The organism is Legionella bononiensis (assembly GCF_016786215.1).
Classification (GTDB): domain Bacteria; phylum Pseudomonadota; class Gammaproteobacteria; order Legionellales; family Legionellaceae; genus Legionella; species Legionella bononiensis.
The window spans coordinates 288357-340862 of sequence record NZ_JADOBG010000012.1 but is presented as its reverse complement, the minus strand read 5'-3'; the positions used below and the strand labels follow the sequence as shown (position 1 = coordinate 340862).

The window sequence follows — 52506 nt, the reverse complement described above, 5'->3', positions numbered from 1 at the left end:
TTTATTGATTTAAGATCTCCTCATCCATCCAGGAATTGCCTTCTCCCGAAGGGAGAAGACCAGTTTATTGGGATCTTGTTACATTTTATAATGGAATATTTTGATTGATTTAAGATCTCCTCATCCACCCAGGAATTGCCTTCTCCCGAAGGGAGAAGACCAGTTTATTGGGATCTTGTTACATTTTATAATGGAATATTTTGATTGATTTAAGATCTCCTCATCCATCCTGGAATTGCCTTCTCCCTCAGGGAGAAGGTGCCGACAGGCGGATGAGGGGATCAAATATCTATTATTATTTTTCATTTCAATGCAGACGCTATATTGACGCAGGCTTTTTTTCTTTATCAAAAAACTTCATGCACTTAATCCATTGTCTGTTGGGTTCAGTAATTGAATGGAACATCTTAATCGTTTTAAGATCCCCTCATTCGCCCTGGAATGTCCTTCTCCCTGAGGGAGAAGGACATTTTAGCGAGATATCGATAACATTTGAAATGAACCGATGAGCATCTTGTCAACGAATTACCTAGCTCACGCGGGTATGACATTGTTCCGGATTATTGAGTGTTACTATTTCCGGTAGACTCAAGACTAAATGAGTGTGCACCAATCTAGATTTGTTTTTGGGGGAATATCATCATCCAGACTGATTTCTTCGAAGTGCAAATCCTTATCGATGAAGTGCAAATCCTCATCGATATGTAATGATAGTTGGAGCAAACCATTTCCCATATCCCACTGTGGATTTGAGCTATTGTTCAATGCAGCAAGATTATTGAGCATATGAAGACAACATTCGTGATCAATACTGCGTTTTGGAATTGCTGCAAATTCACCTTTTCTTGGATTGGTCGGATAAGGTGTTTCATCTAAATGAGCCAGGAAAGTCACTATCGTGGGAAAATCAGGATTATTAATTTTTTGTAATAAGCTAAGTATTCGAATATTTAACAACGCATGAGGTGCATTGATTAGATCCAAAAGAAACCTAATTAATGAAATGCTTTTTTGTATACTGGCACTGGATTTTGTTTTATCTAAATCCTTTGCTTCATTCATACTGTTGAAATCATCTATTTCGGTACTGTTTTCAATTTCATTTTTCTTGCTAGCAAGCACTTCAAGACTGGTTAACATTTTTTCCAATAGAGCTTTTGAGGCTGGGAACGCTAATTTAATGGATTCAAGGTGTATTTTCCAGCCTGTTATTTGTTCATAGAAATTTACAGGGCCATAGACGTGTCCTGATTCATCGGGGACTGGGATAGGGTAATCAGAAAATAATGAGATTAATTGCTCCAGTGTCTCTGCATGTTCTATATCGGAAATTAAGTCTGATATTAATTGAGCTTTGGGATTCTTCGCGTGAGTTTTATTGTATTTACTGAGCCATATGATGTAATTTTCAGTGATTAGATTCTTCATATACAACACCTCTGAATCATGTTCCAATTGATCGAGTCGATCAATTATTCTTCCTTAGCTGGACGGCTCATTAAATTAACTACAGCTTGTTTTGCATTTATTTTATTTTGTAACAGGGCATTTATTTGTTCACAAATAGGCATTTCTATTTGAAGATTTTTGGCTATTGCGCACACTTGCGCCGCATTATTTTTGCCTTCAACGACCTGTCCTATTTGTTTTTCAGCGTCTTCTATGGAGACATTTTTTCCCAACAATAATCCAAAGCGTCTATTTCTGGATTGATCGTCAGTACAGGTTAACACCAGATCCCCTACACCGGCCAAACCGATAAATGTATCCTGTTTTGCTCCCAGACTAAGACCTAAACGACTCATTTCAGCTAAACCCCGGGTAATTAACGCGGCTTTAGCATTGGAGCCATAACCTAAGCCATCACTGATTCCACATGCAATAGCTAAAATATTTTTAACGGCGCCGCATAATTGCACACCGATCAGATCTTCACTTAAATATACACGAATATTATCATGATGGAATAATTTATGAATATTTTTTTGATAGTCTGGATTGTTACATGCCAATGTGAGTACGGTCGGTAAGAATTTCGCTACTTCTTTGGCAAAAGAGGGTCCAGAAACTACGGCTACAGGAAAATCAGGACCAAAACGGTTAGAGACTAATTCGCTTAATAAATGATGACTTAAGGGATCAACACCTTTAGTCAGCCAGGTTAGTCCTTTCGGCGCGTGATCTATTTTAGTTAAAAGTTCTGCAAAAGCATGCGACGGCACGGCGATAATGACATAGTCCGCCTCATTAAGGCATTGATGTAAATCGACCGATGGAATAAGCTGATTAGGAAATTTGATGCCTGGAAGATACTCAGGATTGGCGCGTTGTGATTCCATAAGGGCAACATGCTGTGGGTTATGACCCCACAGCAGAACGCGATGCCCGGTTTTGGCTAAATGAATTGCTACCGCGGTGCCCCATGATCCGGCACCCAGCATGGCAATGGTTTTTTTATTCATTGATTAGTGCGACACTTCTTCTTTAACACCGGCTGCTTTTTGTTTTTCTGCAAGTTGTTGCATGTATAACGCGTCGAAGTTAATAGGTGCTAAAACGAGTTGAGGGAAACTACCGCGAATAACCTGAGAAGTAATGGCCTCTCTGGCATAAGGGAACAAAATGCTTGGGCAGAAGCTGTTTAACAAATGATCGAGCTGGTTATCAACCGCGCCTTGAATGGTGAAGATACCTGCTTGTTTCACTTCAACAAGAAATGCAGTGGCTTTTTGGTTGACGACAGTTGCTGTAACGGTTAAAACCACTTCATAAACACCATTTTCCAGTTGGGTGTTGGAAGTATTGAGATCTAAAGTAAGTTCGGGTTCCCATTGTTGTTGAAATACTGCAGGTGTATTGGGTGTTTCATAGGATAAATCTTTAACATAGATTCTTTGAATCATGAATTGAGCTTCATCATTTTGTTGTGGATTTGTGGGTTGTTCAGACATGATATTCCTATCCTTTTAAAAGTTGATTCAAGGTTCCCTGGGCTTCCAGGGCATATAAATCATCGCAGCCACCAATAGATTGGCCATTAATGAAAATTTGCGGCACCGTTCGTCTGCCGCTTTTTGTTACCATTTCTTCACGTAATTCCGGATGTGTATCTACTCGAATCTCCGTAAAGCTAACATTTTTTTGATTTAATAATGCTTTGGCTTTAGTACAATAGGGACAATAACCAGTACTGTACATGATCACTTCGGTCATGGAACTAGCCCTTGCCTTTAATTAAAGGAAGATCAGCGTTTTGCCATGAAAGAATACCGCCGCCGAGTACCATTGGTTGGTACCCTTGGGCACTGATTTTGGCAGCCACAGTAGGAGATTGCAAGCCACGGGCGCAAACCAGAATAATTTTTTTATTTTTATATTTATTCATTTTTTGTTGTTCAAAATCTTCAGCAGTACAATTTATTGAATCGATGATATGGCCGTTTTTAAACGATTCTTTGTCGCGCAGATCAAATACTACGGCATTTTCATTGTTGATCAGATCCACAGCAGATTGCGGGGTGAGTTCTTTTGCTTTCTTTTTTTGAGATATAAATTCATTGATAAATATTAACAACAATACAGCGATAAGGGCTAACCAAAGCTGCCAGTGATTTGCAATAAATTGTCCTAAATGTTCCATAGAGTACCCGAGATATTTTTATAATTGACGAATTATCCTCAGATTAGTTGCTTAACGCAAGTCATGTAGTCTTTTCTGTCACTATTCTTCATGTTTATTTTTTTTCAATAAAACGTAAACGGCTCCATGACCACCATCTTTAGCTAATGCACTGTGAAATGCTAATACTTCTTTAAATTGTGGTAACCATCGGTTGATTAAATTTTTAATCACCGGGGGAGCTCCAAGGTGACCTCCTTTGCCGTGGATAATCAATAGACACCGTTTGTTTTGCTGTGTTTGTGCATGAATGAATTGACAGAGTGCTTCGCGGGCTGCTTCAGTTTTCAAGCCATGTAAATCCAATCGGGCTTCCCAGGGAATTAATCCATTTCTTAATTCGCGTACACGTGATCCCGTGACGCTGGGATGGGCATAGGATAAAACTGAATGAGAATGAACGGTCTCACTGATGAAGTCAGATAAAAAATATTCTGAATTCTGGGGTGTCGAAGTGGTCTGTTTTTTATTCAGACGAGCTGGAGGGGGAGCAGCAGGATGGTTCACCCTTTTTGTTTTTTCATTTAATGGCTTAACGGATCGCATGTGTTCACGAAACAGGGCCTTGTCCTCATCGGACATGAAATCATCTGCCATTTTTTTGCAGTAAATTATTAATTATAATCAAAGTATAACTTAGGTTATGACATATATTCTAACATAGAGTACAATTTGTTCTTTTTCTATCGCAATAGAATGTTAAGGGCTGAAGTACTTATGAGCAGTTACATTATAAAAGAAACACAAGAATTGGTCAGTATTCTTGATTTTTTACGTTTTAGTTTGTCATGCGCCATTGACGCGCATTTGTATTACGGCCATGGTACTGACAATGCCTGGGATGATATGCGATCTTTAATTTTAAGAAGTCTGTCCTTACCTTATGATATTGATCCCGTTTTGCTGAACGCACGATTAACGACCACTGAAAAAAAACAGTTGTGTCAGCAGCTGGATAAGCGTATTAATCAACGAGTTCCAGTACCGTACCTGATTAAGGAAGCCTATTTTTGCGATATGCCCTTTTATGTTGATGAGCGAGTACTTATACCTCGTTCACCTATAGCGGAGTTAATCAATAATCAATTTTCCCCATGGATAGAGGCAGATCAGGTTCATCACATACTGGATTTATGTACGGGCAGTGGTTGTATTGCAATCGCCTGCTGTTATGCCTTTCCTGACGCGCAAGTCGATGCGGTTGATATATCCTGTGAGGCGCTTGCTGTAGCCACTATAAATTGCGAACGCTTTGAGGTGGAAGATCAATTGACTTTGATAGAGTCAGATTGTTTTTCCAGGGTTCCTGAAATTAAATACGATTTAATAGTAAGTAATCCGCCTTATGTCGGTAAGGAAGAAATGCAGACCTTACCTGATGAATACCGACATGAGCCAGTATTAGCTTTGGAAACAAGCAATAATGGATTGGCTATTGTTGAAAAAATTCTCAAAAACGCCCATGCTTATTTAAGTGATCATGGAATATTAGTCGTAGAAGTAGGGAATAGTGAAGAGTTATTATGTGAAGCCTATCCTTCTGTTCCCTTTACCTGGCTTGAAATGAGCAATGGTGGCCAGGGCATATTTCTACTAACAAAACAACAGTTGGATGAGTTTTTTAACTAAGCGAGTACCGCATGTCAGGTAATACTTTTGGAACATTATTTTCAGTGACAACTTTTGGTGAGAGTCATGGACCTGCTATTGGTTGTGTTGTTGATGGTTGTCCTCCTGGCATGCCGCTAAATGAGGATGACATCCAACCCTTTTTGGACAAACGCAAACCGGGTCAATCCAAATACACTACTCAACGAAGGGAAGACGATAAGGTACAAATTCTCTCAGGTGTGTTTGAGGGAATAACGACAGGTGTTCCAATTGCTCTGTTAATTCAAAATACGGATCAACGTTCCAGTGATTACGATGAAATAAAAAACTTATTTCGTCCGGGGCATGCAGATTATACCTATCAACATAAGTACGGTCATCGTGATTATCGTGGGGGAGGGCGTTCTTCTGCCCGTGAAACTGCCGCTCGGGTAGCCGCTGGCGCTATTGCCCGGTTGTATTTGCGCCGGACTTTAAATTTGGAAATCGTCGGCTATCTGCGACAAATGGGGGATCTGGTTTTAACTTTTGAAAATGAAGCAGAAATCAATAATAATCCCTTTTTCTGTCCTAATAATACGCAGATTCAACAATTGTCGGATTATATTACGCGGTTGAGACGTCAGGGAGATTCTGTTGGGGCGCGAGTCAATGTGATAGCCAGAGGCGTTCCAGTTGGCTTGGGCGATCCTGTTTTTGATAAGCTGGATGCAACTTTGGCTTATGCCATGATGTCGATAAATGCCGTGAAAGGCGTGGAAATAGGAGCCGGTTTTGCTGCTGTAGAACAGCTGGGCAGTACTCATCGAGATGAAATGTCTCAGCAAGGTTTTTTGAGTAACAATTCCGGGGGCGTTCTAGGTGGCATTTCTACTGGCCAGCTTTTGGAAGTCAGTATGGCTTTAAAACCAACATCCAGTATTACTATTCCGGGCAAAACGGTTAATTTATTGGGAGAGGAAGTCAGCGTTGTAACAAAAGGCAGGCATGATCCTTGTGTGGGTATTCGTGCGGTGCCTATAGCTGAAGCGATGATGGCTTTAGTATTGATGGATCATTTTTTACGATATAAGGCTCAGTGTACTTAATAATTCGTCGCCCAGGTTGAGTGTCGTTGCGACAGGATATTCATTTGAAACAATTCCATGAAATAAAGAGGCTAAAATAATGAGCAGACAATTAAATATTGCCATAGTAGGTGCCACAGGTGCAGTAGGAGAAACTTTTTTAACCGTATTGGAAGAGAGAAAATTTCCAATAAAGACACTTTATCCTTTGGCCAGTTCTCGCTCAGTAGGTAAAACGGTAACATTTAAAAATCAACAATTGGATGTGCTCGATTTAGCTGAGTTTGATTTTAGTAAAGCAGATATTGCTCTTTTTTCTGCTGGAGGTTCCGTTTCTAAAGAATATGCTCCCAAGGCAGTGGCAGCAGGTTGTGTCGTCGTTGATAATACTTCCTGTTTTCGTTATGAAGAGGATGTTCCGCTGGTAGTTCCAGAAGTGAATGCACATCGTATCGCTGAATACACTAAAAGAGGCATTATTGCTAACCCTAATTGTTCTACTATTCAGATGGTTGTTGCCCTGAAGCCCTTATATGATGCAGCAGGGATTGCAAGAATTAATGTAGCAACCTACCAATCCGTATCGGGAACTGGAAAGAAAGCCATTTCAGAACTGGTTGCCCAGGTAAGCGATCTTTTAAATGGCCGACCAGCAAAAAGTACTGTTTATCCTGAGCAGATTGCCTTTAATGCCCTTCCTCATATCGATCAGTTTGAAGAGAATGGGTATACCCGTGAAGAAATGAAAATGGTTTGGGAAACACGCAAGATATTGGAAGATGAAAGTATTATGGTCAATCCTACTGCAGTCAGGGTTCCAGTGCTGTACGGACATTCTGAAGCAATTCATGTGGAATTAAAAAAGCCAATGACTGCTGCTCAGGCACGTACTCTTCTGTCCAAAGCGCCAGGGGTTAAAGTGGTCGATAATATGGCTAAAGCCAGTTATCCAACAGTGATAAAAAATGCTGTAGGGCATGACGAAGTATTTGTTGGCCGGATTCGAGAAGACATATCACATCCTTGTGGATTAAATTTATGGGTAGTCGCTGATAATATTCGGAAAGGCGCTGCAACCAATGCGGTGCAAATTGCAGAAATTCTTCAAAGAGAATATTTGTAGATATAAAGTACCGTTGATGTAACTTCTCAATAACCATGGGAAACGTCATCCCTAATGCAATGGGGATTTACTGAACGTAGTACTGTGTCTGCATTTGGAGATCCTTCACTGCGTTCAGGATGACGTGATAATCTCCGGGCACGTCATCCCTAATGCAATGGGGATTTACTGAACGTAGTACTGTGCCTGCATTTGGAGATCCTTCACTGCGTTTAGGATGACGAAATTGAGAAATTACGAAATAATCTGATAATTTATGAGAGCGTGTTGATATTTATAGAATAAATCGCAGCATGCTCAAGTATCTTCAATACAATGATAGAAAAAAAGCACTACTTTTTATAACCTAAGTTATACTTTGATCATAACTATTTAATTTTTGAAAAAAATGGCTGAAGAATATTATTTATCTGATGATATCGAAGACACAGTTTTTTCAGAAACGACTTTGTCTTATGTCAAACCCGGTGTTCCTCACAATCGATTCCAGGATTTAAAAAATGGAGCGATAAATTGGGATGCAAAACTTGATGTGCACGGTTTAAAAACTGAAGCCGCACGTGAGGCACTTATACAATTTATACAGACGCAGGTACGAAATAATAAACAATGCGTGCTTGTAATCCATGGCAAAGACAGCCCCAAAAATGTCCCTCCTTTATTAAAAAATCTGATTAATCGCTGGTTACCCCAGATTAAAGAAGTTGTAGCGTTTCACAGCGCCAAAGTCAAAGACGGTGGTTCTGGAGCAGTTTATGTTTTATTGAATAAAGGAACTGAGCTTCCTAAACGTTTACCAAAAGCGGGCGGAGATGGCTCTTTTTTGGTGGCTGAGACCAAGGCTATGGAACGAAAAAGACGACTTGCAGAACAGCAGGGAGAACGGCAAATTGCGCCTGTTAAAGCTCGCGAACATTCTGATGTTGAACATCAAGCGAGTCCTGAGGGAGAGTTACAGAACAGTATTTTACAACATCCGGTACTGGATAGTCAGCGATTCGACGGTATTGATCCTAATTTGAATCCTGAACCACCTTTAAATACAGAAGCTCGTCGTGAATTTGATAATGAAAAACGAGAACAGGATCAAGAAAAACAATTGCGTTTAGGTAATATGCCTAAATTCACAACGGCACCTACCCCAAGGGGGCCCTAAATGACTATTGCGAACGATATAATCAGTCATAGAATGCCTGAGTTTGAAGCCTATCTTCGAGAAGGTGAGTCTTTGGATGATATTGATGAATATGGATTTACTCCCTTAATTGAGTGCGCAATAACCCGTCAACCCAAAATTGCAGAACAGTTGATTGCTCGAAAGGTGGATATCAATAAACCGGATGTCACCGGGCGTACTCCTTTGCATTGGGCCATAGATAATAACGATTTGGAAATGGCTCGATTATTATTACATCATGGCGCAGATCCTAATGCCTATACTCGTAACGGACTTTCAGTTCTGGTTTATCCCGTGTTACGGGGACAGGATCCTTTAAAACATTTATTGTATCATCATGGTGCCAAACTTGATTTTGCCCTTGATTTTATTAATGCCAAACTGTTGGGGCATCGATTCGAATTGCAGGGTGATGTCGATATTGTCAATGCTAAAGGTGAATTTATTGAACTGGATTATGAAGGCTTCATTCTTGAATTTACTGTGGCGGTTGTGAAGGATTCTTTACGTCGATTTATTAGCAGTTATTCTACTCGGCACTTACGTGATTATTTTCCCTTGATCCATACGATTATGGATGCTTTTAGTGATGCAGGAGAACTTTTGCAATTTCAGCATCAACCAAGACTGACTGATGCTCATCTGAAACGCATCAATGAATTATTAAAGTCTCCCATGTTAATTCTTCCTGCCGCAAGCCGGGGTCATGCTCTTTGTTTTGTTCGCTTTCATCAATGGTGGGCAAAGATAGACCGTGGAGAAAACAGTCTGAAGGAAGGAAGTGTTAATATATATAGACTAACCAGGCCAGAAGCATTGACCGTTAATTTTATTCAGGATTTTTTATACAAAAAACAAAATAGACGCTATTTTCATCATGTGATTAATCAACAACTGGGCTTATTGCCCATAGCTCAAATGCCAATAAGTTCTCAAATTAGCGGTAATTGTTCCTGGGCAAATGTCCAGGCAGTAGTGCCAGTGGCTTATGCAATGCAGGAATTGACGACTGCTGAAGGATTTAACCCTGAAATACCGCTGTTTTTATATAATGAATGGGTCGAGTGGGATAAAGATAGGGCGTTGGATGAGTGCATACAACGCTTTTATATCGCCAGTCCAGAACGCAAAGCGAGTATTGCCGCTATGTTAGGCGGTGTTCTTTTTCAAGCCTGCGATCATAAAAACAAGCAGCATTTGGACAGGGCTGAGAAAATACTTAATATATTGACCTTGTCTGAGTACTACTATGTTCTAAAGAGTTATCTGGATGAATATTGCATCAAACGATTAACCCGTAAAGGGAATAATTTATTAAAACTTCTTGATGACTGTGGGGTCAATCCTAATATCGGGGTCAATCCTGTAGCTACAGATTTATAAGCAGTATGAAGTTCTGGTTTGATACACCAGAAATCACAATACGGTTATTTAAAAGCAATCCCATTGTCAGTCATATAATCTATTTCTTCAGCCATTTGCTCAAGACGTGGAACTAAATTGGGATCTGTTTCTATTAAGTGTTTTGCCTGTTTAGAATGGCTGTAATGGTTTAAATTATGTTTGAATAACGCATTATTTTGCTCTGGAGTTGTAGGTTTGAACAAGCCCAGCTTAAGTAAGCTATCTATCCGGTCGTAATCAGTTACAGCAGGATAAAGGTGGTAGCTTATCTGATCTGTTGCAATACACACTGCGGGGTAATAAATGGTAGATTGGTTCCACATTCTCTGGATACCAATGTGGTATGAATTGTAGTCTGTAGAATGGTAAGTTAGGTACATAGGAATACTGTTAATAGTAAATATGATCAGTATTTTATCATATTAGTTGTAAATTGTATCCTTTTTGCGAATTTCACCCTATAATTCGCTTTATTTTTGTTCATTTAGTAGTGGTTGAGTATACTGATTAGGCCATGAGAACATTCTGAAGGAGATGAGGTTGAACGAATATTCCTGGATATTATTTGATGCAGATGAAACCTTGTTTCATTTCGATGCATTTAATGGATTAAGTCTGATGTTTTCAGGTTTTGGCATGTCCTTTACTCAACAGGACTATGAGGAATATGAACGGATTAATAGACCTCTATGGGTAGAATATCAAAATGGTACTATTAATGCGCAACAGCTGCAGCATCGACGTTTTGCACCCTGGACGGATAAATTGCAAGTCAGTGCTCAGCACTTAAACAGTACCTATATGTCGGTAATGGCTGAAATTTGTACTCCAATCGATGGGGCAGTAAGTTTGTTGAATGCGGTGAAAGACCAGTATAAATTAGGCATCATAACCAATGGATTTACAGAATTACAACAGGCGCGTTTAGAACGTACCGGTCTTAAAGACCACTTTGAACTGATTGTCATTTCAGAAGAGGTAGGTCATGCCAAACCTCATCCCAAAATTTTTGAGCATACACTTTACAGGATGGGTAATCCATCTCGAGAACAGGTATTGATGGTGGGCGATAACCCGGATTCAGATATCCTGGGGGGATTAAATGCCGGACTTCATACCTGTTGGCTTAATAGGCAAAACAAGCCAGTTCCAGAGGGAATAACACCTCATTACGAAGTATCCTCATTAGTGGAGTTGGAACGAATGTTAGTGGTTTAAGAGTAAGGTGTGATGACAATTCATTAAATGATGCCCAACGTTCCGCAACAAGTCTTCAGCGTTCCTCACTTTTTATACGTCATCCTCGCGAAGGCGGGGATCCATCCTAAAAATTAGCACAATGCCTCTTTTGGGCATAGATCCCCGCTTTCGCGAGGATGACGTAGACAAAAGTGAGGATCGTTCAGGAACAATTCGCGGGACGTCGAAATCGGAATTTTCAACACACCCTTGTGTTTTTATTTATTAATAACAACCCTTAGTGCCTGGAGTTTTAAAGCGGCTGAATTAATATAGTGCTCGCACTCAACGATTTGTTGCTTAAAGTATTCAATTTCTTCATTTCTGATCGTTGGATTAATTTTTTGTAAGGATTCCAGTCGACTGACCTCATCACCTATAGATTGAATCATCTGGATTTTTGCCTGTTCAATGACTTCCTTCATCTGCTGATCAGCAAGGTGATTACAGTTCTTCAAAATGGATTCAATATCTCCACTGACTTGTTTTATTATGGGGTAACCCAAATGCCGTTTTACTGGCTCACACATCGCATTCAGTTGGTTATAGTCCAGGATTTTGCTCAAGTTTTTTCCTGACAGATCCATTAAAATTCTAATGGGGATAAAAGGTAAGAATCGATCCAGTTGAAGATGTTTGGGCGCAGCACAATTCACCGTGTAGAAGGTTTCCAGAAACAGGGTTCCAGGCGCAATGCTTTTAACCGATATGGTTGTCAGGGTCGCGTTTCCTGTTTCTGAGTTCAGTATCATCTCCATTGAATCATTGACCATGGGATGTTCCCAACTCAAAAATTCCATGTCCTCTCTAATCAGGGCTTTGGTTCGAGAATAGGTGACGGTGATTCCATCTTCTTTTAAACCTGGGAAGTGGGTTGTTTTCATATGATCAGTGGGTCGCAGGATCTCGGCAAGTTCAGAATGATATTCATGATCGATGCCAAATTCATGAAAGACCTTAGCCATATAGTTTTCCAGTTCAATACTGCTTTCTTCAGCCTCTATCTCAGCAATAAGCTCTTGAGCGATAACAGGATTGCAGGAGTTCAATTCCAGCAAACGGTCACGACCTTCATGTAACATCTGATTGATTTGGTCTGTATAGATTTTAGTTTCATCAATAAGGCGGTTCAAAGGCTCTGGATCTGAAGCGATGTTATTGGCTTGAAGAATTGGCAACAGTTGATGTTTAAATTGTTCATATATAGAAAAACCTACAGAGCAACTTTGTTTCAATAAATTGATTCCTTCATGATACCAACGAAACAGTATTTCCTGAGCCGTATTCACCAGGTAGGGAATATGAATTTCAATGGTATTTTTTTGTCCTATTCGATCTAATCGCCCGATTCGTTGCTCCAGTAAATCAGGGTTTAGAGGTAAATCAAAGAGCACAAGATGATGGGCAAATTGAAAGTTTCTGCCTTCGCTGCCAATTTCAGAACAAACCAATGCTTGAGCGCCTTGTTCCTGCTCTGCAAAATAGGCAGCAGCACGATCGCGTTCTATGATTGTTAATCCTTCATGAAACGCTGTACTGCGTATCCCGGCTTTTAATTTTAAAAATTGTTCCAGGGCCAGAGCTGTTTTGGCTTTGGCACAAATAATCAGAACTTTTTGAGGATGAAGTTCATCAATTTTGGAGGCAAGCCACTGAACTCGTGGATCACTGAGGAGCCAGATGTCATTATTCAATTGCGACTCAGGATACAGATTAATTCTATCGTCAATTGCATTTAATGCGGCATAGAGGGCAGGATTAGTTAAAGGATATTGGTGTACATTCCGTTCAGGAAAACCTTTAATCGCAGCGCGAGTATTGCGAAACAGAACTCTACCTGTGCCGTGTCTGTCCAATAAGTTCTTGATTGTAGTGTTGATACTGTTGCTAATATCCTTACCAAGATAATCTACTAATTGTGATTTTAATTCGGTATTAAGTTCATCTGTCTGTTCAGTTTCTTTGTAAGCGATTAATTTCTGAACTAGAGCATTTACTTTCTGGTAGCCCTCTTCCTCCTTTTTAAACAGATTGAGGTCATAAAAACGTGATGGATCCAGAAGACGAAGTCGTGCGAAATGGCTTTGAATTCCAATTTGTTCTGGTGTCGCGGTCAGTAAGAGTAAACCTTTGCTTTGCGCGGATAATTGTTCAACGAATTGGTATTCTGGACTCGGCAATTCTTCCGACCAATGTAAATGATGTGCTTCATCCACTATCAGAAGATCCCATTGTGCTTCTATGGCCTGTTTTCGTGCTTCTTCATTACTCATGAGGAAATCCAGACTGCATAGAACCAGTTGTTCCATTTCAAAAAAATTACTTTCAGATGTTGGTTCACAACGGTCTAAATCTTCATCATCTTCATCGTTGTCATCAACCTCATCATTTTTCATTAACTCAAAACGATTTTTATCAAAGATTGAGAAGTACAGATTAAACCGTCTTATCATCTCGACAAGCCATTGGTGGATAAGGGAATCAGGTACTATGATGAGTACTCGACTGGCACGGCCTGTATGCAGTTGATAATGCAAGATCATGCCTGCTTCAATGGTTTTACCAAGACCCACTTCGTCCGCAAGCAGGACTCGGGGAGCATATCGCTGTGCTATTTCGCTGGCTATGTATACCTGATGTGGCAGATGATTGGTTCGAGAACCCAAGAGTCCTCTTACTTTTGATTGTTGCAGTCGGCTCGTATGATTGAGGGTATCTATTCTCAACTTAAACGCATTCAGTTTATCCAAAAGACCACTAAATAGCCTTTGTTGGGGAGTGCTCAATGTGATAAAGCAATTTAAAGCAAGTTCATTAATCTGATGTTCCTTTCCCTCTGCATCCTGAGCTGTATAAATAATAAGCCCTTTCAGATCATTAATCTCTGTAACGTGTAATTTTTGGTCATCATTTGTGCATATTTCCTCGCCAATTTTATAAATAATGCGACTGAGAGGGGCGTTATCTATAGCATAAATTCTGTCTTCTTCTGCAGCGGGAAAGCTTATGCTTACATGCCTGCCATGTAATTCAGTAATAATTCCCAAGCCGAGTTGTGATTCAGTATTACTTATCCAGCGTTGACCAATGGTAAATGTCATAAAGAGCAACTTCCTATCTTGAAATGGGTTTCAGCAGCACTCCGGTTTTAATCGTGTCTGCCGTTTTATGGGTTTTACAATGTAATTCATCGATTGTATCAATTTTCATAACAATAGACATTATTTTCTCATGTTTATCTTTTTTGTTGCTTAAGAAAGAGAAAAGCTCGGGTGTTGTTGATTGGTATCAATATTCGATACAGACGTAGTGGAATAATATGCCCATCATGATCAATTTGTTGACATGTGTTTCATGAACCTTGTATGATGATTTGTAGTGTTTAAATAAATAAAGATAAGGAGTATACACATGTTGACACGAGCCGCAGTAAGACAACTTATTAAGAATAGCACCAGATCCACTCAGGAACGGGGGTATCTTTTTAGGGGCTAGACGCACCAGTTATAATCCAGGTCCAAGATTTTTCCATTCCACATCATCTGAACAATCCATCACCACTGTTTCTGAACAAATTAAACATCAATTCCTTGAAAGTCATAGTCGTTATGCCAGGCTTCAGCCATTAACCGGTATTGATCATATTATCATTTATCTGAATGGGCGTTTATCTCTTTGGGGTAAACATGTAACTAATGGACTGTATGAAATCGAATCTCAGGGAACTCCTGCTCTTGAATTACAGTATAATTTGATTAAATCCATATCTCATTGCAGTGTCTGGCTCAATTTGATCGTTCAATCCATTATTACTGATAAGACGTTTGAGATACATCACGAAGAGGATTTACAGAATATCAAGAACCAATTAAAAGCATTGAAGCAATTGAATCATAATAGCATAGATCATGAATGTGCAGTAATTGACAGAATATTGATGTACATTTCTAAAGTGATCCATGCTAAAAGTTTAGCCCAGATTAAACTGATACAGGTTCAGTATCTGCAGGAGATGAAATCAATTAATGAAACTTATGCTGCTACAGCAACACGGTTACAATTAAATGGTTTACATCAAACTATTGTTCAATGGATGTCTCAATTAAACATACATCTTGATTCGAGTCGTGTGCTCATCGTGAGTTCTCATGGACCAAGAGAGGATTTGATAGAGAAGCAATATTTCCTTGATTTGTATGCCCAACATGGGATTCAGAACGCAGAAAAAGGAAGTTCTCATATCATCTGTGTTGAAATGTTGCCAGAACAAATTGCGACAGTAAGTAAAGAATCTCTGATTGATTTTTTAAGAAAACATCAAATCAATATGATGATAGGGCAAAATATGTTAGGTGACCCTCAGGCAATGAATAAAGATGTATTGGGTCGGTACGCGCCTGAAGTAATAAAAAAATTATGCCCATATCATGCGCTAACTTCAAATGCTACTGGAATGAGATCGTTATTGTTTTCTCAACCAACTGCTTCAAATCAGGAAGAAGTGGCTGCGCCTCAGTCAAGTCAATTAAGAAATTAACGCTCATTAGAAGTACCTTCTCTATAAGGTACTTCATTGAATTTAATCAAATTTATCCAATTTATTCATTTTAAATCTAAAAATTTATTCGATAACACTTGTCTTATTAGCTAATTTTGATTAAAAATGGACTTCTAAGGATGGTTTTTAATCGTAAGGAGCGCAATCATGGGTGTTCAAGAAACAGAGCTTCAGGATCAACAGAATAAATTAGTCACTAAACCCCAAAATTCTGAACTGAAACCAACTGAGTCACATCCTTTGCAAACTACAGAACTTCCTGAAACACTTGAAGATCTGACCAGTCTTGAAATACCTAAAATTGAACTTGAGAGTTTAAACAAAATAAACTCTGCTAAAAATGACCTTATAAAGGTAAAAGAAACCCTGGGTTCAATTATTGATACCATGGCTAATAATCCAAGCCTAATCAGCCGCGCGGCCAAATCCTGGGGCGAATTACCTCTTTGGCAAAAAATTCTTGGTGGAGTTATCGTATCAGGGCCTGTTTTAGCAGCTGGTTTATTTGCTCATATTGGTGTTCTTATGGTTATTGGTGGAGTAAACGGCTTAGCTTATACTGCAAGCGGCATTATTCTAGATGATCATCATGTTCACACGATGGATATTGCCAATAAATTAAAAGAAGGAATATTTAGTCTTGCTGATTTATTGCAGATAACCATCAACGCCTTAGAAAAAATTGTTGAGTCTTTACAAGTAGAAGTTGAAAAATTCATTGTTGAGAATGCAAAACTTGCCAACAATGTGACTGATTTAAAATCTGAAGTAACCTCCTTAACCGCCCAGGTGGAACTATTTGTAGCGACACAGAGCTTATTACGCGAAACTCGAGATGACCTTGATAACGCAGCTAAAAAGCTGGAAGAATCTGTTGAAGCTCAAACGGAATTATTAGTCCAAAATCAGTCATTATTAGATACAGTAAGGAAGGAATACCAAAAAAATGAGGAGCAATTGAGCGCAAAAATTGCTGAGTTGCAGGCTGTCACAGATGAAATGGATAAAAAAATTAAACAAGCTAATATAGTGTCTACTACTTTAGGGGGGGCAGTAGAAACCATGGCACAAACTCTGTTGCAAGATGAGGAAAAGCAAGCTCAATTTAAGAAACAATTGGAAGGAATCATTGTTCACGGAGAAGGTTTTCATAACATAGCAGAACGTGTTTGTGATGCAGAAAGAAAACTTGCTGAAATTACCGAAAGACTAGCTGTAACGCAAGAAAATATGGATCAATTACTCGTTGTGCAAGAAGGTCATGTGAAACGCATGGAGCAGATTGTCGTTAAACCAGATACCGAAAACGTTGATCCCAATATTAAAACAGTTAAGGGGCTTCATAAACACAGTATTTATAAGCACCAAAAACAAGCCTCAGCTGTTGAGACGGTTGATCGCCCATCACTGCCCGCGAGAATGAATTAGATTTTTGGTCAGAATTCATCTGATGATGTCAAATTATTACGCTCTTCTTTGTTTACTCAAATCGCCTATGAGATGCTCACTGCGTCTCATATAGGCTATTAATGGCTAATACAGCTTATTAGGCCACTCTTCTCTATAAAGCAGTATGAACCGTTTTATAACTTCGACTATTGGAATCAGTATGTAACCAAAAGACGGTTCTGATATAGAAACTCTTATTAAGCAAGCTAATGCAGCTCTATATGAAGTGAAATGCAAAAGTAAACACGGACATCCTGATGGCCGAGCCTCAATGTGGGTGCGCAATTTTTTTTCAATTTTATGGAGTTATAAAGGGGTGTATGATAAATTAGATTAATTTCCTATCAATACTCATTGTATCATGACTCGATTTTTTAAACTCAATCCTCCAACAAAACAACTTTTAGAATGTGATATTTCGGAGGGTGCTGAATTTATTGAAATTTATCGGAATTGGGAAGCTTTTGCTATTCCAATGGTACTGGGGTTAAAAGATGCCGTAAGCAAATATACCAATAGATTTGAAGCTAATGGAGACTCTTACTCGGTGATCGCGCCGTCAATATGGCTTGCCTTGTTTGAACATAATGTAAAATATTGCCCACCCCAGGAAGCAGAACTTCTCTCTCAAGCAACCTTAGCTATGCGCCCATGCTGATTAGATTTATTGTTCTTGTGTTTCAGGATGTATTTACACTTTAAGCTTGAATCTAATGTACCTCTCACTCCTCGCTTTTCACAAAATTATTTGTTCCAGATGCGTGCACAGTAGTGTATTCAGGTGATCTTTGATTGCATTCGAGTTCATGTATTTGTCAGTTATTTATACGTTACAATTCCTGCTTCCAACCTGTGAATTTATTCCATTTTTACCGTGGGGAAATTACACAACGGAACGTTAGTGTGATCATTGAATTTTTGTCTTTTTGTCTTATAAATAACAAGTATCTAATAAATGAAGAGTGGAAAACTCCCTCATTACAACACTGCATCGACTTGTAACGTTGGAATTAATCAGGAGGAAGATAAGGACATATGGATGTATTAATCCATATGTCCTTAAGAGAAATGACTATTTTTCAGAAGGTTCTTTAGCTAATACTGCTTCTCTTTTCTTGTTCCCTTCATTTTTGACAACAGCAGAACGGTTACCTTGTTGACCAGCCTGATTTTGACCAGACTGAGTTTGCTGGTTCGGGTTGGTTCTTTTCCTTTGTTGATTCGGATTGGTTGTTCCGCCGAGATTTGCAGGATTGGTACGTTGTTGCTGATTGCCACTTGGACGACGTCTACGGTTAGGATTATTTTGTTGTCGTCGTTCACCACCTTGTCCCTTGGGAACTTGTCTGGATTGATTGTTATGACGGGCAGGGGCTTTTTTAGATTGGTCCAATGTGGTTGGAGCCGATTCGCTATGTCCACCAAACAAACTGGTCCATAAACGTTTTATAAAACTGTTTTGTGGGTGTTTTCTGGTTTGATGTTCAGTAAATGATTTAACTGCCGGTTCATCATGAACTGCTGCTTCCTTATCGCTGCTGGAAACTTGTAATTCGGGTTGTTGGATTAATGTGTAACTTGGCTTTTTGGATTTACCAACATTATCTTCTTTTAATCGGGTTATAGAATATTGTGGTGATTGCAGGTACGGATTAGCAATAATCACTACGCTGACGCTGTGTCTTTTTTCTATATCTCTGATGAAATCGCGTTTTTCATTCATAATGAACGTAGCCATTTCAGCAGGGAGCTGTACTTGAATTTCAGCGGTCTTTTCTTTTAAAGCTTCTTCTTCAATCAAGCGAGTTATGGATAACCCGTGTGATTGAATATTACGAACAGTACCACGACCTTCACAACGCGGACAAATTTCCTGCGCGGTTTCTCCCAGAGACAATCTCAAACGTTGACGTGACATTTCCAGCAGGCCAAAGCGGGAAATTCTTCCAACCTGAATGCGTGCTCTATCCGCTTGTAATGCTTCTTTCAGGCGATTTTCAACATCTCTCTGGTTTTTGCTTGAACTCATATCAATGAAATCAATAACAACCAGACCACCCAAATCACGCAGACGTAATTGGCGAGCGATTTCATCAGCTGCTTCGAGGTTCGTGTTCAAAGCGGTTGCTTCAATATCAGAACCGCCTGTGGCTTTAGCGGAGTTAATATCAATAGACACCAGAGCTTCAGTTCTATCAATGACTAATGCACCACCAGAAGGCAACATAACCTGCCGTTGATAAGCCGTTTCAATTTGGCTTTCTATTTGATAAAAGTTAAATAAAGGAATGCTGCTGTTATACAATTTCAAATTGGGCAGAAATTCCGGTTTTACTCGTTCAATATATTGCTTGGCTTTGATATAGGAAATTTGATCATCAATTATGATTTCACTAATTGATTTTCTTAAGTTATCGCGAATTGAACGAATAATGACATCGCCTTCCTGGTGAATCAAGCAGGGAGCAAGCTCGGAATTATAGGCTTGTTTGATGGATTGCCATTGATTGCAGAGCATGTTCAGATCGTCTTGCAGCTCTTCCTGACTTTTTCCAACGCCTGCTGTACGGATTATCAATCCCATATCGTCAGGTAGCGTTAACGCGTTTAATGTTTCACGCAATTCATCTCGTTCTTCGCCTTCGATCCGTCTTGAGATTCCACCAGAGCGTGGGTTGTTAGGCATTAGAACTAGATAACACCCGGCAAGAGTAATAAACGTAGTGAGCGCGGCGCCTTTATTTCCTCGTTCTTCTTTATCTACCTGAATCAGGAGTTCCTGACCTTCGCGTATTAATGTGGTAATGGGTGGTTTATCATCACCAAAATCATCCGGGTTTCTGCTCAAATATTCAGGAGCGATTTCTTTTAAAGGTAAGAAACCTTGACGTTTTGATCCGTATTCGACAAAAACTGCATCAAGACTTGGTTCTCGTCTTGTGACAATGGCTTTGTATATATTACCTTTTTTCTTAACTTCACCAGGACATTCTATATCCAGGTCAAATAAATGATTGTCTTTAATAAGTGCAACACGAACTTCTTCAGTTTGCATTGCGTTAATTAACATTTTTTCCATCTGTAACCCCATATTTAGGGCGCAGGCATTTAAGTTGAGATAGTGTAAGGCTCTATTTAGGACTGTTTTCACTTCTTCCAGAATGAGCCATGATGTTGATTAACAGTGTTCTGTAAAACCCATGCCCTTCTGCATGCCGCTTTACGGTACTTGAAAATCAATGTCCTGGCATTCATCCTTGTGAATTGAGAACAGTTCCTACCCAAATAGTCCAATGGAGTGCCTAAACAACACTCTCTTTGAACGATAATTGGCATGATCTTTAAGCTGACCCATGACCTTGTGGACAGACCGTACGCATGTTACCTGGATAATCAAAGGTGCACACTGTGAAATATACCGTTTACTTATTAAGTGGGTTGAAATAAGAAGCCTTTTTATGAGGCGTGTGGAAGCCCGGAAATAATTCGTATTGGGTATAAAGCATGTCTGGCATGCGCAGGTATCTGTCGAAATAGTAATCAATTTAGCTCTGGTATTGGGTCGCTTCCTTATATCTTCGACTTAAATGGAAGCGCATCTTGTTTTTCCTTAAGCATCAATCTTCTCATCTTCAATGAGTAAATAAACCTGATTTTAATACTTTTGGTTTAAGTCGCGATTAAAATTCAAGCCATTTATTTCATCTGGATCGATACTTCTTGTGTTGGATTTGTTATCAAATTAGCTAAAACAATAATAATCAGGTAATTTTTTATGCTATGATGATAAAAAATTCATGTGATTACATGTATTTTAGTGAGTTAATTACAAATCTTTGTCGATTATTAATCGACTATTAAACTTTTTTTCTGTTTATGCGTTATAATTCGGTCGCTAGGGAATTTTCCCACGCGATGTATAATCATATCAAAAAATTCACGCCCAGCAAACAGGTTTATTGACAATGAGTGAAGTTAGCTATAAAGAAATAGGCAATGAAGAAGAGGGGCAGCGTTTAGATAATTATTTAATTCGCATTTTAAAAGGTGTTCCTAAAAGTCATATTTATCGAATTATTAGAGGCGGTGAAGTCAGAATCAATAAAAAAAGATCCCAGGCCAGCTCTCGATTGCATGCAGGGGATATCGTACGAATTCCTCCAATACGCACATCGGACTCCAAAGAAGTATTCGTTGGTGATGCTCTGGCAAAGCGACTTAATGAATGCATCATTTTTGAAGATCCCTGCCTTTTGGTTATTAATAAGCCAGCAGGTATTGCGGTACATGGTGGAAGCGGATTGAGTCTGGGAGTTATCGAAGCGTTAAGAAAAACCAGACCCGATTTGCCCTATCTGGAATTAGTTCATCGTTTGGACAAAGATACTTCTGGTTGTCTTTTGCTGGCTAAAAAGAGAAGTACCTTAAGATCCATACAAGCTCTGCTTGAAGCGCGTGAAATCCAAAAAACGTACTGGGCTTTGTTAACCCATCCCTGGGAAGGTAACAAGAAAATTACTGTTAATGCGGCGCTTGAAAAGAATACCTTAAAATCGGGTGAGCGAATGGTTTTGGTTAAAGAAGATGGAAAAGCTTCTGAAACGGATTTTAAATTATTGGAAAATTACAAGCAGGCCTGTTGGGTTGAAGCCAGCCCTAAAACAGGACGTACTCACCAGATCCGCGTCCATAGTGCCTATCTCGGACATGTAATTGTAGGGGATGAAAAGTACGGATCACTTGCAGGCGAGGTCGAAGGAATAGATAATCAACACAATCGTCTTTATTTACATGCTCGAGCCATTCAATTTACTTTGAATGGTACCAAGCAGCTTTTTCAGGCTAATGTAGATGATCGATTTGCTAATACACTAAAACATTTGCGTGCAAGGAGCTTAGTGAGCAATGAGTAATCCATATCAACTGGTCGTTTTTGACTGGGAAGGCACAATTGCAGACACCCTGGGACTTATATTACATACAGTGGCCCATGAGGCCAATGTACTTGGATTTGGAGACTTTGATCCGTATCAGGCCAGAAAATATGTGGATTTGGGCTTAATACATGCCTTAAAGAAGCTATTTCCACACTTATCGAGTGAACAACAGGAGCAATTGGTGCAAGCTGTACAACATGCCATGATTACTCGACCAACAGAAGTCTGTTTACTTCCTGGAGCTTTGGAGTTTATACAGAAGTTGAATCTGGCAAAAATTGATATAGCTATTGCAACAAATAAAGGACAACATTCGTTACTCAGGGCTCTTCAAGCCACTGGACTTGATGCCTATTTCAAGGTAACCCGTTCCGCAGGGCAGGTTCCGGCCAAACCCTGTCCGCAAATGTTGGAAGAAATTATGGAAGAATTTGGCAGAGATGCAGCTTCAACGTTAATGATAGGCGACTCCGCTATGGATATGGAAATGGCAACCAGTATCAATGTTGCTGCTATTGGGGTGGATTTTTACCATCAACAAGAAGACGCCCTTAAAACGGCTGGTGCCCTGGCAGTATTTGATGATTATAAGCTATTGGCAGACTATTTAAAGTTGCCAAATATGGAATAGGGAGTAGTAATTAATGAGTACATTAACCAGTTTGCCTAATTTATTAACTTTGTTGCGCATAATTCTTATTCCGGTATTTATTATCGTTTTTTATCTGCCTTTTAAATGCGCTAATGCTATTGCCGCGGGAATTTTTGCGGCAGCCTCTTTTACCGATTGGCTGGATGGTTATCTGGCCCGCAAATTGAAAATGATGTCGCCGTTTGGCGCTTTTTTGGATCCGGTTGCCGATAAATTATTAGTATCAACCAGTTTACTATTACTGGTTGGTGCGAAGGATATCAATTACATTACTATACCCGCCATAGTCATTGTAGGTCGTGAGATCGTTATTTCGGGGTTAAGGGAGTGGATGGCTGAAATCGGACGACGTGCGAGCGTTACAGTAGGTTATATCGGTAAAGTCAAAACAACTTTTCAAATGATAGCATTAATTTTGTTGCTGGCATTTAATCCCGTTAATTCCTGGTGGGGAAGTATTGGTTTTATTCTTCTGTATGTGTCCGCAATTTTAACTATTTGGTCGATGGTTATTTATTTGGCCATCGCTTGGCCAGACTTAATGAAAAAAAATTAAGTTAGTTGTTGACAGGGTGTGAATTTTCGGTAAAATCACTCCCCGTAGAGACGCGGGAATAGCTCAGTTGGTAGAGCACAACCTTGCCAAGGTTGGGGTCGCGAGTTCGAGTCTCGTTTCCCGCTCCAAATTAAAGCGACGACAAAGTCGCTTTTTTTTTAGAGCTTTAGAGATACAAATGGGGCTGTGTGGCAGAGTGGTCATGCAGCGGCCTGCAAAGCCGTGTACGCCGGTTCGATTCCGGCCTCAGCCTCCACAACACACCGTATGCCCAGGTGGCGAAACAGGTAGACGCAAGGGACTTAAAATCCCTCGGTGGTAACACCATGCCGGTTCGATTCCGGCCCCGGGCACCAATTATTGATTCTTTCCTATTTAAGGGGAACGTTTCAATATCCTTTAAAGAATTCATAAACCAAGCTCACCAATTTAAAAATGATCTAATCCAGAAGCCTTTTTGTAAGAGCATTGAAAGCCCCTTTTTTTTATCGATGCATATAGCGCTCATCTTGCTCAGAGTAGTCCTTTATCCCCAACTTTTTTCCCGCGAAAAGGGAATATCACATTATTCTAATTTCTTGCGCGGGAGAGGGAGCTAATTTATGCTATCTTGATTGAAAAAGATAAAACCAGTTTATGGCTCATAGAGCTAACATCTCATTCGATAGGATATTCAATTTTATGTCTTTTGATAAAATAGTTTGTGTAGGAAAAAATTATCTTGACCATGCTAAAGAACTTGGAGATCCAGTACCAGAAAAACCCGTATTGTTTCTAAAGCCAGGAAGTGTTCTTAAACAAGCCTCCAGCTGGGGTGAACAAATACACCTTGATTTTCCTGTTGAAGACACTGCAGTTCAGCCAGAATGTGAAATTGTGTTACGCGTTGCTCATGATGGGTATAGAATGACATCTGAAGAAGCTAAAAATGCTGTTTCAGACCTTACTCTTGGTCTGGATATGACTTTAAGAACACGCCAGTCTGATTTAAAAAAACAGGGCCATCCTTGGACTACCGCAAAAGTATTTAAAGATGCTGCTATTCTGGGTCCCTGGATTCCCTATCATCAATTTCATGATTATATGGAGACAGAATTTCAGTTGCTTATTGACGGTACTCTCAGGCAACGTGCCAGAGGTGCAGATATGATGATGCAACCAGAAGATTTATTAGTTTATATTAGCCATTTTTTCCCCTTAAAGTCAGGAGATGTTATTTATACAGGAACTCCCGCGGGAGTGACTTCAATATCCAGAAATACTGTAGCTGAAGTACGCTGGCACAACTATTTCTACAGTGTAAAATGGGAGTAGTGCTTCAGAATGTATTGAGTGTATCTGAATGCCTTAATACATCTATTCAGATCAGAACATCAGTAATTTATAACCAAATCACGAAGTATCGTCATCCAGAACCCAGTGAAGGATCCCCCATTTTGGCAGCGTGCCTCATTGAGGAGATCCCTCGTTACACTCGGGATGACGGTTGAGTTTCGTCATCCTGAACGCAATGAAGGATCTCCAAATACTGGCACAAAGCCACTTTCAGGAGACCCCTCATTGCATTCGGGATGACGGTTGAGTTTCGTCATCCTGAACGCAGTGAAGGATCTCCAAATGCAGGTACCGTACCACGTTCAGGAGATCCCTCGTTACACTCGGGATGACGGTTGAGTTTCGTCATCCTGAATGCAATGAAGGATCTCCAAATACTGGCACAAAGCCACTTTCAGGAGATCCCTCACTGCATTCGGGATGACGGTTGAGATTCGTCATCCTGAATGCAATGAAGGATCTCCAAATACTGGCAAAAAGCCACTTTCAGGAGATCCCTCACTGCATTCGGGATGACGGTTGAGATTCGTCATCCTGAACGCAATGAAGGATCTCCAAATACTGGCACAAAGCCACTTTCAGGAGATCCCTCATTGCATTCGGGATGACGGTTGAGTTTCGTCATCCTGAACGCAGTGAAGGATCTCCAAATACTGGCACAAAGCCACTTTCAGGAGATCCCTCATTGCATTCGGGATGACGTTTCTCCGTGAGATTGAGAAATTACGAAAATCACTTCTAAGTTATTTTTACTTCATGAATTTGTTAATTGCCTGAGTTGATTTGAAATACAGGCGTTTTATTTTGATCAGATATTAATGCAACAAGATCAGCATATTCCCGCTCACTCAGAATTTTAACTCGCTCATGGATGCTCAAATCATTCCAATAAGTTTGCGTACTAATATGTATTTCTTCTTTAAATCGTATCGTTCGGGAATTTTCTGATAACTTTGCTACTAATTTTGGGTTAAGTTCTCTGAGATCATGATAGTTCATTTTTACCAGCGAACGTAAATGTTCTGGAATAGGGGTAATGACCAGTCTCAGATGATTCTGGTGTAATTCATAAGGTAAATGAGGACTTTGTTCTCTGAATTTATCGTAGGTCAGGTTATCGTCCCATGTTTTTCCAGCAATCAGAATGGTTTGTTCTGAAATATCAAACCCTTTTTTCTTTTGGATTAATTTTTTAATATCCAAGCAGGTCACAGTTCTGCTGTTTTCGATAGTGATGCCAATGGATTGTCCCATTAAGGTTTTTAAAAAAATATGCATGATCAATGCCCCTTAATTAAGACGTCTAATGTTAAAACAGGCTTGTTCTAATTATAATACAATAAAAAGTGTGTTGATTGGTAAAAGTTAATTTTGATTAGAATTTTTTCAAATCGAATAAATTTTAAAAATATGTGGTCGAAGTTGATTTAAACACCCTTATTCAATATTCACTTTGCTTCGATTGGGGAGCGTAAGTCCTGACGGCAGAAATCTATCTGATATAGAATAAATAAATTAAAAAAATCCCGGGTATAGTCTCTAATACCCGGATTGTGATGTAGTAATCTGAACGAGGTTTTTATTAAGCGGTTGGTGCTGAATTATTAATGTCGTTTTCAATGTCATCCAATAGTTCGGATGACTTTGTTTTATGAACAAAAAAGAAAGAATGGTTCATTGCGAGGTTAATTGCGCCTTTTATTACCAGTCCTATTCCCAAAGTTAAAATTCCCAATGCAAAATTAACTAAAAATTCTGACCATCCCCTGTGTTTGTCCAATTTGGTATGAGCAGTATCGATCAGTGCTTTACATGATTGTTCAAATTGTTCGTATGTTTGAGGCTTAGGATTGCTAAAATAAAGATCTCCTGCTCTTGCAATTTCTGTATGTAGCGTATTCGCAGCGTTCCATGCTTTGTCTAATTCATCAAATTTCACAGGATTAGATATTTTTTCATTTCGGCGTTTTGCAAGGTCATCCATCTTATCCTTAAGTGAATCAAGATGTTTTTGAAAGCTCTGTTTCGCTTCAAGTAACTTCATTGGTTGAAGTCTATCTTGTCTCAATTTCGTTTCTCTCTGCGATTCTTCGCTTCTATCTAGTATGCTGTTGTGTAGAGGAGTGGGCTTTGCTGTCGGTTTCAGCGCCAATTGCTCGCTTGCACGCTGATTTCGTTCTTCCTCTTCTTGCGCTAAACGTTCTTCATCCTGCAAATGTCTGGCTAATTGTTCAGTGGTGTCTGGATCGTGGTCAATCTGTTCAACGTTTTGATGCTCCGATTCCATTGCCAGCCTTTGCGCCAATTGCTCGCTTGCACGCTGATTTCGTTCTTCCTCTTCTTGTGCTAAACGTTCTTCATCCTGCAACTGCTTGACTAATTGTTCACTGGTGTCTGGATCGTGGTCAATCTGTTCAACGTTTTGATGCTCCGATTCCATTGCCAGCCTTTGTGCCAATTGCTCGCTTGCACGCTGATTTCGTTCTTCCTCTTCTTGTGCTAAACGTTCTTCATCCTGCAACTGTCTGGCTAATTGTTCACTGGTGTCCTCGATAGTGTTTTCGTGGAGCAGGTTATGAAGTTCCTCTTCTTCTGCCAGTTCTCGTGCCAATTGCTCACTTGCACGTTGATTCTTTTCTTCATTTTCGAATCGTTCTATGTCTCGCAATATTTGAGCTAATTCTTCATTAGATAAAAGTTCTTCATCCCGAGTTTTTTCAGGCTCCACAGGAAATAAGGTCTGAGGTACAGGGACTCTAAGCTGTTTGAGTACCTGTTGTTCTTCTTCATTCAATTGGGGTTTAAATTCATCAAGAGCTCTAATCCAGCGCTCAAAAATTTGATAGGGTTCAACTTCTACAAATTCGTATTGTTCAATAAATCGACGAGTAATTTCGGATAAACCGTTCCCAAGTAACCTGACTGCATAAACTTTGGGGACGGAATTAATATTACTAATGTATTTTAGTATCTGAGTTGCCGCGATATTAATTTCTGCAAACTCATATTCAAGTTGTACTGACTCATTGTGTTCTTCCAAAGTTCTTGCATTGATTTGAATATGTTTTTTTAATAACTCAAAACCAAAAGGGTTGACCCCTGTATTTTCACCCAGAAGTTGAATGACTCCATTCAGTTGGGTATCGTCGTGGTTTTGAACATTAAGACTTTCCTGGCCTTTATCCGTTCTTTCCCAGTGACCACCAGCTTGAGCGCCATCCAATCCTCCTTGGTGAAAGATATGAACTGTGGCCAACTCATGAGGAGTTTCAAAATTAGTGACTTTTCCTTCCTGGGGATGATAAGTCAAACTTAAACCTAAATCTTTGCTGACGTATTTATAAACTTCATCAGGCGCCAAACTTGCATAACGACTGGTATGGGGTTGTATCTCCGTCATGCTGTTGATGTATTCTTCGGTTGTCATGTCGTTCGTCATCGCTACGCCGGGAACAAATTCATCCTGAGACATGGGATCCTTCATCAACGAACGTAATACAGGGCCTAATATGATTTGGATATCAAAGGCATTATAGCAACTTAAAATACCTGCGAACTTATTCCAGGTAAATTCAGAGGGATCAAATCCATAAAAAGCTGCGAATTTATTTTTTAAATTAATGTACCCTGCTCTATGCTGGTTATTATAATGTTCATTCTCTCCAAATTTTAGAATTTCATCTTTTATTTCAGGCGTAAGAGCATGTAATGGACAGTTATTTAAAACAGCTGAAAGCTTGGGAAAAGGCATTGATTGGACTCCAATTTTATATAGATCAATTATAAGTTATTTTAGTTAAGGAATTATTAAGGAATCATTATAAAACAGGTGTTGAAGGAGCGGGATGGCTTCATTGTCAAGTTTCATAGATTATTAGCTTTAATTTGGATAGTTCTACTGAATTTTGTTTAGAATTCGGGATATTTGATAATAAATAATGGATCTTCATATTGGGTATATCCCCTGGCTCAGTTTTTATCTACAATAGAACTTTAAACTAATTTAAAGTAAATATGTATAAACCATTGGCTCTTTTTATAGGGTTACGCTACACCAGATCACGAAAGAAAAATCATTTTGTCTCTTTTATATCGTTAAGCTCCATGTTGGGTATTGGTATGGGGGTAATGGTATTGGTGACTGTTTTATCGGTCATGAATGGATTTGATCATGAAATTCATAATCGATTTTTTGGTATGGCACCAGAAATAACGGTAACCGGACCTGATGAAAAGTTAACGGATTGGCCCGCTCTTGAAAAAAAAATCAAGACCATGCCTCAGATAAAAGCGATTGCTCCCTATGTTGGAGGTCAAGGTTTGCTGACTCATGATGGGCAGGTTTTACCGATAGTGCTTACGGGTGTTTTGCCAGAAAAGGAAATTGCAGTAACTCATCTTAATGATAAATTGCTGGCTGGAGATATGAATAATCTGAAGCATTTTGGCATTATATTAGGCAAAGGTCTTGCTGATACCTTGGGTGTGATGATGGGAGATAAAGTGACCATCATGATTCCTCAGGCAACGGTTACCCCTGCAGGCATGATCCCTCGTTTTAAACGATTTACTGTGGCAGGAGTTTTTTCTGCGGGAACTGGATTTAACTTCGACACTAAACTGGCTTTTATCAATCTGGCTGATGCCCAAAAATTATTGCAGCTAGGTGACGATGTTACTGGCCTTAAAATGAAAATTGATAACGTATATCAGGCTCCTGAGCTTTCAGATCAATTATCCAGGTTATTAGGTGAAGAGTATCAGGTAGGAAATTGGACACAACAATTTGGTGCATTTTTCGAAGCAGTAAAAATGGAAAAAACCATGATGTTTCTTATTTTAATGCTTATTATTGCTGTCGCTGCTTTTAATTTGGTTTCTTCGTTAGTTATGGTAGTCAATGACAAACAGGCTGAAATTGCTATTTTAAGAACAATAGGTGCAACACCTTCTACCATACTCTGGGTCTTTATTGTTCAGGGGATGATGGTTGGAATCGTTGGTACTGGAATTGGATTGGCTGGTGGATTGATATTAGCGAAAAATGCTACAGCCATAGTCAATTGGTTACAGAACCTGTTTAACGTAAAAGTATTGTCTTCAAGTATTTATTTTGTTGATTACTTACCTTCAGAAATCTTATTCAGTGATTTATGGCATGTCTGTGTTATGGCTTTATTAATGAGTTTTGCCGCTACAATTTATCCTGCCTGGCGCGCTTCAAAAACAGTGATAGCGGAGGCTTTGCATTATGAGTGATTCTATTTTAAGTAGTAAACAATTAGTCAAATCTTATAATGACGGTGCTTCAAAAGTGGAAGTATTGAAAGGGATAGATTTGAATGTTGCGAAAGGCGATAGTGTAGCGATCATAGGCCCATCCGGTTCCGGGAAGAGTACTTTATTGCACTTGCTTGGTGGATTGGATAAACCAACCAGCGGTTCAATCTGTATTAATGATGTCAATTGGCAAAAAATTAGTGAGAAACAACGTTGCCAGTTGCGTAATCAGCGGTTAGGATTTGTATACCAATTTCATCATTTGTTACCTGAATTTACAGCGCTTGAAAATGTAGCCATGCCCTTGTTAATAGGGGGGATGCCGGTCAAGCAGGCTGAGCAAAAAGCCAGCGAGATGTTGGAGCATGTTGGGCTAAAGCCCAGAAAGGAACATAAACCCGCTCAACTTTCAGGCGGAGAACGACAACGCGTCGCGATTGCCAGAGCGTTGGTACATCAGCCTCACTGTGTTTTGGCAGATGAGCCTACAGGTAATTTGGACCAGGCAACAGCCACTAAAGTGTTTGATTTAATGCTGGATCTGAACAAGCAAATGAAAACAGCTTTGGTGATCGTAACGCATGATCAGGAAATAGCCAAGCGTATGGATAGAATTATGATATTGCATGAAGGAACTTTATCAGTACAGGATTAGTTTTATAACAAGGAGTAATAAGGATGTTAACAAAAGTTGATGGAACTGTTGAGCAAACTAGCGTTGGTATATCAGAGGATATCAAAAAGGATTTTTCGCCTGTATCCCAAAAAATCCCGGTAGGGTTTTTTTCTCATAGAAGAGAGAGATCGGTATCTGTACCATTAATCACTAAAAAGGTGGATGGATCTGATGAGGGCAAATCTACAGAACAACCTGTGAAAACCCATATACTAAAGTTTCTTACTGAAAATGAACGAAAGATGTCTGATGTTAGAGACTTTGGTTTTCCTATATTGCGCAGGACCGAAAGCAAAAAGCTTGAAGTTCCAGTAATAACGGAACTTCAGAAATCGGAACTGTCTCCAAAGTCAGATAGTGATCCGACTCAAGCTGAGTGCGAATCACCTCGTCCCTAAAATTAAATTAGTACTCTGCATGACCTGGTGTGCGTGGAAAAGGTATCACATCACGCACATTGGCCACGCCGGTAACATAACTGATCAATCGTTCAAAGCCCAGACCAAATCCTGAGTGAGGTACAGTGCCGTATCGACGCAGATCTCGATACCATTGGTAATGTTCTTTATTCAGGTTACACTCATCCATACGTTTATCCAGAATGGCTAATCGTTCTTCTCTCTGGCTTCCGCCTATAATTTCGCCTATGCCGGGTGCTAATACATCCATGGCCGCAACAGTTTTTTCGTCATCATTCAGCCTCATATAGAAGCCTTTAATTTCTTGTGGGTAATTGGTTAGAATTACAGGCTTTTTACAGTGTACTTCTGCCAGATAGCGTTCATGTTCTGATTGCAAATCAAGCCCCCAACTGACTGGAAACTCAAATTTGTGATCAGTTGTTTCGAGAATTTTGATGGCATCAGTGTATGTCATTACTTCAAAATCAGATTCTGCTATCAGTTCCAATCGTTCAATACAGCCTGGAGCGACAAACTGGTTAAAAAAGTCCATATCATCAGAACGCTCCTCAAGAACTGTTTTGCATAAATAGCGCAACATCTTTTGGCTCAACTCACAAATATCGTTCAATGTAGCAAATGCAATTTCTGGTTCTACCATCCAGAACTCAGCTAAATGACGACTCGTATTGGAGTTTTCGGCACGGAAGGTAGGACCGAAAGTGTAAACTTTAGACATGGCCATACAATAGGCTTCAAGGTTTAATTGACCAGAAACAGTAAGAAAAGTTTCTCTACCAAAAAAATCTTTGGTGAAATCTATTTGTCCTTGATCCGTTTTGGGGATATTCAACAAATCCAAGGTTGAAACACGGAACATTTCGCCTGCGCCTTCACAATCGCTGGCTGTTATAATGGGGGTGTGAATCCAGAAAAAGCCTTGTTGATCATAAAATCGATGAATGGCCTGTGCCAGACAATGGCGAATGCGGGTTACCGCGCTAATGGTATTGGTTCGTGGACGTAAATGAGCCACATCTCTTAAGAATTCCAGAGTATGTCTTTTGGCCTGTATGGGATAGCTGTCGGGATTTTCCACCCAGCCTGCAACTTCAATGTGTTCAGCCTGGATTTCAAAGAATTGACCTTTACCCTGTGAGGCAACTAATTTACCGGTAGCAATGATGGAACAACCAGCATTCAGTTTTATGACCTCTTCATGGTAATTGGATAAGCTGTCAGTGGCTACTATCTGTATTGGAGAAAAACAGGAGCCGTCATGCAAATTGATAAAGGACAAACCAACTTTTGAATCACGTCGAGTTTTCACCCAACCTCTTACCGTAACGGTTTCATCAACACTGATTTCACCATCCAGACATTGTTTTATAGTAAAGACTTCTGTCATTATGTACTCCAAAATCGATAAAAGCATATTAGGGTCTGTGGACCGTTCGCCATTTTGTTCCGGCTAGCGAAATGTAAACAGCCTAGTTTAATATGCGATGATACACTAAATAAAATCAGTGGGGGAACACTATGATGCAAAGAGTTTTACTGGTATTGCTATGTTTTTGTTCTTTTTTAGCTACTGCTGGCGATACTGTATTAAAACTGTATAGACCGTTTGGTGAAGTGATTGAGCAAGTTGCACCAGTAATTAAAAGCAAATTGGTTGGAGAATGTTTTACCCAGTCCAGGTTAATCCTGCGAGAAGACGCATGGCGTTGTCAGGCTGAGGGTAAAATTTATGATCCCTGTTTTGTAAAAGCAGGAAGTAAACCAATGGAAGCATTATGCCCACAGTCACCATGGGAAGGTGATAGTGTTCTAATTCAGGTGAGTGCCCCATTAAATAATGATAACCATTCTACTCTGGATATGTCACGTGCTTTTCCTTGGGCTATAGAACTGGCAAATGGCGAGCATTGTCAGGCGATTGAGCCTTCCGAGGTATACGATGCCATGCCGATACGTTATCGTTGCAGCAATCAAAATGTTTTAATTGGTTACCTTCAAAGATGTAAGACTGTGTGGAGCATGTTAGAGAAAACACCTCAAGGCGTAGTGACAGTTGAATTTATCAGAGCATGGTTTTAATTTGTTTCTTGCCACTTTGATCCTATATGACCCTTCGCTAATACAGGCTACCAGGCTTGTAGATAAGAGTATATTTGCTAGCTCCTGCCATTAAGTTAAGGATTATTATTGTGGTTTGGCTTTTTTTGTAGCCCGTATTAGCGCAGCGTAATACGGGGAAGTAATGGAGTTTGTTGTCACTTCGATCCTGTATTACGCTTCGCTAATACAGGCTACCAGGGTAGCTCCTGCCATTAAGTTAAGGATTATTATTGTGGTTTGGCTTTTTTTGTAGCCCGTATTAGCGCAGCGTAATACGGGGAAGTAATGGAGTTTGTTGTCACTTCGATCCTGTATTACGCTTCGCTAATACAGGCTACCAGGGTTGTAGATAAGAGTATATTTGCTGGTTCCTGCCATTAAGTTAAGGATTATTTATTGTGGTTTGGCTTTTTTTGAAGCCCATATTAGCGCAGCGTAATACGGGGAAATAATGGGGCGTGTTGCCACTTCGATCCTGTATTACGCTTCGCTAATACAGGCTACCAGGGATGTAGATTAGAGTATATCTGCTGGTTCCTGCCATTAAGTTAAGGATTATTTATTGTGGTTTGGCTTTTTTTGTAGCCCGTATTAGCGCAGCGTAATACGGGGAAGTAATGGAGTTTGTTGTCACTTCGATCCTGTATTACGCTTCGCTAATACAGGCTACTTGGTTTTGAGGCTTGGGGTGTAAGTCCTGTACATTTAAATTGGTTTATGATATCAATAATTTAAGAAAATTTTTGATTCAGTCATTCTCTCCCTCCTGGGCTGAATCTTGAATAATTTTCGATGAGGGCTCTGCATAACTTTTATGGGGGCTTTCATATGATTCTTGAACATCGAACAACAGCAACGGTCGATTTGTACAATTGCCACAGGTTAAGAGATACCCGGCAACCCTTTATACTGGTTTTGAATGAAACAGATAATGTATTTGCCGCTTTAAGTTATTGCGCTCTGCAAACTCGTTTAAAATCAGCTTCGGTTCATGCCCTGGGATCAATTGCCAATATTAAATTGGGTTATTTTCATCATGACAAAAAGCATCATGATATAAAAGAGTTTGCTGGTATCTATGAAATTGTTTCGCTGACAGGCAGCATTACAACAACTGAAGGAAAACCGTTTATCCATATTCATGCCGGTATCAGTAAGGAAGCATTTACTGTATTTGGCGGTCATGTCATTGATGCGTTCTCAGGCCCTGTATCTGAATTTATAATTAATCCGCTTTCATCAACCATCCCAAGAACGTTTGATGAGTCTTTAGGAATTTACACTATTTGTCAGGGAAGCGAACATGATAAGTCCTGAGCTTAAACTGCATAGGAATACTAATAAAGAAATTCTGTATAACTCAAATCAGTTACGTATTGATTATGAAAACCATGGAATTATTTATCTGAATAATTTTTTAGACTCCTCAAGTCTGGGTGCTTTATTAACAGAACTTAATCACGCTAAAAATAAAGCGGAGGACGATATTAGAACTCTATGGGGGAACAGGCGGGTTGTTTTTTATTCCAAAAATGCCGGAATTTCTACGGTTTCAGCTCATGATTACGTGACAGAGGATTATTTTCTACAATCCCATAATAAAGCGCATGTATTTTATGAAATGCATGGTGACCGCAGACATGTTAATCGGATGGGGCATGGCCTCCATTTAATGGAATCGTTTTATACTCTGCGAAACCTTGTTTATCATAATCCCTATCTCTCTACTGTATTAAAAACAATTGGATTCATTAAACCAATATGTCATCTCAGTGTTTATATTCCTAAGCATGCTCATGAAATAGGAAGTAGGGTACGCCCTCATCAAGAGTCTACTTTTGCTTATACTGAACCCCAATCAGTAGTTGTTTTATGGATCGCACTAGAAGATGCAACAATTCAAAATGCGTGTATGTGGGGTATTCCTGGAAGTAATAAATGGCCGCTCCACTTTGTATCTCGCGTAGATCATCAATTGAAAACCCGTAAATTTGAGCGCCTGAATGTCGTGACGGAAATTCCAGATTTTGACTTGCAGAGAGAGTTATTTGTTCCTTTGGAAGTCAAGGCAGGTGATGCTTTATTGTTTCATGGAAATTTCATCCATTGCAGTCCGGTTAATCGCTCCTCTTGTTCCAGAGGCGCGTTATCTTTGCAAATTATAGAAACTCAAAACGTGCAGTATCCAGGAACAAACTGGTTACAACCCAGGAACAACCAATTGATTTATGATTTATCCCCTTCTCTGGAGCGCACTCAAGGAGAACTCCATGTATGATAAAATTGAATTTTTTAAAAGTTATTTTTCTCGAGCTACTGAAAAAAAGATACTTGTTGAATCCATTGGCACTCGTTTAAACCTGCTGGAAGATAAAGCAAAAATTTTAGATCTGGGCTGTCATGATGGCTCATTAATCCGGACTATTATCACTCGTTATCAGCATTGTATTTCCAATAAACTGAACATTGTAGGAGTTGACCCAAGTCAAAGGGCACTGGCAGAATTTTCAGCACATGAATGTTCTAAAAAATATTCGATTAAAACGTATAAGGGAACTGCTGAAGAGTATTTTTCAAGACATAACGAGTATTTTGATTGGATTTTAGCCTCTCAAAGCCTTTATTGGTCACCTGATCTTGAGTTGATAATTCGCCAGATATATCAAAACAGTGACTCCGCGTTAATTGTTTTAAGAGGTAAAAAGGGAATTTTTGAAATCCAAACGCAATTCAAAGAGTATTTAGGAAACAAACAGGAGCAATTATATTCTGCTGATGATGTGGAACGGGCCCTTGTGGCAGAACAGATTCCTTATACCAAAGAATGTCATCAGACTTTTATTGAATTGCCTCAACAGAATACACTGGAGTTTAACTGGTTAATCGCCTTCTTTTTACAGCTTGAAGACGCAGACACCCCATCAGATCTCATTTCTAGAGTCAAGGATTATATAGAACAACAATCGACCGCCAACAGTTTGCAACACGATGTTGTATTTTTTTGGCTGGGTCAGACTGCTTGTTAATTTTAAATTTGGTTCAGTATTTTGAATAGCTGATCTAGTCAACCAAAAATCTATTATTTCATTAAATGAATCAGGTTTTGTTTTATGTTCCTTAAGGTTTGCTTAATATTTGCCCAGTATAATAATTGACCTTAATTACTAATCAATCAAATGATGTTCATTATGACTAAAAATACTTATCCAGAACATGTTGTGTATTTTGACGAAACTATTAGATCCAGAATATCCATGAAAAAGGAGTTTAAAGAAGAACGAAAGGTAATGAGGATATTACCTTCTAACCATCCTGATAACTCTTATTTAAATCTTGAGCAGCAACAGAAGTATGTTTTACAGTACTCAGAAGAGGACTATATTTTTTTTGCGGATGAAGGTGAGCAAATTGAAGATGGGGAATATCAATTCGTTTTGACTTGTGAAGAAGATCCCCGTTTGCTGTATAGTGATACCTTGCATCATTCCGCATTATCTAATGGTAAAAAAGTACTTGCAGCCGGCAGTTTAATTTTTTCTGACGGATATCTTGAAAAAATTACCAACAACAGTGGCCATTATCGACCAACTGATGATGAAATGTTGGACGTTATTAAAGCGTTATATACAGCAACCGACGGCAAATTAATAAGATATAAGAGTTATTGCACCAAGATGCCTTTAGAATATGCTGTACATGAACTAATCACATTAGATAAGTTTGCTGACGCAAAACCTCTTGCAAAAGGTGAGGTTGTAGACCTTATAACCGGTTTAAGAACAAAAAATAATTACGATGACAATATTGGGGCTTCTTCTTCAGATAATAATCATCGTTTTGGGCATAAACTCCGGGCAGAAATGAGCGATAAATATGAAAATATTCTTTCAAACTCGCAGATGTTTTTTTCCTTCTCTTCTTCAGATTTTAATGAATCTGAGAGTGTTGAACAAGGATATACCGGTCGTAAATTATCCAGGTAACAGGATTTAGTTCGTACTTGGAGAAACTCAAGACTTACGAAAAACACCCAATGTCTATCTTAAATGGAACTTGGGGTTTTTCGCAAATTCTGGGATTTTATTTTGGCGAAGCATTTTGAAAAGCAGGAATGGTCAAACAATAATCATTTATTGTGTTGATTAACGGATAGCTCTCCATAGCAAAATTGAATCGGTGCGCATTATAAACTTGAGGTATTAAACACAGGTCAGCAAGACTGACTTCATTGCCGTAGCAAACCGGTTGACTTCGCTCAAGGTGTTTTAATCGCTCCTCAAAGGCATCAAATCCGGTTTTTAGCCAGTGATGGTACCATTCTGTTACTTGCTCTTCATTTGCTTGAAACTGTTCTCTCAGGCGATTCAGTACTCTTAAATTATTAAGAGGGTGCATGTCGCAGGCGACAATCAAAGCCAGCGATTTTACAGCAGCTTTCATCAACGGATCTTGAGGAAGTAATGGAATTTCCGGATGGATTTCATCCAAATATTCGATAATAGCTACTGATTGATGGATGATGTGACCATCAATCTCCAAACTCGGCACCAAGCCTTGCGGGTTTATTTTCTTAAACTCCGGTTTATTTTGTTCGCCGCCATCATGTATTAAACGAACTTCCTCTTTTTCATAAGCAATATTTTTGAGATTCAGGGCAATACGAACCCTGTAGCAGGCCGTGGAACGGAAGTAGTCATACAAAATCATGAGGGATCCCATTGATAGCTTTTCACCGTTTGATCTATCGCACCAAAAATGCTGTTGCCCTGGGCGTCCAGCATTTCTATTCGTATTGAATCGCCAAAATGCATGAACGGTGTTTTAGCTTCACCTGATTCGATGATTTCCAGCATTCTTTTTTCAGCGATGCAGGATGAACCTTTGCTGCGATCGAGATTGGATACTGTCCCGGAACCTATAATGGTACCCGCAGTTAACGTTCTTGTTTTAGCTGCGTGTTGAATCAATTCAGGAAATGAGAACGTCATATCAACTCCGGCATTTGGTTGACCAAATAAAGTCCCATTCAAATGACTTAACAAGGGTAAATGAACACGTTGGCCATCCCAGCTGGAACCTAATTCATCTGGAGTAATGGCCACAGGAGAAAAACTGCTGGCCGGTTTGGATTGGAAGAAGCCAAATCCTTTTGCTAATTCACCGGGTATCAGATTGCGTAGGGATACATCATTAACCAGCATCAATAATTTAATATGTTGTTGTGCCTTCTTGTTATCGATTCCCATGGGGACATCATCAGTGATGATGGCAATTTCGGATTCAAAATCAATTCCATAGGATTCACTGGCAACAAGAACAGGATCTCTGGGACCAATAAAAGCATCAGAACCGCCTTGATACATTAATGGGTTAGTCCAAAAATCAGCAGGCATTTCTGCTCCTCTGGCTTTTCGAACCAATTCGACATGATTTACATAGGCACTTCCATCAGCCCATTGATACGCTCTGGGAAGAGGGGAGGCACAGTTGCGAGGATCAAAAGCAAAGGAGCCTTCTAAAGTCCGTTCATTCAATCGCTGATAGATGGCGTTCAGGTCAGCCTCTACCTGCGCCCAATGATCAAGGGCATATTGTAAATTGGGAGCAATAGAAGCAACTTTAATTGCTGTGGTCAATGATTGATTGACCACACATAATTCACCATCACGGGAGGAAGATGATTTTAAACTGGCAAGTTTCATTTAGACCTCTTAACAGTATTCTTTCAGGGTGCCGCGTCTGACTTGATCTCTTTCGATCGCCTCAAATAAGGCCTGGAAATTACCTTCACCAAATCCCTGATTTCCTTTACGTTGAATAATTTCAAAAAATACAGGTCCAAAAATATTTTCAGTAAAGATTTGCAACAGCAATCCGTGTTTGGGATCCACTTCACCGTCCATGAGGATTTTTTCCGCATTCAGTTGGTTCACTGGTTCTTTATGCCAGGGCAGTCGGGTGTCGAGCATTTCATAGTAGGTGTCTGGAACATCAAGGAATTTAACCCCTTGCTCTCTTAAACTATGGACTGTTTTATAGATGTCATTAGTAGACAAAGCAATGTGTTGAATACCTTCCCCTTTATATTCATGTAGGAATTCTTCGATTTGAGACAAATCGTCTTTGGATTCGTTCAACGGAATCTTGATTTTTCCACAAGGACTTCCTAGCGCTCTACTGACCAGACCGGTCATTTTTCCTTTAATATTAAAAAAGCGAATTTCCTGGAAATTAAAGAGTGATTCATAAAATGCAGCCCATTTATCCATATTACCGCGAAACACATTATGGGTCAGATGATCAATGTGAACCAGACCATTGCCAACAACTGGAGCAGTATTTTTTATGTTCCACTGTTGAGCAAAGGGTTGATGCGTGTCATCTACAAAATAAATCACACTACCGCCAATAGCTTCGATAGCGGGTAAACCGTGATGAGCATGAGCAGAGTCTTCAAATGCGGTAGCTCCATGAGAAATGGCATATTGAAAAGCAGCCTTGGCATCCTTAACCTTGAATCCCATAGCACAGGCTCCAGCGCCGTGAGTTACGGCGTGAGCCGCAGCCTGACATTGGGTTGCCGCGTTCACTATAAACTGAATATCACCTTGTTTAAATAAAGTGATGTCCTGATCCTGATGCGTTGCTACGGGTTGGAAACCCATATCGATAAATTGTTGATGTAACTTACTTTTATCCGGTCCTGAAAATTCCAAAAAGGCAAAGCCATCTAATCCGCAGGGGTTGTTATTTGTATGCATTATCAGGTTCTCCTTGTCTACATGTCACATTATGCGAGTACTCTTTCACAGGGGAAAAGAACGTTTGGCCTCTGAAAGAGTACTACTCAACGGGTTGTACCAGAAATAATCCATCAGCTATTGCTAATAAACTGATATGAACTCGGTGATCATTTTTAATCAATTCATTCAATTTTTTTATTTCCCTTGTTTGCCCGCTTACATCATTTGGATTGATCACGTTGCCATCCCAGAAAATATTATCTATGGCGATTAATCCTTTGGGTTGAATCAGTTTTAACGCTAATTCATAGTAATTAAGATAATTCGTTTTGTCGGCGTCAATGAATATAAAGTCAAATTGCTGCTCCCAACCTTCATTTAATAAGGAATATAAAGTATCTAGTGCTGGGCCAAGGCGTAATTTGATTTTTTGATCCTGTTGCGCTGCCCGCCAAAATGGATGAGCCCTTTTGGTCCATTCTTCGCTGATGTCGCAGGTTATCAACTGACCGTCATCGGGTAAGGCAAGTGACATTGCCAGAGCGCTGTAACCTGTAAAGGTTCCTAATTCCAGAACCTTTTTGGCACGGATCAGTCGGATCAGGAATTGCATAAATTGTGCTTGTTCTGGTGCAACCTGCATATTAGCAAGTTCCATAGTTGATGTTTCTTTGCGCAATTCGCTTAAAACAGGGTGTTCACGCAAAGATTTATCCAGCATGTATTCATACAGTTCAGGGGTAAGTGGTAAATGTTTCATATAACTACTCAATCAAGCCAGTTTTTCTTGTGCTAAAGTATCTGCGATTTCGCTGGCAGGTAAGTTATCTTTAGCAGAACGGGTAAAGATTTCAGTTAATGAAGTATAGATGCCATCGATCTGATCATTTACTTTATCTTCAGGAGTATGCAAATATTTGGACGCAGCAAAAATTAAACCGCCGGCGTTAATGACATAATCCGCTGCAAATAAAATGCCTTTTTCATGCAGTTTTTTGCCATGGAAACTATGTGCCAGCTGATTGTTCGCCGCACCAGCAATAACCGTGGTCTGGAGCTGGGGTATAGTTATATCATTAATGATTGCCCCCAATGCACATGGAGAAAATACATCGCAGGGGACTTTATGGATTAGATCCGTACTAACGGGTTTAGCGCCAAATTCATTAACCGCTTGTTCTACCACTGCCGGAGAAATATCAGCAACAGTAAGGGTTGCTCCTAATTCATGTAAATGTCTGGCCAGTAAATAACCTACATGGCCTAGACCCTGAATTGCTATATGGAGTCCTTTCAGGTTGTCTTTTCCTAGCTTAAATGCTACCGCTGCCTGAATACCGCGTAAGACGCCTTTAGCTGTGGATGGCGAGGGATCTCCGTTGTGTTTGGACAAGCTGGCAACATAGTCTGTATGCTCGGCAATTACATCCATATCGTTTAAAACGGTCCCGCTGTCTAGGGCGGTAATGTATCTGCCATTCAGTTCGTTAACAAATTTACCAAATTGATGCATGTATGCAGTGCGGTTAAATGAACCTTTAGGTTTCATTATTACCGATTTTCCTCCACCCAATGGAAGATTAACTGAAGCTGCTTTAAAGCTCATACCTCGTGCCAGACGCATGGCGTCTTTCAGTGCTGCTGCTGTGTTAGGGTATTCAATAAAGCGACAGCCACCCAGAGCCGGGCCCAGTTTCGTGCTGTGAATGGCTATCATAGCCTTCATTCCAGTTTCAGGATCCACTTTAAAGTGTAGGTCCCCAAAACCATGGGACAATGCGTACTCGAGGAAATCATCTTCTGCTATTGTTTGGTTGTTATTCGTTATATTGTCAACAGACATCATTTATTCGGCTCCTCTTGCAATAATTTGCGACAAGTTATAGACCTATTCGATAATTAAATCAATGGTAAGATTTCAACAAGTGGGATAAACGATCGTATTTGGCGCACCTTGAAAAAAATTGTTCTAAAATTTTGTGAATTGGTTTGGATGATCTTCTGATTTTTGATGTATTTTAAAATGAAAAATTCCATGGTTATGCTGCATTGCACAATATTGTGTTGCGACGCACCATTTGATGCTGCGCCGCACACATTAATCAGAGATGAATTTACCGTCAAAGTAGCCTGTATTAGACGAAGTCGTAATACAGGACGGTTTCCCCAATGCGATCCATTCCAGCCATCATCAATCATTCTGTGTTTAATCAATCGATCTGTACACAAATGATTGTACCCAACTACAGTAAAGCAGGGAATTGTTGAAGAGATTGATCCTGAATTACGACTTCGTCTAATACAGGCTACTCCCGCTGAACAGGTATTTGTAAAAGTTAAGAACTCTCCGGGAAAGCCCTGAATGCTTTTCTCTATTTCTACGTCATCCTCGCGAAAGAGAGGATCCATGCAACAATGTGGTATGGTGTTAATTTACAAGATGAATTGTCGCGTTCGTGAGGATGACGGATAACAAGAGACGAATTCTCTGTAATAAGTTATTGGACGTTGGGAATGATATGGTGTCTTGGGGGTTGCTGGTATACACTATTTTAAACATAAATTTTGAATGGAGAGAATCATGAAACAGCTTACCGGGATCCTTGCGTTAATGGCTTTTACCCCTTTTGCATTAGCAGGTGATGATGTTCCTCAATTGGTTCTTGATAAAGTTTTGTTCCAAATATCTGCGAAACAATGGGTTACCACTCAAACCGCCTTGTTAAATGTTAGCATCAATGTGACATTGAGTAGCGCTGATTTGGTTAAGGCGCGCGCTGACATTATGGACAGTTTGAATAAAATCGCTAAAGGTGATTGGCATTTAATAGAATTTGATCGCTCTCAGGACAGTTCCGGATTGGAAAAACTATTTGTGCAGGCACAGGCGCGAGTAGATCAATCTGCGTTAACTGATATTTATCAAAACGCCAAGTCGGTCAGCATGCCTGGGGCTAAATATGAAATTAGCGGTGTGGAGTTCAAACCCAGCCTGGAAGAAACACAAGCCGTTCGAGCTAAAGTGCGTGAAAAATTATATCAGCAGGTCACTGAAGAACTGTCGCGAATGAACAAAGCCTATCCAACTCAAAATTACAGTTTGAGTAACCTGGTGTTTTTTGAGGGCGATAATATACCGCCTCAACCAAGACCCTATCAGGCAAAAGAAATGAATACTGTTGTTATGGCAGCCGCAGCTCCTGCCCCATTAACGGTAAGTAATGAGTTGGTATTGACTGCCTATGTTGAAGCAGCTTCAAACCGTAAACAGGGGAATTAAGTTGTTGGTTGTAGATAAGGTTATTGGTCATCGAGGGGCATCAGGGTATGCTCCAGAGAATACGCTTGCGTCTTTTGATAAGGCACTGTCTTTGGGTTGTCGATTCATTGAGTTTGATGTGATGTGCAGCGCGGATGGTGAACCTTATATTATTCATGATGATAATTTAAAAAGAACAACCAATGGACGCGGTGAAGTCGGTCAGGTCGAGTCGACCTATTTGCAAAGTCTGGACGCGGGTTCCTGGTACTCCAGGCAGTTCAAAGGCGAGAAAATTCCTCATTTCAGAGATGCTTTAAAATGGTTGTCTTTTTCTGATGTTCAAGCCAATATAGAGATTAAACCCTATCCGGGTACCGCAGAGCAAACGGCAGTTGCCGTGTTGAGTCACATTCACCGTCATTGGCCTCAGGGTAAGGATTTACCTCTGGTTTCGAGTTTTGATTGGGAAGCGTTACTTTTATGTAGAACGATTGCTCCGGAGATGCCATTGGGATTATTGCTTCATGAATGGGATGAGCAATGGTTGCAGAAAGCAAAACAACTGGATTGCTTTTCGGTTCATTTTAATCGAAAAATATTAACCGCGGATCGAGTCAAAGCAGTAAAAGATGAAGGTTATACCGTTTGCGCCTATACAGTGAATCGAAAACGTCAGGCAAATAAATTATTTAATTGGGGTGTAGATGCTGTCTTTAGTGATTATCCAGATTTATTAACATGAAAGGTCTAATCTTATTCCTTTTGACACTACTGAATACTGTGTTAGCCCAGGCTAAACCCATAGAACTGGTGCTATGGCATGGTATGGCAGGACATTTGGGTGATGAAGTACGATTGCTCACTGACGATTTTAATAAAAGTCAAAATGAATACAGTATCAAACCTGTCTATAAAGGGGATTATATTGAAACGCTGACCAGTTTTGCTGCAGCATTTCGAGCGCATCAGGCGCCTTCTATAGTCCAGATATTTGAAGTGGGTACTGCGATCATGCTCTCTCCGAAAGGAGTCATCAAACCTGTAGACGCTTTGATGCAGGAGCAGGGAATGAGCCTGCCAAAAGGGGATTTTATTCAATCGGTACGCGAGTTTTATAGCAGAGACGGGCAATTGATGGCTATGCCTTTTAATCTATCCGCTCCTGTCTTGTATTACAATCTGGATGTGTTGGCAAAAGTTGGTTACAGCAAGGCAAATTTTCCGCGAACCTGGGATGAGATGGAAGTACTGGCCGAGCACATTAAAAAGGCTGGTTATGATTGCACTTATACCACAGCCTATCCCGGATGGATCTTGTTTGAGTCTTATTTGGCAATTCATGGATTGCCTATTACCGATACCAATCCAGTCCGGGCAGTATTTGAAACACCTCAGCTGGCTCGGCATTTTGAACGATTAAAGCGTTGGCATAATCTGCGCTATTTCCGTTATGGGGGGCGAGTGGATGATGCGACCATTCTGTTTACCAGCAGTGTTTGTCCCTTGTTTAGTCAATCTTCTGGTGCTTATAACAGTTTGTCCGCTTTAGTACCCTTTCAATTGGGTGTTGCAGCCATGCCTCTTGATACACAGGCCAGCAAAGTAAGACATGCCAATGTAGCTGGAGGCGCTGCGTTATGGGCTGTGGCTGGGCAACATGAAGAGAATTATAAGGGGATAGCTCTGTTTTTTAAATTCATCGCAAAACCGGAAATTCAGAAACGTTGGCATGAACATACCGGATATCTGCCTTTAGGTTTAAAAGGGCGTTACACTGGAATAGTCGAATCAAGTCATCATCCTGCTCTATTAATTGCTCGTACTGATTTGGAAGATAATCTTCATGCTGGAGCATTAAAACATACAGGCCCACAAAATCAGATACGTGGTATTAATGATGAAGTTTTAGAAGCCATGTTTGCAGGGCTAATCAGTGCCAATGATGCCTTACATGAAGCCGTCGAGCGTTCCAATCACATCCTGTTGCGTTTTACCAGAAATACCCAATGGGAAGAAAAAAAATCGGTTCCTTCTAAATTAGGGTAGATAATCCTTTATCTACCTCATAAACTATTCATCCGTAATTAAAGACAATACCACTCAGTATTTTAATTGGGTCCTGGTTATCGAGAACGTAGCTTGATCGTCCGAACCATGCTGTTTTTCAATCCAATCTACTAACTTGGTGCGAAATGCTAAAAAAAACAATTGAAATCTATTGGCTGATCGAATTTGAGCTAATTCATCGTTTCGATATAAACTCATCAGTTCCTCAGGTGTTGTTAATTTTAAATTGAGCGCTATTTTGTCCATATGAAAACAGATATCAGTCAAGCCAGGGGTTTCTAATTTAATTTCACCCTCAATAATTTCTCTACCATTTCTTTTAAAATCTCTCAGACTAAAATGGTGATGATAAAAATAAGAACAGTCTCTCCCATCAGTATTTTTTAATTGATCATTTGCCCCTGCAACTCGTAGCTTATCAATTAAATCATCGAAATGATAAAAGGCTGCCCAATGGAGTGCGGTCATTCCATGACTGTCTTTTTGATTGACATCACATCGCAGTTCTTGCATTTTTGCCAAAATTAATTTGGCCGCTTTTTTATCACCTAATTTGCAAGCCAATAACAATGCGGTATTTTCGTAAGAAGTTTGAATGAGTAATCTAGGATTAGCAAAGCTTAACGCTGTTATTAGATTTGGCATATTATGCTCAATAATACTCAGGTGTAAGGGGGTATTTGTTGATACTTTATCATCGTAATGTTCTAGAGAGGGTTGGGTGAGTTGACAATAAACGGGTAAAAATTCCAATGTTTTCTCATGTGCGTTTTTTTGCTGTAGTTCTGATTGAAAAATAGTTAAAAAAGTCCTGATTGTATTCATCTGATCTAGTCGAGGTATAACAACCGTCAATACATGCTCTAGTAATAAATCTTTTTCATGAAGCATGGTAAATAATGATAGAAGTGTTTCTATAAGTGTTTTGTTATGAAAATAGGGCATGATCTCTTTGAACACTTCCTGTCGCACTACTATGGTTTTGCTCATGGCATTGAGGAAGTTAATTAAAGCGCTAATGTCCATGATGGAGGGTGTTCTCTCGATGATCCAATCTGCAATTATTGGAATCAATTCCGGTGGGGCGACACGGGTTAAACTGAACAGTTCAAAAATAAAATACCACTCATTATATTCATCATATTCATCGTTATAATCTGAACTTCGGTAAAGGCGAAGAGGAGCTACCGTGCTGATATTGGTATAATATTCCAGTTTATTTTCCTGTGCCAGATGACAAATGAGTTCGTACGATTTATCGTCTTTCTCCTGGGTCATCCATATGGCTTTGATTAAAGCTTTACTAGTCGCAGTGCTGGTATTTTGATCAATAAATATTTGCAGTGCCCGGATGGGTTTTGTAAATTGTTTATGCCTTGTGAAGCTGATTAAATGCCCTAGGTCAGTTAACAGATCCATTTCTAATGGAGCTATTTTAGAACTGGTTGCAGCATTACTTAATTCTTCCTGAACTACAGTGTCTATTTCATCAAGGTGAACAGATTGGTTATTGATACTTTGAGTAATTTTATCAGTAAAGACTATTTTTCTGATAACAGAAGTTGAAGCAGCCATAATTATTCCTTTAACTATTAACAATTGCACATAGATACCATTCCAAAATCATCTTATGTTAAAAAAACTCACTTAACAACGGACCTAATCAATTTATCTGGATTTATTTGGGGTCGAATTTATGAAACGTTCACTGGCTATATAAAATGTTTAAATCAGGATTTATTTATAAGCATATTTAAAAAGTGAGTATCTCTCAGGACTTGTTCGAGGGATGTTGGGAACTATTTGATGCAGTATCAACAGATACTAAATTTATTTACGAATAATTTTGGTGGATTTCAAGTTAAAGTTGTATAGTTAAAATAGATGGATTGTTAATGATATCAATAGGATGGAATTATGATGATACGGTTATCAAAAATTGTACTTGTAGCGGCAGTTGCTTTTTATTGCCTGTTAACAGCCTTTGGGAATATTACTGATTATGGCACGAATCTACCTGCCGTAGAAAAAGCATTATCGATGAAGGATGTATTCCCTGGTTCGAAAATTACCTATAGAGCCATTACAAGCCCTGAGCTTCAGCACGCAGCTTATATGGGTATTATTACGTTAGAGACATTAACCACCCTCCTTTGCGCGCTAGGAGCCTGGAAGCTTTTTCGTGCAAGAAAAAAAGAGGCTTCTGTATTTAATCACGCCAAAAACTGGTCAGTAGCTGGTTTGACATTAGGATTTGTAACCTGGCAGGTTGTGTTTATGTCCATTGGTGGCGAATGGTTTGGCATGTGGATGTCTCCCATGCTGAATAATGCGATAACAACGGCATTTCACATATTTATTATGATCTTGGCGATTTTGATTTATTTAGTGATTAAAGACGAGTAACGGACGAGCTTTGGCTCATAGCTGTCAAATCAAAAGAAGCCTGGATGAATCACAGCGAAATCCGGGAGGCCTATGCGCAGTATGGTACCTTTTTAATCGGTGCCCGCTTCGCGGGGTTGAACCGTAACCCTCATCCCTAACCCTTCTCCCTTAAAAAGGGAGAAGGGATCAGCTGAGTATAAACCGGGATAATAGGTAACACTGAAAGCAAGCAAGCGTAGCAACTGTCTTGAATTTTCATTCAAGGCAGTTGCTACGCTTGCTTTTTTGCTTACCATTTAAAGATACAAGCCCAGATGAAGCATAGCGCAATCCGGGAAGCCTATGCGCAGCATAGTACATTTTAATCGGAGCCCGCTTCGCGGGACTTCTGATTGAGTCACAATGGTGCCAAAAATTTATTTAAATTAGGTTTTTGATTGAGCCTGTATTGATAAACAACGTAAAATGCCATGACATTCTTCAAATAATTTCTCGTTTCCTGCCAGGGCAAGGTTTCTATCCATACATCAATCTCCTTTGGAGGATGGTTCTTTAACCAATATACGACTTGTCTGGGTCCGGCATTGTATGCCGCGGCCACCAGTACAGGATGATTGCTGAATCTTTTGGTCAGTTGCTGGAGGTACGCAATACCAATATTGATGTTTTTGTGCGACATAAATAATTGTTTTTGATCATTATATTGAATTTTACTCATTTTAGAGACAACGCTGGCAGTTTGAGGCATAACCTGCATTAACCCTCTGGCTCCTGCGGATGAGACTACATCTTCTCTGAATCCACTTTCCTGACGGATTATCGCATAGACAAATTCTGCAGGGACAGAGTATTGGTTTGCATAAGCTTTAACTGTGCCCTTATAGGCAAGAGGGAATCTCAGACTAAGTTGATTGTTGAGTGTTTCATTATTACTTAAATAAACTGATTTACCATGCCATCCCAGTTCACTGTCAACCCAATACACCAAGGCGCTCGCCTCTTCTTTAGGCAGTTCACTAATGAAATCATTAAGTAACCGACTTGCTTCAGCCGTTTGTTTCGACAGGTACAGTGATTTAACTTGATCGATAATGGGTTGATAAGGTTTCAAGGCTGACAAACTGGTTGTTGCCTTTTCATTTTCAAAGTTAGGTGTTTTCTTTAAACGTATACTGGCAAGAAAACCATAGTATTGTCTGCTTTTGGCTAATGACTCATAAATTGCCCTTGCCTCTGCTTTATTTCCCTGTGCTTCAAGCGCGCGGGCAAGCCAATATTGCCAGCACGGTGTGTCTTTATTTTTGGAACTATTTATAAATTGGGCCACATGTTCCCAGTCATGATTTTTTAGCGCAAAACGGATCTGCCAATCCACCAGTACATCGTTATAATATTGTGGTTTTACTTTGGCAAACCATTCCAGTGCGTCTTCATGGTTTCGCATGGCTTTATAGAGCGCTACATGGGCTAAAAAAGCCTGTTTTTGGGATTCATTCAAAACTTTGTTGGTTTTTACCTGTTGCCAAAAGGTTATGGCTTTATCCATGTTCATGGACACCATTCGTTTTAACCCATAGAGATACAATTGACCATTTACTTCTCCGGGAGTTAATTTGTTAATGTTTGCAGGATTCTGTTGGATGTTTGTCAATGATTGTATTTCAGTATCATGAGGTAGTTTATATTGTTTTAAAAGATATCGCGCCAATTGGATATTTCGTTTATCAAGAGCAAGCGCGATGCGTTGAGTGATTAGGTTTTGATCGAAATTATCATTTTTTAGCATTAAATCAAACAACGTATTACAGGCAGCGGGACGTGAATCACCTGTTAACCAGATAGGAGCAGATTCTTGTAAAGCTTCTTTATCCATTCCTAAATTAAATTTTGCAATTTGGTCATAACACATCAAATTGATGTCGTTAGTGGGCTGATAATAGCTCACGTAATTTGCCCAATCCTTGGTTCTGGCTAATTCATAAAGCCATTTATCACGCAATTTATTGGAAAGAGGGGTTGTTCCTTTTACAAACTCAAGGAATTCTGGTGGTGGATTAATAGGGAGATTCTGGTACCAGGCCATAAACGTGTTGAATCGATCCATATAGGCCTGACCTGATAATGCAAAAGCAGAACAGGTCCAAATCAGTCCACACAACAGTGCAATAATTTTGTTCATAGGTCCTCTTGTAAAACCTGAATGAATAAAGCAGGTACAGATCAAATGTCAGCTAATTCTTCACGCATACTTTTTATGGTTTCATGGTAACTGGTGCTATTGAATATAGCAGAACCGGCAACAAATTGGTTTGCGCCTGCTCGTGCCAGCTCAGCAATGTTTTTTGTAGTCACCCCGCCATCGACACAAAGGTCGAGTTGGGGGTAGAGCTGATGTATCCGGGTAATTTTGTTGATCACTTCTGGAATCAATTTTTGTCCGCCAAAACCAGGGTTAACCGTCATAACGAGGACAAAATCAAGCTGATGTACACACCAGGTCAGGCAACCAATGGTTGTTGCGGGATTAAGTACCAAACCTGCTTCACAGCCCAGAGTTTTAATTAATTGCAAACTTCTGTCCAAATGTATTGTTGCATCAGGATGGATGCTGATCCTTTTGGCTCCTGCTTTGGCAAATGATTCAATCAGTGCGTCTACCGGGGTTACCATCAGGTGCACGTCAATAGGTACATTGGGAAATCGTTTCACCAAGGCTTCACAAAAAGTGGGTCCAAAGGTTAAGTTTGGTACATAATGATTATCCATGACGTCAAAATGAATAAAATCAGCACCAGCGCTCATCACTGACTCTACCTCATCTCCGATTCGAGTCATATCAGCAGAAAGGAGGGAGGGTAAAATTTGGTAAATCATCATGTCATTTCAATAAAGATACTGTGTGTATATCATATGCTGTCTGCGAATAACATTCCAGATAAACACTCTGATTCTATGAATCAGGAGATTCAATACCTGATGGGTTTAGTGCAATGTTTAACCAGAGTATTGAGTATTTGTTCAAGATATGGCATAATATTAACTGATTTCTGCCCTTGTAATTTTAAAAGTTACCCCCATCTAGTGGAAATTATTGTGACCCAACTCATGTTTTTAGGGAGTGTTTTATGAGTCAAAATTGGCCTACCAGAGACAGAGATTTGCAGACTGCTCGAGTGATTATGGAAGAGTACGCTAATGATCGCGAGAGCGATTCATTGGGACTTTTTGAAATTGTAGTGGATCAAATCGAAAAAAGAATGAATTTTCGTTTATCAGGTTGGGTGGTAATTTTAGCCAAGCACTTTTCATCAATGTATGGCGCGAGCCAGGGTGATTTTGTTACCCGACAAGTTATAAGCCGTTGTATTACTCAAGGCCAAACTTTACACTAGCCTTAAGAGTGTACAACAGGGTTCATGGGCTTAGTGCTCCAGAGTTGTCACCCGTGAATAAATAAAAGGAACAACACTGAATCCGAGGCCATTCTCAATGTGCATTTGCTGAGAATGGCTTTTTGAATTACTGTCATTTAGAAACTTTCAATATATCGGCTATACGATAATTTGAATTCCTTGGAAAGTTCATACTGTTTCAACGCTTGATTCACTGATTCCAGTAAATTATTCTCTGTTTGATTAACCGCTATGCCCAGTCCAAACCCGTACAAATAGGGTTTTCCTATGACTATAAACGCGCCGGATGAGTTGGCAGCCCAGTATAATGCTGTAGGATTATCAAATAAGACGCAATCTATCTTACCTTTTTTTAAATCTTCAAGCATAACTTCGGTATTGGGATATTCAATTACTGTAGGATTAATGATTCCCATGTCTTTGATTTGGTCTTTAAAAACAGTAGCCACTACAACGCCAATTTTTTTATCTTTGAGTAATTGCAGGCTAAATGCTTGATGAGCTTCCTCTGTATGGTTCGTTAGAAATCGTGAGTAACTTAATAAATACGGGGCACTGAACCCTACCTTTTTAGAACGTTCCGCAGTAATTGTGATTGCACTGACTGCAATGTCCACTTTTTTACTTTCAACAGCAGCTAATAAATCTTCAAATCGCATGGGAACAAAAGTGCAGGTACGTTTCATTATTTTACAAAGAGACGTAATCATATCAATATCAAAGCCGTAGTATTCATTATTTTGTCCTTCCATGACAAACGGCGGTGTATAACTATCAATACCGACGTTTAAGGGTTCTCCTATTGCATGTAATGGAGACATCAGAAACAGGAAGGTAATCAGGATTAAGTGACGAAATAAGTTCATTTTGGGTTTTCGCTAAATGATTCATTCTAGTTATAGAGTATAACGAGAATACCAGGATGTGAAACAAAAAAAATTGGATTTCTATCATTATTCTCAGAAATAAATAAAATTAAATCAATAACATTCGATCCCAGCTGTTTTATTGAGCAATTTTAAAAACACATTGATTTATCTTAGTGTGCATTTTTTAAAAGGTTTTCTTCACTGATTTCGCGTCGAGGAATCCAGGCAATTAAATATTCTGCTGGTTAATATCTATCTCATCTGATTGAAAGTCGCTTAATACCCTGCGAAGGTGGGAAGCTGCGTTCAAATTGTGTGCGAACTGGTGGCAGAGGAGTCTGGATCGGGATTTTCCATGGATGCTGTCAGATCTTCCGACTGAGTGGGCGATTGTACTTCGGGTGAAGGATCTTGAGGCAACTTGCTCTTTAGAGCAGAAATATCCTCAATTATTTTAGACTCTTGTTCGAAGCGTCGTTGATCTGCCTTTTCAGATTCA

At 39.7% G+C, this 52506-nt stretch carries 49 protein-coding genes and 3 tRNA genes (1 of these 52 cut by a window edge); 29 read left to right on the top strand and 23 right to left on the bottom strand.

Going from position 1 to position 52506, the window contains the following annotated elements; all coding sequences use genetic code 11:
• Positions 1-594: 594 nt before the first annotated feature.
• The 6 genes from IZU94_RS09730 to IZU94_RS09705 form a co-directional block, all read right to left on the bottom strand.
• Positions 595-1428 carry a hypothetical protein gene (locus IZU94_RS09730; protein ID WP_203110186.1) on the bottom strand — a complete coding sequence of 278 codons (834 nt, stop codon included), beginning with the start codon at positions 1426-1428 and terminating at the stop codon, positions 595-597.
• A gap of 44 nt (positions 1429-1472) precedes the next feature.
• The gene (locus IZU94_RS09725; protein ID WP_203110185.1) at positions 1473-2462 is read right to left on the bottom strand and encodes an NAD(P)H-dependent glycerol-3-phosphate dehydrogenase; all 990 of its coding nucleotides are present in this window, start codon (positions 2460-2462) and stop codon (positions 1473-1475) included.
• A gap of 3 nt (positions 2463-2465) precedes the next feature.
• Positions 2466-2951 (bottom strand): protein-export chaperone SecB, encoded by a 486-nt coding sequence (secB, locus tag IZU94_RS09720; protein WP_203110184.1) that lies wholly within the window; start codon positions 2949-2951, stop codon positions 2466-2468.
• A gap of 7 nt (positions 2952-2958) precedes the next feature.
• Positions 2959-3213, bottom strand: coding sequence for a glutaredoxin 3 (gene grxC / locus IZU94_RS09715; protein ID WP_203110183.1), 255 nt, complete (start codon positions 3211-3213; stop codon positions 2959-2961).
• 4 nt (positions 3214-3217) lie between these two features.
• The gene (locus IZU94_RS09710; RefSeq protein ID WP_203110182.1) at positions 3218-3640 is read right to left on the bottom strand and encodes a rhodanese-like domain-containing protein; all 423 of its coding nucleotides are present in this window, start codon (positions 3638-3640) and stop codon (positions 3218-3220) included.
• Positions 3641-3721: 81 nt separating this feature from the next.
• The gene (locus IZU94_RS09705; RefSeq protein WP_203110180.1) at positions 3722-4276 is read right to left on the bottom strand and encodes a Smr/MutS family protein; all 555 of its coding nucleotides are present in this window, start codon (positions 4274-4276) and stop codon (positions 3722-3724) included.
• A gap of 120 nt (positions 4277-4396) precedes the next feature.
• On the opposite strand from IZU94_RS09705, the gene prmB reads away from it, so the two are divergent.
• From prmB to ankH, 5 genes are all read left to right on the top strand, one after another.
• Positions 4397-5308 (top strand): 50S ribosomal protein L3 N(5)-glutamine methyltransferase, encoded by a 912-nt coding sequence (gene prmB, locus IZU94_RS09700; protein ID WP_439649227.1) that lies wholly within the window; start codon positions 4397-4399, stop codon positions 5306-5308.
• 11 nt (positions 5309-5319) lie between these two features.
• Positions 5320-6378, top strand: a complete 1059-nt coding sequence (gene aroC, locus IZU94_RS09695) for a chorismate synthase (RefSeq protein ID WP_203110176.1) — start codon at positions 5320-5322, stop codon at positions 6376-6378.
• 79 nt (positions 6379-6457) lie between these two features.
• Positions 6458-7480 (top strand): aspartate-semialdehyde dehydrogenase, encoded by a 1023-nt coding sequence (locus IZU94_RS09690; RefSeq protein ID WP_203110174.1) that lies wholly within the window; start codon positions 6458-6460, stop codon positions 7478-7480.
• Between the two features lie 388 nt (positions 7481-7868).
• A complete protein-coding gene (locus IZU94_RS09685; protein WP_203110172.1) occupies positions 7869-8636 on the top strand; it encodes a Smr/MutS family protein in 768 nt (255 codons plus the stop codon).
• Positions 8637-10040 carry a Dot/Icm T4SS effector AnkH/LegA3 gene (gene ankH, locus IZU94_RS09680; protein WP_203110170.1) on the top strand — a complete coding sequence of 468 codons (1404 nt, stop codon included), beginning with the start codon at positions 8637-8639 and terminating at the stop codon, positions 10038-10040. It begins immediately after the preceding gene.
• A 44-nt stretch (positions 10041-10084) separates the two neighbouring features.
• Here ankH and IZU94_RS09675 read toward each other — a convergent pair whose 3' ends face one another.
• Positions 10085-10384, bottom strand: coding sequence for a hypothetical protein (locus IZU94_RS09675; RefSeq protein ID WP_203113964.1), 300 nt, complete (start codon positions 10382-10384; stop codon positions 10085-10087).
• 217 nt (positions 10385-10601) lie between these two features.
• Between IZU94_RS09675 and yjjG the strand changes: the two genes are divergently transcribed.
• Positions 10602-11279 carry a pyrimidine 5'-nucleotidase gene (gene yjjG, locus IZU94_RS09670; protein ID WP_203110168.1) on the top strand — a complete coding sequence of 226 codons (678 nt, stop codon included), beginning with the start codon at positions 10602-10604 and terminating at the stop codon, positions 11277-11279.
• 239 nt (positions 11280-11518) lie between these two features.
• On the opposite strand, the gene rapA is transcribed toward yjjG, so the two are convergent.
• On the bottom strand, positions 11519-14401 hold the full coding sequence (rapA, locus tag IZU94_RS09665; RefSeq protein WP_203110167.1) for an RNA polymerase-associated protein RapA: 2883 nt from the start codon (positions 14399-14401) through the stop codon (positions 11519-11521).
• Between the two features lie 650 nt (positions 14402-15051).
• Here rapA and IZU94_RS09660 point away from each other — a divergent pair.
• From IZU94_RS09660 to IZU94_RS09650, 3 genes are all read left to right on the top strand, one after another.
• A complete protein-coding gene (locus IZU94_RS09660) occupies positions 15052-15837 on the top strand; it encodes a hypothetical protein (RefSeq protein WP_203110166.1) in 786 nt (261 codons plus the stop codon).
• Positions 15838-16005: 168 nt separating this feature from the next.
• On the top strand, positions 16006-17286 hold the full coding sequence (locus IZU94_RS09655) for a LegC2/C7 family Dot/Icm T4SS effector (protein WP_203110165.1): 1281 nt from the start codon (positions 16006-16008) through the stop codon (positions 17284-17286).
• 382 nt (positions 17287-17668) lie between these two features.
• Positions 17669-17965: a hypothetical protein gene (locus IZU94_RS09650; protein WP_203110164.1), complete on the top strand. Its 297-nt coding sequence runs from the start codon at positions 17669-17671 to the stop codon at positions 17963-17965.
• A 414-nt stretch (positions 17966-18379) separates the two neighbouring features.
• On the opposite strand, the gene IZU94_RS09645 is transcribed toward IZU94_RS09650, so the two are convergent.
• Complete coding sequence (locus tag IZU94_RS09645; protein WP_203110162.1) at positions 18380-20386, bottom strand: Rne/Rng family ribonuclease; 2007 nt, start codon at positions 20384-20386, stop codon at positions 18380-18382.
• Between the two features lie 886 nt (positions 20387-21272).
• Here IZU94_RS09645 and IZU94_RS09640 point away from each other — a divergent pair.
• From IZU94_RS09640 to IZU94_RS09610, 7 genes are all read left to right on the top strand, one after another.
• Positions 21273-22220 (top strand): RluA family pseudouridine synthase, encoded by a 948-nt coding sequence (locus IZU94_RS09640; RefSeq protein ID WP_203110160.1) that lies wholly within the window; start codon positions 21273-21275, stop codon positions 22218-22220.
• Entirely contained in the window at positions 22213-22875 is a 663-nt protein-coding gene (locus IZU94_RS09635) for an HAD family hydrolase (RefSeq protein WP_203110159.1), read from the top strand. Before IZU94_RS09640 ends, IZU94_RS09635 begins: the two co-directional genes overlap by 8 nt.
• Positions 22876-22888: 13 nt before the next feature.
• Positions 22889-23452, top strand: a complete 564-nt coding sequence (gene pgsA, locus IZU94_RS09630; RefSeq protein ID WP_203110158.1) for a CDP-diacylglycerol--glycerol-3-phosphate 3-phosphatidyltransferase — start codon at positions 22889-22891, stop codon at positions 23450-23452.
• A gap of 52 nt (positions 23453-23504) precedes the next feature.
• Positions 23505-23580, top strand: a tRNA-Gly gene (locus IZU94_RS09625).
• A gap of 54 nt (positions 23581-23634) precedes the next feature.
• Positions 23635-23708: transfer RNA gene (locus IZU94_RS09620), tRNA-Cys, on the top strand.
• A 13-nt stretch (positions 23709-23721) separates the two neighbouring features.
• Positions 23722-23808, top strand: a tRNA-Leu gene (locus tag IZU94_RS09615).
• Between the two features lie 325 nt (positions 23809-24133).
• The gene (locus tag IZU94_RS09610) at positions 24134-24766 is read left to right on the top strand and encodes a fumarylacetoacetate hydrolase family protein (protein WP_203110157.1); all 633 of its coding nucleotides are present in this window, start codon (positions 24134-24136) and stop codon (positions 24764-24766) included.
• Between the two features lie 786 nt (positions 24767-25552).
• Here IZU94_RS09610 and IZU94_RS09605 read toward each other — a convergent pair.
• Entirely contained in the window at positions 25553-26065 is a 513-nt protein-coding gene (locus IZU94_RS09605) for a ubiquitin-like protein (RefSeq protein WP_203110156.1), read from the bottom strand.
• 304 nt (positions 26066-26369) lie between these two features.
• The gene (locus IZU94_RS09600) at positions 26370-28538 is read right to left on the bottom strand and encodes a hypothetical protein (RefSeq protein ID WP_203110155.1); all 2169 of its coding nucleotides are present in this window, start codon (positions 28536-28538) and stop codon (positions 26370-26372) included.
• 263 nt (positions 28539-28801) lie between these two features.
• On the opposite strand from IZU94_RS09600, the gene IZU94_RS09595 reads away from it, so the two are divergent.
• From IZU94_RS09595 to IZU94_RS09585, 3 genes are read left to right on the top strand one after another with little or no spacing between them, the layout of a single operon-like run.
• Positions 28802-30046: a lipoprotein-releasing ABC transporter permease subunit gene (locus tag IZU94_RS09595; RefSeq protein ID WP_203110154.1), complete on the top strand. Its 1245-nt coding sequence runs from the start codon at positions 28802-28804 to the stop codon at positions 30044-30046.
• Positions 30039-30722, top strand: a complete 684-nt coding sequence (lolD, locus tag IZU94_RS09590) for a lipoprotein-releasing ABC transporter ATP-binding protein LolD (RefSeq protein ID WP_203110152.1) — start codon at positions 30039-30041, stop codon at positions 30720-30722. The genes IZU94_RS09595 and lolD overlap by 8 nt, the downstream gene beginning before the upstream one ends.
• 23 nt (positions 30723-30745) lie before the next feature.
• The gene (locus IZU94_RS09585; RefSeq protein WP_203110150.1) at positions 30746-31141 is read left to right on the top strand and encodes a hypothetical protein; all 396 of its coding nucleotides are present in this window, start codon (positions 30746-30748) and stop codon (positions 31139-31141) included.
• 7 nt (positions 31142-31148) lie between these two features.
• On the opposite strand, the gene asnS is transcribed toward IZU94_RS09585, so the two are convergent.
• Positions 31149-32552 (bottom strand): asparagine--tRNA ligase, encoded by a 1404-nt coding sequence (gene asnS / locus IZU94_RS09580; RefSeq protein WP_203110148.1) that lies wholly within the window; start codon positions 32550-32552, stop codon positions 31149-31151.
• 131 nt (positions 32553-32683) lie between these two features.
• Between asnS and IZU94_RS09575 the strand changes: the two genes are divergently transcribed.
• The 5 genes from IZU94_RS09575 to IZU94_RS09555 all read left to right on the top strand — a co-directional run bounded on the left by IZU94_RS09575 (position 32684) and on the right by IZU94_RS09555 (position 37248).
• Complete coding sequence (locus tag IZU94_RS09575; protein ID WP_203110147.1) at positions 32684-33244, top strand: hypothetical protein; 561 nt, start codon at positions 32684-32686, stop codon at positions 33242-33244.
• Positions 33245-34093: 849 nt separating this feature from the next.
• Positions 34094-34582, top strand: coding sequence for a PPC domain-containing DNA-binding protein (locus IZU94_RS09570; RefSeq protein WP_203110146.1), 489 nt, complete (start codon positions 34094-34096; stop codon positions 34580-34582).
• Positions 34569-35543 (top strand): phytanoyl-CoA dioxygenase family protein, encoded by a 975-nt coding sequence (locus tag IZU94_RS09565; protein ID WP_203110145.1) that lies wholly within the window; start codon positions 34569-34571, stop codon positions 35541-35543. Before IZU94_RS09570 ends, IZU94_RS09565 begins: the two co-directional genes overlap by 14 nt.
• Positions 35536-36291, top strand: coding sequence for a class I SAM-dependent methyltransferase (locus tag IZU94_RS09560; protein WP_203110144.1), 756 nt, complete (start codon positions 35536-35538; stop codon positions 36289-36291). Before IZU94_RS09565 ends, IZU94_RS09560 begins: the two co-directional genes overlap by 8 nt.
• A 162-nt stretch (positions 36292-36453) precedes the next feature.
• A complete protein-coding gene (locus IZU94_RS09555; RefSeq protein ID WP_203110143.1) occupies positions 36454-37248 on the top strand; it encodes an IQM protein middle domain-containing protein in 795 nt (264 codons plus the stop codon).
• A gap of 97 nt (positions 37249-37345) precedes the next feature.
• Here IZU94_RS09555 and maiA read toward each other — a convergent pair whose 3' ends face one another.
• The 6 genes from maiA to IZU94_RS09525 all read right to left on the bottom strand — a co-directional run bounded on the left by maiA (position 37346) and on the right by IZU94_RS09525 (position 42417).
• Entirely contained in the window at positions 37346-37972 is a 627-nt protein-coding gene (gene maiA, locus IZU94_RS09550; RefSeq protein WP_203110141.1) for a maleylacetoacetate isomerase, read from the bottom strand.
• Positions 37969-38967, bottom strand: coding sequence for a fumarylacetoacetate hydrolase family protein (locus tag IZU94_RS09545; RefSeq protein WP_203110139.1), 999 nt, complete (start codon positions 38965-38967; stop codon positions 37969-37971). Before IZU94_RS09545 ends, maiA begins: the two co-directional genes overlap by 4 nt.
• A gap of 9 nt (positions 38968-38976) precedes the next feature.
• On the bottom strand, positions 38977-40026 hold the full coding sequence (gene hppD / locus IZU94_RS09540) for a 4-hydroxyphenylpyruvate dioxygenase (RefSeq protein ID WP_203110138.1): 1050 nt from the start codon (positions 40024-40026) through the stop codon (positions 38977-38979).
• Between the two features lie 82 nt (positions 40027-40108).
• A complete protein-coding gene (locus IZU94_RS09535; RefSeq protein WP_203110137.1) occupies positions 40109-40768 on the bottom strand; it encodes a class I SAM-dependent methyltransferase in 660 nt (219 codons plus the stop codon).
• 12 nt (positions 40769-40780) lie between these two features.
• A complete protein-coding gene (locus IZU94_RS09530) occupies positions 40781-41854 on the bottom strand; it encodes a Glu/Leu/Phe/Val dehydrogenase family protein (RefSeq protein WP_203110136.1) in 1074 nt (357 codons plus the stop codon).
• A gap of 53 nt (positions 41855-41907) precedes the next feature.
• Positions 41908-42417 (bottom strand): hypothetical protein, encoded by a 510-nt coding sequence (locus IZU94_RS09525; protein ID WP_203110135.1) that lies wholly within the window; start codon positions 42415-42417, stop codon positions 41908-41910.
• Positions 42418-42589: 172 nt separating this feature from the next.
• On the opposite strand from IZU94_RS09525, the gene IZU94_RS09520 reads away from it, so the two are divergent.
• Genes IZU94_RS09520 through IZU94_RS09510 form a run of 3 tightly spaced genes read left to right on the top strand, consistent with a single transcriptional unit; the run spans position 42590 to position 45316 of the window.
• Positions 42590-43288 carry a hypothetical protein gene (locus IZU94_RS09520; protein WP_203110134.1) on the top strand — a complete coding sequence of 233 codons (699 nt, stop codon included), beginning with the start codon at positions 42590-42592 and terminating at the stop codon, positions 43286-43288.
• A complete protein-coding gene (gene ugpQ, locus IZU94_RS09515; RefSeq protein ID WP_439649226.1) occupies positions 43251-44012 on the top strand; it encodes a glycerophosphodiester phosphodiesterase in 762 nt (253 codons plus the stop codon). The genes IZU94_RS09520 and ugpQ overlap by 38 nt, the downstream gene beginning before the upstream one ends.
• Complete coding sequence (locus tag IZU94_RS09510; protein WP_203110133.1) at positions 44009-45316, top strand: extracellular solute-binding protein; 1308 nt, start codon at positions 44009-44011, stop codon at positions 45314-45316. Before ugpQ ends, IZU94_RS09510 begins: the two co-directional genes overlap by 4 nt.
• Positions 45317-45370: 54 nt before the next feature.
• Here IZU94_RS09510 and ankQ read toward each other — a convergent pair whose 3' ends face one another.
• Complete coding sequence (ankQ, locus tag IZU94_RS09505; RefSeq protein ID WP_203110132.1) at positions 45371-46912, bottom strand: Dot/Icm T4SS effector AnkQ/LegA10; 1542 nt, start codon at positions 46910-46912, stop codon at positions 45371-45373.
• A 342-nt stretch (positions 46913-47254) separates the two neighbouring features.
• On the opposite strand from ankQ, the gene IZU94_RS09500 reads away from it, so the two are divergent.
• Positions 47255-47743: a DUF2165 family protein gene (locus IZU94_RS09500; protein WP_203110131.1), complete on the top strand. Its 489-nt coding sequence runs from the start codon at positions 47255-47257 to the stop codon at positions 47741-47743.
• A 379-nt stretch (positions 47744-48122) separates the two neighbouring features.
• Here IZU94_RS09500 and IZU94_RS09495 read toward each other — a convergent pair whose 3' ends face one another.
• Positions 48123-49904, bottom strand: a complete 1782-nt coding sequence (locus IZU94_RS09495; RefSeq protein ID WP_203110130.1) for a transglycosylase SLT domain-containing protein — start codon at positions 49902-49904, stop codon at positions 48123-48125.
• Positions 49905-49945: 41 nt separating this feature from the next.
• On the bottom strand, positions 49946-50599 hold the full coding sequence (gene rpe, locus IZU94_RS09490; protein ID WP_203110197.1) for a ribulose-phosphate 3-epimerase: 654 nt from the start codon (positions 50597-50599) through the stop codon (positions 49946-49948).
• Between the two features lie 251 nt (positions 50600-50850).
• Here rpe and IZU94_RS09485 point away from each other — a divergent pair, with 251 nt between their 5' ends.
• On the top strand, positions 50851-51117 hold the full coding sequence (locus tag IZU94_RS09485) for a hypothetical protein (RefSeq protein WP_203110129.1): 267 nt from the start codon (positions 50851-50853) through the stop codon (positions 51115-51117).
• 137 nt (positions 51118-51254) lie between these two features.
• Here IZU94_RS09485 and IZU94_RS09480 read toward each other — a convergent pair whose 3' ends face one another.
• Positions 51255-52004, bottom strand: a complete 750-nt coding sequence (locus IZU94_RS09480; protein WP_203110127.1) for a transporter substrate-binding domain-containing protein — start codon at positions 52002-52004, stop codon at positions 51255-51257.
• A gap of 309 nt (positions 52005-52313) precedes the next feature.
• A protein-coding gene (locus IZU94_RS09475; protein ID WP_203110125.1) for a hypothetical protein crosses the window boundary here: on the bottom strand, positions 52314-52506 show its 3' portion. It continues 1232 nt past the right edge of the window; the window shows 193 of its 1425 coding nt (coding positions 1233-1425); the start codon falls outside the window, past its right edge — the gene reads right to left on this strand; the stop codon is at positions 52314-52316.

Coding starts and splice junctions, on each gene's coding strand:
- secB (WP_203110184.1), bottom strand. CDS start 2,951: ATGTCTGAACAACCCACAAATCCACAACAAAATGATGAAGCTCAATTC.
- hppD (WP_203110138.1), bottom strand. CDS start 40,026: ATGCATACAAATAACAACCCCTGCGGATTAGATGGCTTTGCCTTTTTG.
- IZU94_RS09650 (WP_203110164.1), top strand. CDS start 17,669: ATGACTCGATTTTTTAAACTCAATCCTCCAACAAAACAACTTTTAGAA.
- IZU94_RS09640 (WP_203110160.1), top strand. CDS start 21,273: ATGAGTGAAGTTAGCTATAAAGAAATAGGCAATGAAGAAGAGGGGCAG.
- pgsA (WP_203110158.1), top strand. CDS start 22,889: ATGAGTACATTAACCAGTTTGCCTAATTTATTAACTTTGTTGCGCATA.
- IZU94_RS09605 (WP_203110156.1), bottom strand. CDS start 26,065: ATGCATATTTTTTTAAAAACCTTAATGGGACAATCCATTGGCATCACT.
- IZU94_RS09705 (WP_203110180.1), bottom strand. CDS start 4,276: ATGGCAGATGATTTCATGTCCGATGAGGACAAGGCCCTGTTTCGTGAA.
- IZU94_RS09600 (WP_203110155.1), bottom strand. CDS start 28,538: ATGCCTTTTCCCAAGCTTTCAGCTGTTTTAAATAACTGTCCATTACAT.
- IZU94_RS09565 (WP_203110145.1), top strand. CDS start 34,569: ATGATAAGTCCTGAGCTTAAACTGCATAGGAATACTAATAAAGAAATT.
- lolD (WP_203110152.1), top strand. CDS start 30,039: ATGAGTGATTCTATTTTAAGTAGTAAACAATTAGTCAAATCTTATAAT.
- IZU94_RS09525 (WP_203110135.1), bottom strand. CDS start 42,417: ATGGATCCTCTCTTTCGCGAGGATGACGTAGAAATAGAGAAAAGCATT.
- IZU94_RS09595 (WP_203110154.1), top strand. CDS start 28,802: ATGTATAAACCATTGGCTCTTTTTATAGGGTTACGCTACACCAGATCA.
- IZU94_RS09560 (WP_203110144.1), top strand. CDS start 35,536: ATGTATGATAAAATTGAATTTTTTAAAAGTTATTTTTCTCGAGCTACT.
- IZU94_RS09655 (WP_203110165.1), top strand. CDS start 16,006: ATGGGTGTTCAAGAAACAGAGCTTCAGGATCAACAGAATAAATTAGTC.
- IZU94_RS09585 (WP_203110150.1), top strand. CDS start 30,746: ATGTTAACAAAAGTTGATGGAACTGTTGAGCAAACTAGCGTTGGTATA.
- IZU94_RS09545 (WP_203110139.1), bottom strand. CDS start 38,967: ATGAAACTTGCCAGTTTAAAATCATCTTCCTCCCGTGATGGTGAATTA.
- IZU94_RS09480 (WP_203110127.1), bottom strand. CDS start 52,004: ATGAACTTATTTCGTCACTTAATCCTGATTACCTTCCTGTTTCTGATG.
- IZU94_RS09730 (WP_203110186.1), bottom strand. CDS start 1,428: ATGAAGAATCTAATCACTGAAAATTACATCATATGGCTCAGTAAATAC.
- prmB (WP_439649227.1), top strand. CDS start 4,397: ATGAGCAGTTACATTATAAAAGAAACACAAGAATTGGTCAGTATTCTT.
- IZU94_RS09510 (WP_203110133.1), top strand. CDS start 44,009: ATGAAAGGTCTAATCTTATTCCTTTTGACACTACTGAATACTGTGTTA.
- IZU94_RS09635 (WP_203110159.1), top strand. CDS start 22,213: ATGAGTAATCCATATCAACTGGTCGTTTTTGACTGGGAAGGCACAATT.
- IZU94_RS09495 (WP_203110130.1), bottom strand. CDS start 49,904: ATGAACAAAATTATTGCACTGTTGTGTGGACTGATTTGGACCTGTTCT.
- ankQ (WP_203110132.1), bottom strand. CDS start 46,912: ATGGCTGCTTCAACTTCTGTTATCAGAAAAATAGTCTTTACTGATAAA.
- IZU94_RS09610 (WP_203110157.1), top strand. CDS start 24,134: ATGTCTTTTGATAAAATAGTTTGTGTAGGAAAAAATTATCTTGACCAT.
- rapA (WP_203110167.1), bottom strand. CDS start 14,401: ATGACATTTACCATTGGTCAACGCTGGATAAGTAATACTGAATCACAA.
- maiA (WP_203110141.1), bottom strand. CDS start 37,972: ATGATTTTGTATGACTACTTCCGTTCCACGGCCTGCTACAGGGTTCGT.
- IZU94_RS09645 (WP_203110162.1), bottom strand. CDS start 20,386: ATGGAAAAAATGTTAATTAACGCAATGCAAACTGAAGAAGTTCGTGTT.
- IZU94_RS09710 (WP_203110182.1), bottom strand. CDS start 3,640: ATGGAACATTTAGGACAATTTATTGCAAATCACTGGCAGCTTTGGTTA.
- grxC (WP_203110183.1), bottom strand. CDS start 3,213: ATGACCGAAGTGATCATGTACAGTACTGGTTATTGTCCCTATTGTACT.
- IZU94_RS09685 (WP_203110172.1), top strand. CDS start 7,869: ATGGCTGAAGAATATTATTTATCTGATGATATCGAAGACACAGTTTTT.
- IZU94_RS09570 (WP_203110146.1), top strand. CDS start 34,094: ATGATTCTTGAACATCGAACAACAGCAACGGTCGATTTGTACAATTGC.
- ankH (WP_203110170.1), top strand. CDS start 8,637: ATGACTATTGCGAACGATATAATCAGTCATAGAATGCCTGAGTTTGAA.
- IZU94_RS09535 (WP_203110137.1), bottom strand. CDS start 40,768: ATGAAACATTTACCACTTACCCCTGAACTGTATGAATACATGCTGGAT.
- IZU94_RS09485 (WP_203110129.1), top strand. CDS start 50,851: ATGAGTCAAAATTGGCCTACCAGAGACAGAGATTTGCAGACTGCTCGA.
- IZU94_RS09530 (WP_203110136.1), bottom strand. CDS start 41,854: ATGATGTCTGTTGACAATATAACGAATAACAACCAAACAATAGCAGAA.
- IZU94_RS09575 (WP_203110147.1), top strand. CDS start 32,684: ATGATGCAAAGAGTTTTACTGGTATTGCTATGTTTTTGTTCTTTTTTA.
- IZU94_RS09690 (WP_203110174.1), top strand. CDS start 6,458: ATGAGCAGACAATTAAATATTGCCATAGTAGGTGCCACAGGTGCAGTA.
- asnS (WP_203110148.1), bottom strand. CDS start 32,552: ATGACAGAAGTCTTTACTATAAAACAATGTCTGGATGGTGAAATCAGT.
- IZU94_RS09500 (WP_203110131.1), top strand. CDS start 47,255: ATGATGATACGGTTATCAAAAATTGTACTTGTAGCGGCAGTTGCTTTT.
- IZU94_RS09520 (WP_203110134.1), top strand. CDS start 42,590: ATGAAACAGCTTACCGGGATCCTTGCGTTAATGGCTTTTACCCCTTTT.
- IZU94_RS09725 (WP_203110185.1), bottom strand. CDS start 2,462: ATGAATAAAAAAACCATTGCCATGCTGGGTGCCGGATCATGGGGCACC.
- ugpQ (WP_439649226.1), top strand. CDS start 43,251: ATGTTGAAGCAGCTTCAAACCGTAAACAGGGGAATTAAGTTGTTGGTT.
- rpe (WP_203110197.1), bottom strand. CDS start 50,599: ATGATTTACCAAATTTTACCCTCCCTCCTTTCTGCTGATATGACTCGA.
- IZU94_RS09555 (WP_203110143.1), top strand. CDS start 36,454: ATGACTAAAAATACTTATCCAGAACATGTTGTGTATTTTGACGAAACT.
- aroC (WP_203110176.1), top strand. CDS start 5,320: ATGTCAGGTAATACTTTTGGAACATTATTTTCAGTGACAACTTTTGGT.
- IZU94_RS09675 (WP_203113964.1), bottom strand. CDS start 10,384: ATGTGGAACCAATCTACCATTTATTACCCCGCAGTGTGTATTGCAACA.